General features: G+C 71.5%; 54 protein-coding genes (2 of these 54 only partly in view). 31 read left to right on the top strand and 23 right to left on the bottom strand.

All coding sequences use genetic code 11. From position 1 onward, the window contains the following. The 7 genes from IE264_RS03325 to IE264_RS03295 all read left to right on the top strand — a co-directional run. On the top strand, window positions 1-638 hold the 3' portion of the coding sequence (locus IE264_RS03325) for a TetR family transcriptional regulator (RefSeq protein WP_015608286.1). 34 nt of this gene lie to the left of the window's left edge; 638 of the gene's 672 nt are visible here — the last part of the coding sequence; its start codon lies off the left edge, out of view; it ends in the stop codon at window positions 636-638. Between the two features lie 96 nt (window positions 639-734). Next, window positions 735-1,943 (top strand): alpha/beta hydrolase, encoded by a 1,209-nt coding sequence (locus IE264_RS03320; RefSeq protein WP_032753109.1) that lies wholly within the window; start codon window positions 735-737, stop codon window positions 1,941-1,943. Between the two features lie 86 nt (window positions 1,944-2,029). After that, on the top strand, window positions 2,030-2,998 hold the full coding sequence (locus IE264_RS03315; protein ID WP_032753111.1) for a DUF4429 domain-containing protein: 969 nt from the start codon (window positions 2,030-2,032) through the stop codon (window positions 2,996-2,998). Window positions 2,999-3,111: 113 nt separating this feature from the next. Next, window positions 3,112-4,485: a sensor histidine kinase gene (locus IE264_RS03310; protein WP_032753113.1), complete on the top strand. Its 1,374-nt coding sequence runs from the start codon at window positions 3,112-3,114 to the stop codon at window positions 4,483-4,485. Beyond that, window positions 4,482-5,171 (top strand): response regulator, encoded by a 690-nt coding sequence (locus tag IE264_RS03305; RefSeq protein ID WP_015608290.1) that lies wholly within the window; start codon window positions 4,482-4,484, stop codon window positions 5,169-5,171. Before IE264_RS03310 ends, IE264_RS03305 begins: the two co-directional genes overlap by 4 nt. A gap of 129 nt (window positions 5,172-5,300) precedes the next feature. After that, complete coding sequence (locus IE264_RS03300; protein WP_032753114.1) at window positions 5,301-6,386, top strand: alpha/beta hydrolase; 1,086 nt, start codon at window positions 5,301-5,303, stop codon at window positions 6,384-6,386. After that, window positions 6,383-7,648 (top strand): acyltransferase family protein, encoded by a 1,266-nt coding sequence (locus IE264_RS03295; RefSeq protein ID WP_032753116.1) that lies wholly within the window; start codon window positions 6,383-6,385, stop codon window positions 7,646-7,648. The genes IE264_RS03300 and IE264_RS03295 overlap by 4 nt, the downstream gene beginning before the upstream one ends. Before the next feature lie 87 nt (window positions 7,649-7,735). Here IE264_RS03295 and IE264_RS03290 read toward each other — a convergent pair whose 3' ends face one another. From IE264_RS03290 to IE264_RS03280, 3 genes are all read right to left on the bottom strand, one after another. Then, window positions 7,736-8,755 (bottom strand): aldo/keto reductase, encoded by a 1,020-nt coding sequence (locus tag IE264_RS03290; protein WP_032753118.1) that lies wholly within the window; start codon window positions 8,753-8,755, stop codon window positions 7,736-7,738. Next, entirely contained in the window at window positions 8,755-9,264 is a 510-nt protein-coding gene (locus IE264_RS03285) for a MerR family transcriptional regulator (protein ID WP_078618851.1), read from the bottom strand. Before IE264_RS03285 ends, IE264_RS03290 begins: the two co-directional genes overlap by 1 nt. A gap of 83 nt (window positions 9,265-9,347) precedes the next feature. Beyond that, window positions 9,348-9,887: a hypothetical protein gene (locus IE264_RS03280; RefSeq protein WP_032753120.1), complete on the bottom strand. Its 540-nt coding sequence runs from the start codon at window positions 9,885-9,887 to the stop codon at window positions 9,348-9,350. A gap of 146 nt (window positions 9,888-10,033) precedes the next feature. Between IE264_RS03280 and IE264_RS03275 the strand changes: the two genes are divergently transcribed. Then, window positions 10,034-10,849, top strand: a complete 816-nt coding sequence (locus IE264_RS03275; protein WP_032753122.1) for a serine hydrolase domain-containing protein — start codon at window positions 10,034-10,036, stop codon at window positions 10,847-10,849. Here IE264_RS03275 and IE264_RS03270 read toward each other — a convergent pair. Next, entirely contained in the window at window positions 10,815-11,297 is a 483-nt protein-coding gene (locus tag IE264_RS03270; protein ID WP_032753125.1) for an ATP-binding protein, read from the bottom strand. The genes IE264_RS03275 and IE264_RS03270 overlap by 35 nt on opposite strands. 83 nt (window positions 11,298-11,380) lie before the next feature. Here IE264_RS03270 and IE264_RS03265 point away from each other — a divergent pair, with 83 nt between their 5' ends. Then, window positions 11,381-12,205: a helix-turn-helix domain-containing protein gene (locus IE264_RS03265; RefSeq protein ID WP_032753127.1), complete on the top strand. Its 825-nt coding sequence runs from the start codon at window positions 11,381-11,383 to the stop codon at window positions 12,203-12,205. Next, a complete protein-coding gene (locus tag IE264_RS03260) occupies window positions 12,189-12,455 on the top strand; it encodes a DUF397 domain-containing protein (protein WP_032753129.1) in 267 nt (88 codons plus the stop codon). Before IE264_RS03265 ends, IE264_RS03260 begins: the two co-directional genes overlap by 17 nt. Window positions 12,456-12,525: 70 nt before the next feature. On the opposite strand, the gene IE264_RS03255 is transcribed toward IE264_RS03260, so the two are convergent. From IE264_RS03255 to IE264_RS03240, 4 genes are all read right to left on the bottom strand, one after another. Then, entirely contained in the window at window positions 12,526-13,776 is a 1,251-nt protein-coding gene (locus IE264_RS03255) for an aminotransferase class V-fold PLP-dependent enzyme (RefSeq protein WP_308428475.1), read from the bottom strand. A 47-nt stretch (window positions 13,777-13,823) separates the two neighbouring features. After that, the gene (locus IE264_RS03250; protein ID WP_032753131.1) at window positions 13,824-14,105 is read right to left on the bottom strand and encodes a ubiquitin-like small modifier protein 1; all 282 of its coding nucleotides are present in this window, start codon (window positions 14,103-14,105) and stop codon (window positions 13,824-13,826) included. Between the two features lie 64 nt (window positions 14,106-14,169). Further along, complete coding sequence (locus tag IE264_RS03245) at window positions 14,170-14,976, bottom strand: class I SAM-dependent methyltransferase (RefSeq protein ID WP_051821641.1); 807 nt, start codon at window positions 14,974-14,976, stop codon at window positions 14,170-14,172. Beyond that, a complete protein-coding gene (locus IE264_RS03240) occupies window positions 14,973-16,694 on the bottom strand; it encodes a CoA transferase (RefSeq protein WP_032753132.1) in 1,722 nt (573 codons plus the stop codon). The genes IE264_RS03245 and IE264_RS03240 overlap by 4 nt, the downstream gene beginning before the upstream one ends. 504 nt (window positions 16,695-17,198) lie before the next feature. Here IE264_RS03240 and IE264_RS03235 point away from each other — a divergent pair. Together IE264_RS03235 and IE264_RS03230 are read left to right on the top strand one after the other, a co-directional pair. Next, entirely contained in the window at window positions 17,199-17,648 is a 450-nt protein-coding gene (locus IE264_RS03235; protein WP_032753133.1) for a hypothetical protein, read from the top strand. Next, entirely contained in the window at window positions 17,635-18,414 is a 780-nt protein-coding gene (locus IE264_RS03230; protein ID WP_051821643.1) for a class I SAM-dependent methyltransferase, read from the top strand. The genes IE264_RS03235 and IE264_RS03230 overlap by 14 nt, the downstream gene beginning before the upstream one ends. 141 nt (window positions 18,415-18,555) lie before the next feature. Here IE264_RS03230 and IE264_RS03225 read toward each other — a convergent pair whose 3' ends face one another. Both IE264_RS03225 and IE264_RS03220 read right to left on the bottom strand, forming a co-directional pair. After that, window positions 18,556-19,212, bottom strand: a complete 657-nt coding sequence (locus IE264_RS03225; RefSeq protein WP_032753379.1) for a pirin family protein — start codon at window positions 19,210-19,212, stop codon at window positions 18,556-18,558. A gap of 80 nt (window positions 19,213-19,292) precedes the next feature. Then, window positions 19,293-19,496 carry a hypothetical protein gene (locus IE264_RS03220; RefSeq protein ID WP_229887367.1) on the bottom strand — a complete coding sequence of 68 codons (204 nt, stop codon included), beginning with the start codon at window positions 19,494-19,496 and terminating at the stop codon, window positions 19,293-19,295. Window positions 19,497-19,834: 338 nt separating this feature from the next. On the opposite strand from IE264_RS03220, the gene IE264_RS03215 reads away from it, so the two are divergent. The 5 genes from IE264_RS03215 (at window position 19,835) to fabF (ending at window position 24,737) form a co-directional block, all read left to right on the top strand. Continuing rightward, complete coding sequence (locus tag IE264_RS03215; protein WP_015608300.1) at window positions 19,835-21,034, top strand: PucR family transcriptional regulator; 1,200 nt, start codon at window positions 19,835-19,837, stop codon at window positions 21,032-21,034. An 89-nt stretch (window positions 21,035-21,123) separates the two neighbouring features. Then, a complete protein-coding gene (locus IE264_RS03210; protein ID WP_015608301.1) occupies window positions 21,124-22,041 on the top strand; it encodes an ACP S-malonyltransferase in 918 nt (305 codons plus the stop codon). Between the two features lie 13 nt (window positions 22,042-22,054). After that, complete coding sequence (locus IE264_RS03205; RefSeq protein WP_015608302.1) at window positions 22,055-23,086, top strand: ketoacyl-ACP synthase III; 1,032 nt, start codon at window positions 22,055-22,057, stop codon at window positions 23,084-23,086. A 63-nt stretch (window positions 23,087-23,149) separates the two neighbouring features. Continuing rightward, complete coding sequence (locus IE264_RS03200) at window positions 23,150-23,398, top strand: acyl carrier protein (RefSeq protein WP_014045780.1); 249 nt, start codon at window positions 23,150-23,152, stop codon at window positions 23,396-23,398. A gap of 76 nt (window positions 23,399-23,474) precedes the next feature. Then, window positions 23,475-24,737, top strand: coding sequence for a beta-ketoacyl-ACP synthase II (gene fabF, locus IE264_RS03195; RefSeq protein ID WP_015608303.1), 1,263 nt, complete (start codon window positions 23,475-23,477; stop codon window positions 24,735-24,737). A 161-nt stretch (window positions 24,738-24,898) separates the two neighbouring features. Here fabF and IE264_RS03190 read toward each other — a convergent pair whose 3' ends face one another. Continuing rightward, window positions 24,899-25,393: a DUF3145 domain-containing protein gene (locus IE264_RS03190; RefSeq protein ID WP_015608304.1), complete on the bottom strand. Its 495-nt coding sequence runs from the start codon at window positions 25,391-25,393 to the stop codon at window positions 24,899-24,901. A 399-nt stretch (window positions 25,394-25,792) separates the two neighbouring features. Between IE264_RS03190 and IE264_RS03185 the strand changes: the two genes are divergently transcribed. Then, a complete protein-coding gene (locus IE264_RS03185) occupies window positions 25,793-26,704 on the top strand; it encodes an SGNH/GDSL hydrolase family protein (protein WP_190167568.1) in 912 nt (303 codons plus the stop codon). 11 nt (window positions 26,705-26,715) lie between these two features. Continuing rightward, a complete protein-coding gene (locus IE264_RS03180) occupies window positions 26,716-27,756 on the top strand; it encodes an aldose epimerase family protein (RefSeq protein WP_032753135.1) in 1,041 nt (346 codons plus the stop codon). A gap of 72 nt (window positions 27,757-27,828) precedes the next feature. Here the strand turns inward: IE264_RS03180 and IE264_RS03175 are convergent, their stop codons facing one another. After that, window positions 27,829-30,309 (bottom strand): glycoside hydrolase family 3 protein, encoded by a 2,481-nt coding sequence (locus IE264_RS03175; protein WP_032753136.1) that lies wholly within the window; start codon window positions 30,307-30,309, stop codon window positions 27,829-27,831. Window positions 30,310-30,480: 171 nt separating this feature from the next. On the opposite strand from IE264_RS03175, the gene IE264_RS03170 reads away from it, so the two are divergent. Then, window positions 30,481-31,059: a TetR/AcrR family transcriptional regulator gene (locus IE264_RS03170; protein ID WP_032753137.1), complete on the top strand. Its 579-nt coding sequence runs from the start codon at window positions 30,481-30,483 to the stop codon at window positions 31,057-31,059. 48 nt (window positions 31,060-31,107) lie between these two features. Here the strand turns inward: IE264_RS03170 and IE264_RS03165 are convergent, their stop codons facing one another. The 4 genes from IE264_RS03165 to IE264_RS03150 form a co-directional block, all read right to left on the bottom strand. After that, window positions 31,108-31,716 (bottom strand): LysE family transporter, encoded by a 609-nt coding sequence (locus IE264_RS03165; protein WP_015608309.1) that lies wholly within the window; start codon window positions 31,714-31,716, stop codon window positions 31,108-31,110. Further along, a complete protein-coding gene (locus IE264_RS03160) occupies window positions 31,713-32,507 on the bottom strand; it encodes an EI24 domain-containing protein (RefSeq protein WP_015608310.1) in 795 nt (264 codons plus the stop codon). Before IE264_RS03160 ends, IE264_RS03165 begins: the two co-directional genes overlap by 4 nt. Before the next feature lie 105 nt (window positions 32,508-32,612). After that, complete coding sequence (locus IE264_RS03155) at window positions 32,613-33,041, bottom strand: organic hydroperoxide resistance protein (RefSeq protein ID WP_032753138.1); 429 nt, start codon at window positions 33,039-33,041, stop codon at window positions 32,613-32,615. A 100-nt stretch (window positions 33,042-33,141) separates the two neighbouring features. Then, the gene (locus tag IE264_RS03150) at window positions 33,142-34,161 is read right to left on the bottom strand and encodes an NADP-dependent oxidoreductase (RefSeq protein ID WP_032753139.1); all 1,020 of its coding nucleotides are present in this window, start codon (window positions 34,159-34,161) and stop codon (window positions 33,142-33,144) included. Window positions 34,162-34,280: 119 nt separating this feature from the next. On the opposite strand from IE264_RS03150, the gene IE264_RS03145 reads away from it, so the two are divergent. Beyond that, entirely contained in the window at window positions 34,281-34,706 is a 426-nt protein-coding gene (locus tag IE264_RS03145) for a MarR family winged helix-turn-helix transcriptional regulator (protein ID WP_015608313.1), read from the top strand. A gap of 47 nt (window positions 34,707-34,753) precedes the next feature. Here the strand turns inward: IE264_RS03145 and IE264_RS03140 are convergent, their stop codons facing one another. Next, a complete protein-coding gene (locus IE264_RS03140; RefSeq protein ID WP_051821645.1) occupies window positions 34,754-35,470 on the bottom strand; it encodes an SCO2400 family protein in 717 nt (238 codons plus the stop codon). 124 nt (window positions 35,471-35,594) lie between these two features. Between IE264_RS03140 and IE264_RS03135 the strand changes: the two genes are divergently transcribed. The 3 genes from IE264_RS03135 (at window position 35,595) to IE264_RS03125 (ending at window position 39,062) form a co-directional block, all read left to right on the top strand. After that, window positions 35,595-36,161, top strand: a complete 567-nt coding sequence (locus IE264_RS03135; protein ID WP_190167567.1) for a hypothetical protein — start codon at window positions 35,595-35,597, stop codon at window positions 36,159-36,161. Window positions 36,162-36,332: 171 nt separating this feature from the next. Further along, entirely contained in the window at window positions 36,333-37,370 is a 1,038-nt protein-coding gene (locus tag IE264_RS03130; protein ID WP_015608316.1) for a rod shape-determining protein, read from the top strand. A gap of 33 nt (window positions 37,371-37,403) precedes the next feature. Further along, on the top strand, window positions 37,404-39,062 hold the full coding sequence (locus IE264_RS03125; RefSeq protein ID WP_229887365.1) for a sensor histidine kinase: 1,659 nt from the start codon (window positions 37,404-37,406) through the stop codon (window positions 39,060-39,062). A 94-nt stretch (window positions 39,063-39,156) separates the two neighbouring features. Here IE264_RS03125 and IE264_RS03120 read toward each other — a convergent pair whose 3' ends face one another. Continuing rightward, window positions 39,157-39,588 carry an Lrp/AsnC family transcriptional regulator gene (locus IE264_RS03120; RefSeq protein ID WP_015608318.1) on the bottom strand — a complete coding sequence of 144 codons (432 nt, stop codon included), beginning with the start codon at window positions 39,586-39,588 and terminating at the stop codon, window positions 39,157-39,159. Between the two features lie 125 nt (window positions 39,589-39,713). Here IE264_RS03120 and IE264_RS03115 point away from each other — a divergent pair, with 125 nt between their 5' ends. Then, window positions 39,714-40,946, top strand: coding sequence for a nitrate/nitrite transporter (locus IE264_RS03115; RefSeq protein WP_032753142.1), 1,233 nt, complete (start codon window positions 39,714-39,716; stop codon window positions 40,944-40,946). Window positions 40,947-41,013: 67 nt separating this feature from the next. Here the strand turns inward: IE264_RS03115 and IE264_RS03110 are convergent, their stop codons facing one another. Then, window positions 41,014-43,188: a glycoside hydrolase family 99 protein gene (locus IE264_RS03110; RefSeq protein ID WP_032753143.1), complete on the bottom strand. Its 2,175-nt coding sequence runs from the start codon at window positions 43,186-43,188 to the stop codon at window positions 41,014-41,016. Beyond that, window positions 43,185-45,671 (bottom strand): PQQ-dependent sugar dehydrogenase, encoded by a 2,487-nt coding sequence (locus IE264_RS03105; RefSeq protein WP_032753144.1) that lies wholly within the window; start codon window positions 45,669-45,671, stop codon window positions 43,185-43,187. The genes IE264_RS03110 and IE264_RS03105 overlap by 4 nt, the downstream gene beginning before the upstream one ends. Window positions 45,672-45,984: 313 nt before the next feature. On the opposite strand from IE264_RS03105, the gene IE264_RS03100 reads away from it, so the two are divergent. Together IE264_RS03100 and IE264_RS03095 are read left to right on the top strand one after the other, a co-directional pair. Beyond that, entirely contained in the window at window positions 45,985-47,526 is a 1,542-nt protein-coding gene (locus IE264_RS03100; protein ID WP_032753145.1) for an acyl-CoA synthetase, read from the top strand. Further along, window positions 47,516-48,883, top strand: a complete 1,368-nt coding sequence (locus IE264_RS03095; protein WP_032753146.1) for a carboxyl transferase domain-containing protein — start codon at window positions 47,516-47,518, stop codon at window positions 48,881-48,883. The genes IE264_RS03100 and IE264_RS03095 overlap by 11 nt, the downstream gene beginning before the upstream one ends. Before the next feature lie 7 nt (window positions 48,884-48,890). Here IE264_RS03095 and IE264_RS03090 read toward each other — a convergent pair whose 3' ends face one another. Further along, on the bottom strand, window positions 48,891-49,514 hold the full coding sequence (locus tag IE264_RS03090; RefSeq protein ID WP_032753147.1) for a TetR/AcrR family transcriptional regulator: 624 nt from the start codon (window positions 49,512-49,514) through the stop codon (window positions 48,891-48,893). Window positions 49,515-49,618: 104 nt separating this feature from the next. On the opposite strand from IE264_RS03090, the gene IE264_RS03085 reads away from it, so the two are divergent. After that, the gene (locus IE264_RS03085) at window positions 49,619-50,359 is read left to right on the top strand and encodes an SDR family NAD(P)-dependent oxidoreductase (protein WP_032753148.1); all 741 of its coding nucleotides are present in this window, start codon (window positions 49,619-49,621) and stop codon (window positions 50,357-50,359) included. A gap of 62 nt (window positions 50,360-50,421) precedes the next feature. Here the strand turns inward: IE264_RS03085 and IE264_RS03080 are convergent, their stop codons facing one another. After that, complete coding sequence (locus IE264_RS03080) at window positions 50,422-51,684, bottom strand: MFS transporter (RefSeq protein ID WP_032753149.1); 1,263 nt, start codon at window positions 51,682-51,684, stop codon at window positions 50,422-50,424. 138 nt (window positions 51,685-51,822) lie between these two features. On the opposite strand from IE264_RS03080, the gene IE264_RS03075 reads away from it, so the two are divergent. The 3 genes from IE264_RS03075 (at window position 51,823) to IE264_RS03065 (ending at window position 54,564) form a co-directional block, all read left to right on the top strand. Then, window positions 51,823-53,625, top strand: a complete 1,803-nt coding sequence (locus tag IE264_RS03075; protein ID WP_032753150.1) for a phosphodiester glycosidase family protein — start codon at window positions 51,823-51,825, stop codon at window positions 53,623-53,625. A 180-nt stretch (window positions 53,626-53,805) separates the two neighbouring features. After that, window positions 53,806-54,210, top strand: coding sequence for an ATP-binding protein (locus IE264_RS03070; RefSeq protein WP_015608328.1), 405 nt, complete (start codon window positions 53,806-53,808; stop codon window positions 54,208-54,210). A 12-nt stretch (window positions 54,211-54,222) separates the two neighbouring features. Continuing rightward, window positions 54,223-54,564: an STAS domain-containing protein gene (locus tag IE264_RS03065; RefSeq protein WP_032753152.1), complete on the top strand. Its 342-nt coding sequence runs from the start codon at window positions 54,223-54,225 to the stop codon at window positions 54,562-54,564. Between the two features lie 477 nt (window positions 54,565-55,041). Here the strand turns inward: IE264_RS03065 and IE264_RS03060 are convergent, their stop codons facing one another. Then, window positions 55,042-55,986, bottom strand: the 3' portion of a protein-coding gene (locus tag IE264_RS03060) for an RHS repeat-associated core domain-containing protein (protein WP_051821662.1). Its footprint extends 5,586 nt past the window's final position; 945 of the gene's 6,531 nt are visible here — the last part of the coding sequence; its start codon lies beyond the right edge, outside the window — the gene reads right to left on this strand; the stop codon is at window positions 55,042-55,044.

Raw genomic sequence — 55,986 nt, 5'->3', positions numbered from 1 at the left:
GACTACGTGAGCGCAAGAAACAGCGCACCCGTGACGCCCTGTTGCGCGCCGCCCTCGAACTCTTCACGACCCAGGGGTACGAGCGGACCACCGTCGACGAGATCGTCGAGGCGGTCGACGTCTCCCAGCGCACCTTCTTCCGCTACTTCGCGAACAAGGAGGACACCACGTTCGCGGTACAGGACATGGTCGAGTCCCGCTTCATCGCGGAGCTGCGCCGCCGCCCGCCCTGCGAGGCCCCGTTCGAGGCCATGCGCCGGGCGGTGCTCTGCGCCTGGGGCAGCATCGGCGAGGCGATCGAGGAGGTCATCACGGTGGACCTCCATATGCGGACGTACCAGATGATCGAGTCGACCCCCTCCCTGCTCGCCGCCCACATGCGGCGCGGGGTCGCCCTGGAGAACCAGATCGCCCGGCTGATCGCGGAGCGCGAAGGGCTCGACGTCGAGCGGGACCCCCGCCCCCGGGTGGCCGTCGCCGCGTTCTCCGGGGTGATGCGGGTGACCGGCCAGCTGTGGGGCCGGGGCAGCGATTCGAGCGTGGAGGCGCTGCGCGACCTCACGGAGGAGTATCTGGACCAGCTCGTCCCGGCCCTGGCGGGCGACTGGCGGCAGGCGGCGGACAGCGGCGGTCTGTGACCCTGTGTGAAGAATTTCGGTTGAATCCTTCGCAGCCGGGTGATGTACCTCACCTGGATCACGGTCATCCCCGCGCGTCTCCTAGGGTGTGGCGCAGTGACTTCTTTCGACTCCTCCCCCACGTTGACCGCATGGCGCGCTCTGCTCGCCGTCGCGGTCGTGTTCGTGATGCTGGCGACCACGGGCTGGTCCGCCGTACGCCATCACCAGGCCGACGGGGAGCGTGAGCTCGCCCTCGCCTCCTGGGCGCGGGACCGGATAGCGGGTCATTCGCTGCCCGAGGCCGGGGCGCCGGCCTATCGGATGGCCCACTTCTTCGCCACGCTCACCTCCGGGCAGCAAGTCGCCCTCGCCGACAAGTACCCCTCGGTCGTGGGGAATCTGAACGGCGTCCCGGTCACCCTGCGCTACCACGCCAACCGGCTGGCCCTGAAGAAGGCGGTGTCCGTGGAGAAGCGGCGGACGCACGACGAGGCGCTCTCGCCGGACGGCCGCAGCGAGGCGGCCCAGCGCATGGCCCGCTTCCGGTCGATGCTCGCGAAGGACCGCCAGATCCTGGCCTTCGACCCGTCGGGGAGAGGCCGCGCCGCCGAGGTGTTCGGCAGCCTCGACCGGGCCACCCGGGTCTCCGTGATCGTCCCGGGCGTCGACACCAGCCTCCTCACACTGGAGCGGAGCCGCCGCGTCAACTCCGCGCCCGTCGGCATGGCGAAGACCCTGTACGGGGCGGAGCGCGCGGCAGCACCCGCCACCCGTACCGCGGTCATCGCCTGGGCCGACTACACCGCCCCGGCCGGTCTCGGCATGGACGCGGCGCTCGGCGGGCTCGCGGCGGAGGGTGCGCTGCGGCTGAACGCGATGGTCGGGGCGCTGCCCGGCACGTCGGCCGTCTCGCTGTTCTGCCACAGCTACGGCTCCGTGGTGTGCGGGGTGGCCGCCGCCGACACCCCCGACCGGGTGGCCGACATCGCGGTCGCCGGATCCCCCGGCATGCGGGCCGAGAGCGCCGCGCGGCTGGACACCGACGCCCGGATCTGGGCGATGCGGGACCAGGACGACTGGATCCGGGACGTGCCCCACCTGGAGTTCGGCGGTATCGGGCACGGTGCCGACCCGGTCGACCCGGCCTTCGGCGCCCGGCTGGTCTCGGCCGCCGGGGCCGCCGGGCACAGCGGCTACTTCGAACCCGGCACCGAGAGCCTCGGCAACTTCGCCGCGATCGGCGTCGGCGCATACGGATCGGTCCGCTGCGCGACCGCCGATGGCGCCTGCCACAGCGGTATCGCCGGTGAGCGGGAGGGCTGACGCGCGTAGATGTGCGTGACAAGCCGATTAATTGCGACTTACGCCGAGGGGGGACGTGTGAGCCTGTGCCGCATACGATGAGGCACATGGGTGATGTGCTGGCCGGAATTCATGCCACCTGGGAGTTCGACACCGACTCCGTGCTCATCCGCTTCGAACGGGGTATCCGCACGCCGAAGCTCCTGCAGAGCCTGCGGGAGCGCCGCATCCCGCACGCTGCGATGTCGTCGGTGACGCTGACCCCGGGCAAGCGGGACACGGTGGTTCTGCGTGTCGTCCCGAGACCGGGTGCCGATCCGCTCCTGGAGGCTGCCGCGGGGCAGCTCAAGGAGGGGTGCGACCCCTACCGCCTGGTGCTTCCGGCGGAGCGGGAGCTGCTCGCGGAGTATTACGCGGACGAGCTGCGGTCCTGTCTGGGCCCCGCGTCCGACGAGCCCGCCGACCGCTTCATGGTCGCCGCCCCCGAGGCGCCGATGCAGTTCAAGGCGTACGACGGGCGGGCCGCGTTCGACGGGGAGCGGGTCTCCTTCCGGTGGTTCTGGACGGGGGCCTCCAGCGCGAAGTGGAAGGCCGGTGACCAGACGTACCGGGTGAGCGAACTGGCCGGAATCGAGTGGCGCTCCCCCGAGGCCCTCGACGGCTACCTCCGTCTGGTGCCCCGCGCCGCCGTCCCGGCGGACCACCGGACCGGCGGCAGCCTCGGTGACCTGCACGGGCCCGACGCCACCGGTTCCACCGCGGCGGGCACGACCGTGAACGGCGTCCCGGCCGCCGTGAACCGCGTCGCGGCCGACCAGGATCCGGCGGCAGTGGTTTTCGGCCTCGGCTACGGGCCGGTGCACGAGTCGCTGCCCTTCGCCGCCGCCGTACTGGAATCCGTACGCCGGACCCAGAGCGCGCCGGCCGTCCCGGCCCCGGTCCTCGTGAACGCCGGGCGGCGCGACCCCGCGGACATCGCCGAGCGGATACATCACCTCGGCGAACTCCATCAGGCGGGCCTGGTGACGGACGACGAGTACAGCGCGAAGAAGGCCCAGCTGCTCGCGGAGCTGTGAGGCCCGGTGGGAGGAGCGGGCGCACCCCGTACCCCGGTATGAGGCGGACCGGACACGGTCGGGTCCCCGGTATGACGCCCGGGCCCCGGCCCACTGCCTAGGCTGGCCCGGTCATGCCCACTTCCCCCGCCGGGCCCCTGCCGCCCGCCGACGGCCTGCTGAGCGCCGCCCGCCGCAATCTGCGGGAGCTCGCCCACGGGCTGTCCCACGCGTCCCATCCGTCCACGCCGTTGCTGGCCCACGCCCCGAAACGGTGGCAGCGGCTGCTCCCGTACGTCGTGGTCCTCGCCCTTGCCTCGACCTTCATCCCGGTCACCATCACCGTCCTGACCACGGACTACGGTGTGCCCGGCGCGCTGGCGGGGGCGCTCGGTGTGGCCCAGGCGGCACCGCTGCTGATGCTGGCCCACCGCCCCCTCCAGGCGTGGTGGATCATCTTCCCCGCCGACATCCTGGGCGCGCTGGTGATGCTGGCGCAGCCCGCCGAGCCGGACGGCGTCTGGCCGTGGACCCCGCCGGGGATCGTCGCCTATCTCTTCCTACTGCTGGCTCTCGGGCTGCGCGAGACGCGGCGGACCGTGATCGCCGTGTGGGCGGCGACCGGCGCCGCCGGAGTCGTACTCCACCTGATCGCACCGGACCGCAGCAGTGACAGCGCCCTGCTGCTGACCATCCTGGCCGCGGTCGTGCTGGTGATCGGCGGGGCGGTGCGGGAGCGGGGCGTGGCGCAGCGCCGGCTCGCCGAGCAGGAGACGATCAGCGAGGCCGAGCGGGCCCAGCGCACGCTGCTGGAGGAGCGGACCAGGATCGCGCGCGAGCTGCACGACGTGGTCGCCCACCACATGTCGGTGATCACCGTGCAGGCCGACTCGGCGCCCTACCGGATCAGCGGGCTGCCGAAGGCCGCCGAGGAGGAGTTCACGGCCATCGCGGCGGCCGCACGGGAGTCGCTGGGCGAGATGCGGCGGCTGCTTTCGGTGCTGCGCAGTGACGGCACGGAGGGCGACCGGGCACCGCAGCCCGGCCTCGACCGGCTCCAGCAGCTGGTGGAGGCGACCGTGCGGGCGGGGCTGCCGGCGGAGCTGGCGCTCAGCAAGGAGCTGAGCCCGGGGCAGGGCTCCCGGCTGAGCGAGGTGCCCCCGGCGGTGGACCTGTCGGCGTACCGGATCGTGCAGGAGGCCCTGGCCAATGTGGTGCGGCACGCGCCGGGGGCCCGGACCCGGGTCCTCGTCGCGACGGAGAGGAACCACCTCATCGTGCTGGTCGTCAACGGACCCGCCGCCAGGCGCCGCGGTTCGCCGCTGGAGACGAGCGGAACCGGGCACGGGCTGGTCGGGATGCGCGAGCGCGTACGGTTGACCGGCGGCACGCTGGACACCGGCCCGCTGCCCGACGGCGGGTTCCGGGTCGCGGCCCGGATGCCGCTGCCGCCCGCCACCGCGCCGTCCGCCGCATCTGCCGACCCATTGCCTCCGGAGGATCTGTGACCATCCGCGTGATCATCGTCGACGACCAGGCCATGGTGCGGGCGGGGTTCGCGGCGCTGCTGGCCGCGCAGAGCGACATCGACGTGGTGGGCGAGGCGGCGGACGGCCGGCAGGGCGTGGACGTCAGCCGCAACCAGCACCCGGATGTGGTCCTGATGGACGTGCGGATGCCGGAGATGGACGGACTGGCCGCCGCCCGCGAGCTGTTGAACCCGCCGATCGGGGTGGTGCACCGGCCGAAGGTGCTGATGCTGACCACCTTCGACGTGGACGACTACGTGTACGAGGCGCTCCGCGCCGGGGCCTCCGGGTTCCTGCTGAAGGACGCGCCCCCGGCCGATCTGATCGCGGCGGTACGGGTGGTGGCGGCGGGCGACGCGCTGCTGGCGCCCTCCGTGACGCGGCGGCTGATCGCGGACTTCGCGGCGCAGCGGCCCTCGGGAGCGACGCGTGGCGGGCAGGCGCTGCGGCTGAACGCCCTGACCCCGCGCGAGAGCGAGGTGCTGGAGCTGATCGCCCGGGGGCTGTCGAACCAGGAGATCGCGGAGCGGCTGGTGCTGGCCGAGCAGACGGTGAAGACGCACATCGGCCGGGTGCTGGCCAAGTTGGACCTGCGGGACCGGGCGCAGGCGGTGATCTTCGCGTACGAGTCGGGGCTGGTGACGCCGGGGGACGCGGGGGCCTGACCCTTCGCCCACCCCCTACCCCAGTAGCACATCGCAGTTGGCCCCCCGGTGTGACGCCCCCTCACCCATCTTCTTCTTACCTTCCTCTCGCTCGCGCCGCTCGGTGCGGCAGCGGAGAGGGAGGGCACGATGCGCCGATACGCGAGGACCGTGGTCGCGTTCGCACTGGCTACGAGCGTGGTGACGGGCACCGCGGGCTGGGTTTCGGGGGATGCGCAGCAGGCGCTGACCGGGCCGCCGCCGGGCACCACGTCGTGGCGGGCGGACCGGGCACTGGGCGAGGAGCTGCCCGACCCGGAGCGCTCGACACCCACCGAAGTAGCTTCCTTCTTCGCGGAGTTGAGCGAGCGGAAGCGTCAACTGCTCCTCGTTCGACACCCAGCCGTCGTGGGCAACCTCGACGGCGTGCCCCTTGAGCTGCGGTACCGCGCCAACTCCCTTGCCCTCACCACCGCCGAGGACCCCCGCTACCGCTCGCTCGCCACGCCCGGCCGCCAGATCCTCGCGTTCGACCCGCGCGGGCGCGGCCAGGTCGCCGAGGTCTTCGGGGATCTGCGCTCGGCGCGCAGGGTCTCGGTGGTGGTGCCCGGCTCCGACAACGACGCCGGGACCTTCGACCGGAAGGTCGCCGACCACGGGGCCCCGCCCGGTATGGCCAGGACCCTGCACAAGGCGGCCGGTCCGGACACCGCCGTCATCGCCTGGGCCGGGTACACCACCCCCGTGGGCGTCGGCATCGACGCGGCGACCGGGCGGCTCGCGGAGGCGGGCGCCGGGCGGCTGGAGCGATTCACGCAGGGGCTGACCGCCGACGGCCTGCCCGAACCGGCCGTCTTCTGCCACAGCTACGGCTCCGTCGTCTGCGGCCTGGCCGCGCACCGCCTGCCCGCCACCGACCTGGTGGTCCTCGGCTCCCCCGGTATGCGGGCGGACGATGTGGACGGGCTGCGGACCCGGGCGACGGTGTGGGCGGCGAAGGACCCGACGGACTGGATCGACGACGTTCCGAGCGTGCGGTTCGCCGGGCTCGGCCATGGCACCGACCCCACGGACCCGGCGTTCGGCGCCCGGCGCATCCCGGCCGGCGACGCTCAGGGCCACGCGGGCTACTTCGCCCCGGGCACGGAATCGCTCCGGGCCTTCGCGGCGATCGCCCGGGGCGCCTCCGCCGACACCACCGCCGGCTCCGCCGCCGTGGAAGGCGCGGCCCGATGAACGCCCCGGCCAGCACGGGTACCCCGGCCCGCACCCGAACCGTTTCCCGCGCGCAGCGGCTCGCCGCCCGCGTCGACGCCGCCACCCCCGCCCACCGGGACCGTGCCATCGACGGCCTGCGGGCCCTGGCGCTGCTCGCCGTGCCGCTCGGGCACTGGATGCTCGGCGGCTTCCGGCTCGACGCGGACGGGCTGCACAACGCAAGCCCGCTCTCGACGTTCGAGGTCTTCGCCCCGCTCAGCTGGGTGCTCCAGATGCTGGGGATCTTCTTCCTGGTCGGCGGGTACGCCTCCGTCCTCTCCTACCACCGCCGCCCCTCGACCACGGCCGCCTGGCTGCGCGGGCGGCTGGTCCGGCTCGGCAGGCCGGTGCTCGGGGTGACCGCCGTGTGGGCGGTGCTGCTGGCCACGCTGTCCTGGCTCGGTGTGCCGGCCGACACCCTGCGTACGGGGTCGACGCTGGTGATCCAGCCGCTCTGGTTCGTCGGGGTGTACACCGTGGTCACCGCGCTCACCCCGCTCTGCATCCGCCTGGCGCGGAAGCTCGGCGGGTGGGCGGCGCTGCCCCTGCTGGGGTCGGTCGCGGTGGTGGACTTCCTGCGGTACGGGCCCTTCGCCGAGGGGATGCCGTCCTGGCTGAGCGTGCTGAACATCCTGCCGGGGTGGCTCTTCGCCTATCAGCTCGGCGTCTCGTGGGGCGAGGGGCGGATCGGGAAGCGGGGTGCGCGGCTGCTGCTCGTCGGGGGCGGGGTCCTCTTCGCCGTACTGCTGCTCGCGTTCCACTACCCGGCGTCGATGGTCGGCGTGCCGGGCGAGGTGCGGACCAACTCGCACCCGCCGTCGCTGCTGGTGGTAGCGCTGGCGGCGGCCCAGAGCGGGGCGGCGATCCTGCTGCGGGACCGGCTGGGGCGGTTGCTGCGCAGGCCGCTGCTGTGGGCGCCGGTCGTGGTGGTCAACCTGTCGGCGATGACGATCCTGTGCTGGCACCAGAGCGCGATGCTGGCCGCCGCCGTACCTGCCTCGTTGCTGAACGGTGGTACGGCGGCGGTGGCGGGGCTGACGACCGGCCCGGACACGGTGGGCTGGGTGCTGGCCCGGATCGTGTGGCTGCCGGTGTTCGCGGGGCTGCTGGTGCTGATAGCCCGGTACACCCGCCGCTTCGACGCCCCCTGGAAGGCGGGCACCCGGGCCGCGAACGCCCGCCGCGCGCTGGCGGGACTGCTGGCGGCGGGGTTCGCGGTGTTCGCGCTGGGGCTGGCGTGAGGGGCACAGGGCGCCTGGTCATGATGAACTTCATGAACCAGGTGGTAACGGCAGAAGGCTCCCGGAATGAGCGGGCCGCTCCCCCGCCTACTCCCGCGCCACCGACGTACTGCTCATGTTCGGGTACCGGTCCCCCGCCACCTGGCCAGCGATCGGCTCCAGCAGGGCCAGCTCCTCCGCCGTCAGCGTCAGCCGGGTCGCCGCCACGTTCTCCAGCAGGCGGCTGCGCTTACGGGTGCCGGGGATCGGGACCACCGTCAGACCGTGCACCTGTGCCTGCTGCTGCACCCAGGCGAGCGCCACCTGCGCGGCCGTCACCCCGCGAGCGGCGGCGATCTTGTGGACCGGCTCCAACAGGGCCGCGTTCGTACGGGCGTTGTCGCCGGTGAACCGGGGCTGGTACTTGCGGAAGTCGCCGTCGGACAGGTCCTTGGCCGCATCGGTGAAGGCCCCGGTGAGGAAGCCCCGGCCGAGCGGCGAGTACGGCACGAGCGTGACGCCCAGCTCCGCCGCCGCGCCGACCGCGCTCTTCTCCACGTCCCGGCTGAAGAGGGACCACTCCGACTGGAGAGCGGCGATCGGATGCACGGCGTGCGCCTCACGCAGCTCGGGGCCGGTCACCTCGCTCAGGCCGAGCTGCTTGACCTTGCCCTGCTGCACCAGCTCCGCCATCGCGCCGACCGATTCGGCGAGCGGGACGGCCGGGTCGCGGCGGTGCATGTAGTAGAGGTCGATGACGTCGGTGTTCAGCCGTCGCAGGCTCGCCTCGACGGCGGTCCGGATGTACGCGGGGTCGTTGCGCACCGCCCGGTACTCCGGGTCGTCCGTCCTCTCGACGGCGAACTTGGTGGCGAGCGTGATCTCGTCACGGTGGGCTCCGGCGAAGGGCGCGAGGAACTCCTCGTTGGCCCCGCGCCCGTAGATGTCCGCAGTGTCGAAGAAGGTCACACCCGCTTCCAGCGCCGCATCCAGGGTGTCCCGGGCGGAGAGCTCGTCGGTGTCACCGTAGAACTCGCTCATGCCCATGCAGCCGAGGCCCTGGACCCCGATCCGCGGTCCACCGGAGCCCAGCTCGACGGTGGCGATCCTGTTCGTGTCGTCGGTCATCAGGCACTGTGCCTTTCCGGCGCCCGGCGGGCGCCCGCGTAGTACTCGATCTTGTGGTCGAGGACGGCGAGGGTGTCATGGAGCTCCGCGATCCGCGTGATCACATCGCGACGGGTCGACTCCAGCAGCTCCTGCCGCTCTTCGAAGGTCGACTCGCCGACGCGCAGCAGCTCCGCGTAACGCACCATGTCGGCGACGGGCATCCCGGTCAGCCGCAGCTTGCCGACGAAGACCAGCCAGTCCAGGTCGCGGTTGGAGAAGCGGCGCTGGCCCGTGTGCGAGCGGTCGACGTGGGGCATCAGCCCGATCCGTTCGTACCAGCGCAGGGTGTGCGCGGTGAGCCCGGTGAAGGCGACGACCTCGCTGATCGTGTAGCTGTCCTTGCCCGCGGGCCGGGGGTGCGCCTCGGGGGCGGCCGTACAGGCGTCCACCCCTGTGGAGGGCCGCTGGGGCTGCGGCTGTGTGCTGGTCGCGGGAATGCTCCGGGAAGTTCCGTCGATCACCGTCATGCCCTCCACGCTAAATCCTTGGAGTGCACTCGAAGCAAGCGAAGCCGGAGGGAATCAGTGGGCATCAGCGGAAACAGGGAGCATCAGAGTTCGTCCTCCGCCCGGGACAGCGCGTCGGTGATCACCCGGGTGGCGAAGTCGGCGTCGTCGGCGATGCGGTTGATGTGCTCCGCGAGCAGGAAGGCGGTGGCCTCCAGGGGGGTCATCTCCGCCTCGGTCCAGTCGCCGTACTGCTTGCGCCAGAGGCTGGGGCTCAGGCCGGTGCCCGCGGCGATGACGAGGCCCGCCATGGTCGGGACGGCCTCCGGGCGGATGCTCATGGGCATCATGCGCATCGAGGCCACGAGGGTCGGGACCACGTATTCGATGACGTCCTTGTCGTGGTCCTCGTGGGCCTTCCGGAGCCACGTCATGAACATGTAGATCAACGTACACACGCCGTCCAGCAGGTCGTCGGCGCCGTCGGGCCCCAGGGACTCGGTGAACTGCGCCATCATCGCCTGCTGCTCGGCATCGCTCTCGGGACTGCCCTCGTGGATGCTCCGGAGCCGGGAGTCGATCAGCATGAGCGCTGCGCCGACATCGCCGGCGGGAGCGTGCTGGGGGCCGTAGGGCGATGACACAGGTGACACGGAAACCTCCTCGGACGGCTGCGGTGCGCAGCGCTACGCTTCCGCACAGTAGTCGGCCGGGGAAGCGGGAGTTGGTGACTTCATCACCTTTCGGACGCGGTGCGGCCCCCGCCGGACCGAACGTTAGGCTCGGGTCCATGGAGAGCTTGCGGATCATCGACACCTGGCCCGTCCCGACCGCGGCGGCCGCCGTCGTACGGGCGGACGGCACCGTCCTCGGTACGCACGGGCCGACCGCCCACCGCTTCCCCCTCGCCTCGGTCACCAAGCCGCTGGCGGCCTACGCGGCGCTGGTGGCGTACGAGGAGGGGGCGATCGAGCTGGACGAACCGGCCGGGCCCGAGGGCTCCACGGTCCGCCACCTCCTGGCCCACACCAGCGGCCTCGCCTTCGACGAGCACCGGGTGACGGCCCCTCCCGGCAACCGCCGCCTCTACTCCAACGCGGGCTTCGATGTGCTGGGCGACCACATCGCGAAGGCGTCCGGCATCCCGTTCGCGGAGTACCTGCGCCAGGCGGTCCTGGAGCCGCTGAACATGGCCTCCACCTCGCTCGACGGCTCCCCCGCCCGCGACGGCGTCTCCACCGTGGACGACCTGGTCCGCTTCGCCGCCGAGGTCCAGGCCCCCCGCCTCCTCGACCCCCGTACGGTCCTCGAAGCCCAGAGCGTCGTCCACCCGGGCCTCAAGGGCGTCCTGCCGGGCTACGGCCACCAGAGCCCGAACGACTGGGGCCTCGGCTTCGAGATCCGCGACTCCAAGTCCCCGCACTGGACGGGCACCTCGTCCTCCCCGGCGACCTTCGGCCACTTCGGCCAGTCGGGCACGTTCCTCTGGATCGACCCGGTGGCCGGGGTCGCCTGCGTGGCGCTGACCGACCGGGCCTTCGGGCCGTGGGCGGCCGAGGCCTGGACCCCGTTCACGGACGCGATCCTGTCGGAGGTCGCGGGCTGAACCGGGCGCGGTCGCCCGTCGCCTTCTTCCGGTCGACGCACTCGAACCACACGGTCTTCCCCGTACCGTCCCACCGCTTCACCACGCCCCAGTCGTCGGTCACGGCGTTGACCAGAATCAGCCCCCGCCCGCCGTCGTCGAGTTCGTCGCGCTTGATCGCGAGCGGGATCGCCGTGCTGTTGTCGGCCACCTCCACGCGTACGCCGTCCCCGGTCGGCAGCCGGAAGATGAAGGTCTGGCAGCGGCGCCCCGGCACGTGCCGCACGACGTTGGAGATCAGCTCGGTGAGCGCGAGTTCCGCCGCCGGGGCGAGTTCGAGCAGGTCCCAGGTGGTGAGGTAGAGCCGCATGATGCGGCGCAGATGGCGGGCGGAGTGCTCACCCATGGCGAGGTCGGCACGGTAGACGGGCTCCCCGGGATCAATTCGGGGGATGGATACACGGTTCATGCTCCCAGCCTGCGATCACCTGGCTACGCTCGGCTACGCCGTGAACCGAACGCCGCGAGGCGTTGCCCCCGGAGGTCCGTGCTGTGGCCAACATCCAGACGCTCGACCCGAGCGCTTCCCCTCTCGACTACTTCGGCTCGGAGCTGCGCCGCCTGCGCGAAGCGCACGGCCTGAAACAGGGCCAGTTGGGCATCAAGCTGTACTGCTCGGGGTCGCTGATCGGCCAGATCGAGACGACGAAGAAGGTCCCCACCCGCGAGTTCGCCGAGCGCCTCGACACGGTGCTGAGCACGGACGGGCACTTCTCCCGGCTGGTGGGGCTGGTCCTGCGAAGCCAACTGCCGAGCTGGTTTCGTCCGTACGCGGACATGGAGGCGAAAGCCGCGTACATCGCGACGTACCAGTCTCAGCTGGTCTACGGGCTGCTGCAGACGGAGGCCTATGCGCGGGCGGTCCTGGCCACCGGCATGCCGGACGACCTGGACAGCCTGGTGGCCGCCCGGATGGAGCGCCAGCGGATCCTGGAGCGCGAGCAGCCGCCGCTCACCTGGGTGGTCCTGGACGAGGCCGTGCTGTACCGCCCGATCGGCGGCCACGAGGTGATGCGAGCCCAACTCGGCAGGCTGTTGGAGTTCGCCTCGAATCGCTGGATGCAGATCCAGGTACTGCCCTTCGAGGCCGGTGAACACGCGAGTCTGGATGGCTCGTTCAACCTTCTGCGCTTCGATGGCGACCCGGACCTCATCTACACCGAGGACCTCATCTCCGGCCATATGACGGCCAACCCCGACACGATCCGGGAGGCCTCGCTCCGATACGCTCACCTCCAGGCCACCGCACTCTCCGTCGAGGAATCGGTGGCGCGGATCAGCCGCGTGATGGAGGAGCGTTATGGAGACCGGCCCTGACCTGAAGAGCGCGGAGTGGCGTAAGTCCAGCTACAGCGGATCCACGGGCGGCGACTGCGTCGAATGCACCGTGACCGGCGGCGCCGCCTGGCAGAAGTCCTCCTACAGCGGCAACACCGGCGGCGAGTGCGTAGAGATGGCTGCCGGGCCCTGCGGCTCCGTCCCCGTCCGGGACAGCAAGAACCCCACAGGCCCCGCGATCACCATCGGCGCCCCCGCCTGGCGGGCGTTCGTGGACGGGCTGCGCTGAGGCCACGTATCCGGTGAAGCGGCGGCCGGTGCCTGCGGGCCCCCGGTCGGCCGCTTTTCGGGCTCCGGCGTCAACTACCGTCGCGCATCAGCGCTTTCAGCGAACCGACGAAGCGATCAATGTGCTCGTCGGTTGTTCCCGCACCGAAGCTCACCCGCACGGCGTTCAGCGGCGCCGTTCCGCCTTCTTCCGCTTCACAGCTCGCTGTCGCCGCATCGCCCAGAAGGTGCCGCATCAAAGGGTGGGCGCAGAACATTCCGGCGCGGACTCCGATTCCGTATTCCTGCGACAAGCGGTCCGCCAACGTCAGGCTGTCGACCCCGCTTATCGTGAACGACATCACCGGTACCCGCTCCGCCCCGTCGGAGAAGAGGTGGAGCAGCCTCAGCCTCGGCACGCCGTCCAGGCCCGCACGGACCCTGTCCATCAGGTATTTCTCGCGTTCCATCAGCGCATCGAAGCCCACACCGCTCAAGGCGCGGCATGCCGACGCAATCGCATAGGCCCCTATCACATTGGGACTTCCCGCCTCGTGCCGCGCCACCCCCCGTTTCCATTCCACCTCCAGGCGGCTCGCCCGGGTGCGCCTCACCGACTGGGTGGCCCCGCCGCCGGCCAGGTACGGTTCCGCCCGCCCGGGCCAGTCCCATCGGCCCGCCAGAACGCCGGCGCCGAACGGTGCGTAGAGCTTGTGTCCGGAGAACGCCACCCAGTCGACGCCGAGGTCCTGAACGGAGACGGGCCGGTGAGGGACCAGCTGGGCCGCGTCGAGCACGACCCTAGCGCCTCGCCGGTGGGCGACGTCGGTCATCCTCCTCACCGGCCACAGTTCGCCGGTGACATTGGACGCGCCGGTGAGACACACCAGAGCCTCCGCGCCCGGGTCGTGATCCTTCAACGCCAGGTCAAGGATCTCCACGGCGTGCGCGGGAGAGCGGGGAGCATCGAGAAGGACCAGTCGGTCGTGCCGCCAGGGAAGAAGCACCGCATGATGGTCGGTGTCGAACGCGTAGACCGGGCACCCCTCCGGCAGACACCGGGCGAGCATGTTCAGCGAATCCGTCGTGGAACGGGTGAAGACGACTTCGTCGTCATGGCGGAGATGCAGAAACCGGGCCACTTCCTCGCGGGAGTTCTCGAACACCGATGTCGAGTACCGCGAGAGGTGGCCGGAGCCGCGATGGACACTCCCGTACCGGGGTACGAACTCCGTTATGTCTTCCCACACTTGGCTGAGGACGGGCGTGGAGGCCGCGTAGTCCAGGGCGGCATAGGTCATTTCACCGTGCTCGGTGAGAACGTTGACGTCCCAACTGAGCACCCGCAGCGGAGGTGCGCAGTTGGGAGAGGTCTTCCTGCACGGAGGGTTCAACAACAGCCCCCCGCCACACCCGGGAGGATGGACACCTCGGCGCCGTCCGGCACAGCGGTGTGCAGGTTCTCCTTGAAGCGGACGTCGTTGTCGTTGACGTAGATGTTGACGTACCGGCGCATCGAACCGTTCTCGTCCAGGATGCGCTGGGAGATCCCGGGGTGGTTCTCCTCCAGGTGGGCGATGACCTCGGCGACGGTCTTCCCTTCGGCCGGCACGCTGGCCCGGTCGTCGGTGTACTGGCGCAGGATGTTCGGGACTCGGACAGTGATGGGCATGGGGTTCTACCTCCAGGGTGATGGGCGTGCCACGGCAGGTGTGATCCGGGCTGTCGAGCGGGTGTCAGGTGCTGACCGGCGTGACGACCGCCTGGAGGCAGTCCATCCGGATCCGGACCTGACCGGGATGGTCGGTGCCCTCACTGAACTGGGAGAACAGCGCGAGCAGCGACTGGCGGATTTCGCGGGCGACGGAGGCGTTCGATTCGTCCAGGGCCAGCTTCGCGGGCCCGAAGTCCTGGCAGAGGATGTCCGTCCATTCCCCGACGGACGGGACTTCGATGTAGATGCGGGACTCCTCGGCCTCGATGTTCGCCCTGTCGCCGAAGAGCCGGTGCAGCCCTTCCGACGTTCCCCACGCCGTGGAGCAGTGAAGGATGCTGTCCACGAGCGGGCACGCCGAGTGGAGGATTTCGAGCATGGTCGTGATCGGGGACGCGGGTCCCCAGCTGCCGACCACGATCCGCCCCGTGGGCCGGCACACCCGGAGCAGCTCGGCCGCGCACGCGACGGGGTCGGGAGCGAACTGCACGCCCCCGGCCGAGATGACGGCATCGAACAGCTCTGCGGGAAAGGGCATGTTCTGCGCATCGTAGTTACGCAGGGTCAGTTGGAGGTTCTTCGCCTGTGCTCGGCGCTGTGCGACGCCCAGCATGTGCAGATCGGTGTCGATCGCCGTGACCGTGCAGTCGCGTTCCGCCGCCGCCAGGGCGGCGTTGCCGGTCGCGGTGGCCACGTCCAGGACGCGCTCCCGCGCCTGGAGTGCCGCACGGTCGCACAGGGCGACACTGAGGGGATACAGCCTGTTCGCCACCTTCTGGTAGCGGTCGGCGGCCCAGTACCGTTCCTTGAGGCGGCTCGCCCCTGTCACGAGATCCTCCAAGGGGGTGCGACGTGGATTCCGTGGTCATAGCGCAGCCACAAGGGGTCGAGCGGGTTCTCGATGACGTCGTCCATGGTGCGGACACGGGTGGCGGCCAGCCCCTCCGCCCGCAGTTCCTCTTCCCATGTCTGATCGGTGTGGGACCGTAACGCCCGCACGAAGTCATCCCGGCCGGCCTCCGCCCCGATCCCCAGCCGCCTGCGCAGATAGCGGGTGTCGTCCACCGCGAGGTAGCCGGACTTCGTCGGCAGCGGGTGGAACGCGGGTCCCGTCTTCGGGCGCGTGAAGGTCATCAGAACGTGCGCCGCATGTCTGAGGGACGACTCCACATAGCACCCGAACCCGGTGTGCTGGCGTTGCATGAGGCCCGTCAGGATCCCCTCGGCGCACAGCAGGCCGCCCAGCGGGTCGAGCATGGTCATCTGGCTGACGGCCGGTTGTTCGCCGTCACCACGCACGGCCCTGCCCATGCCCGTCGCCGACTGGATCGACCAGTCCGACGCGGTGTGCGGCCACTTCTCGTCATCGGGAGGGCTGCCCGTGGCGTGCGCGTAGACCAAGGACGGATTGACCCGGCGCAGCGTCGCGTAGTCGAGGTGCGCCGGTCCCAGCTTGCCCGGCGACCAGTTCGTCAGGAACACCGAGGCCCGCGACACGACCTCGTGCACGCGGCGCCGGCCGCGCGGGGTTCCCAGATCGACGCACAGAGCCTCTTTGCCCCGGTGCAGGGAACGGAACGACACCGAGCACCCCGCGCGCACCGGCTCCACACCCCGGGCGGGGTCGCCGTCCGGCGGCTCGATCCGCCACACCTGGGCACCCAGACAGGCGAGGATCCGGCCCGCATAGGACCCCTGGAGGTAGTGAGTGGCCTCGACGACCTGCATCCCGGCCAGCGGAAGCCAGCGCGGAGGCAACGATCCCTCGTCGAGGTTCTCCGCCGGGGGCGGCCCGGTCCACGGAGACGGCGACAGCAGCCACGGTTCGATCAGGTCGTCGCCGATCGGACGGGACACGTCGATCACGCAGACGTTCTCTTCGTGAGCGACCTGTGTGACCTTCTTCAAGGGGATGCGCGCGGCCCGGTGAACGGACTCCGGCACCCGGAAGCACGCCGTCCACTGCCGCGCCTCGTGCGACCGCCACGAGGCCATCGCGTCATGGCCCTCGACGCCGAGCTGCTTCCAGAACGCCGCCCACCGCTCCGGCCGGAACGTTTCCACCTCTATCCAGTGCCCGTCGGAGGTCAGGAAGGGCGGCGGCCTGCCCGCTCCGAGCGTCTCCGGGATCGGCCCCAGAGCGGTCAGCTCCACGTGATGCGACTGGGAGAACAGCGTGGCCGAGCCGGCGTCCACCACCACCTGCGACACGTCCAGGCTGCCGCGCGCCTGTGCGACCAGAGCCGCCATGATGCCCTGGCCGGCGGCGATCGCGCCGCACACGGAGGCAAAGGGAACTCCCGTACGGCGGGGGCCTTCGCCCTCGCGGCGCCCGAACAGACTCATCAGCCCGCACGCCGCCTGCAGCGTGGCCTCGCCCACCACATACTGGCCGAACGGTGCCACCAGGCTCAGGACCAGGGGCGGATGCCGGTAGGCGATGGCGCTGACCTGCCAGTTACCCGGCGCCCCTTTCACCGGCATCAAATTGATGCCGAGGTGCGCGAAATGCCGCTTCCAGTCACGAGCGACGAAGGACGACTCCATCGAACTCACCTGAATCTCTGGTCATTGCGTATGACCGCACACCGGGGCCTTCGCCAAGAAGAGGGAAAAGCGCAAGCCATGAACGGCCGTAAAGGCGCGGGGGCCGGTCCGGCAGCTTCCCCACGCTGTACGCCTGCGGAAGCCGGCCGGCCCTCTCGCATATTCAGGCCCCGGTCTCGGCGAACACAATCCCTGCGCAGCAGCGCACAGTTGTGTGGAGCACCGGCTGCTTACCGCTGGCGCACCACCGCTCGGGCGGCACCGGCCGGAGTGCCCTTGCACGCCGGTCCCAGCCCCCTTGCGGAACGGAATCGGCGGCGATTTCCTGTGAGTGCCCCTGTGCAGAACACCCTACGCACCACACGGGCACCATATACGCGTACCGCCCCTTCCACCCCACACACCAGCGCGCGAATGTATGGGGGAAATGCGCCGTCAGCACTGCGCGGTACGCCGGTCATACGCCGGGACGATTCATCCGGCATCTCATTCGAGGGAGCACTGGTGACGCAGGCACACCCGGAGCCCAGGCCCCGTCGACCGGTCGATTTCCCCCGGCGCTCCGACCGTTCCCTGCTCGGCGCTCGGCGGGAAGAGCTGGAATCCGCCGCGTACGCCCTGCGGTCCGCTCCCCCGGCCGCGGAACGCAAGCTGCGGATGCTCACCGTGATGCGCGCGCTGATCAGTCTGCGGCGGTCCGGCCACGTCCGATACGCGCCCCACTGGCACGAGGAGCGCCTCTCCGCGGAGGGCGCCTTCATCGACGAGGCGGGGCTCCGCACCGTTCTCGGATGCAGTCCGGCCGTCAACGAGAGGGTGTCGATCCTCGGAGAGGACCTTCACGGCACCGTCGTCTACCGGGCCGTGGGCATCGAGCCCGCCGACAGCCGCTCTCCGGTGGATGTCCGACGATCCGTCCGATCGAGCTGGGGAGGTTTCGTTGAACGACCATGATGCCTACTGGTCGGCTTACCACTACCAGGCCGTCGCCGACAAACTCTCCGGGATCAGCCGGCGTCTGGTGCAGGAAGCCGACATCACATCGAGGCATCGTGTCCTTGATGTGGCGTGCGCCACCGGCAACGCTGCCATATACGCGGCACAGCGTGGCGCTGCCGTGACAGGGCTGGACTTCGATCCGATGATGGTGCGGGCCGCCGGTCAGCGGCGGGACCGACTACGTATGTCGGTGCGCTTCCAGCAGGGCGACGCGGCCGAGATGCAGTTCGCGGATGCTTCGTTCGACCGGGTGCTTTCGACCTATGGGTCGATGTTCGCGCCCCAGGCCGAAGCCGCGGCCACGGAAATGCTTCGCGTGTGCCATCCCGACGGCATGATCGTGATGGCGAACTGGAATCCGGAGAGCGTCATCACGGCCATGTTCCAGACATTGCACGAACTCCACCCGGCTGCGGAATCAATCCGGAGAATCGCCCGGATGTGGGGGACGGCAACGGGGCTACGCCGCCTTTTCGGTCCAACTCCGCGGATCCATACCAACATCTGCCACTACCACGTTCCGGCAACGGCAGACGAGCTCGCATCGATATTCGCCGACCATTTCGGACCCGCCTTGCGCGTGGTGGAAGAGCTCGGCGAGTCTGCACGTGAGCAGATCCGGGAGAAGCTGCTTCACCTCTTCACCCAGCACACCGTTGCCGCACCCGATGGCAACGGGGTGTGTGTGGACTACCTGTACGCCAAGATCAGCCCTGCCTGAGGGCACTCACCCGGATTCCCGGAAGGCTCATCACATGCTCGGGACATGCTCGGAGTCGGTCGGACGAGCATCGGGCCCGTCGCCCTGCTCTTCGACTGCTCCTCCGTGCCGGGACATCCGTACAGCCGGCGCCGGAACCCGTCAGCGCATCTCCCAGACCAGCATCTCCGCAGCCTCCACCACCGCAGCCGCCTCCAGCCCGTCCGCACCCGTGACCCGGGCCGCGTCCCCCGGCCCCAACTCCTCACCACCCAGCCCGACTCTCCCCCGCACCACATGCACGTACAGGCGCACCGCGTCCGGCAGTGCCGTGCGCTCGCCCTCCCCGAGCCTGCGGACGTGCAGCATCGCACCGGCCGCGGGCAGGGCGTACGGGGTCGAGTCCGCGATGCCGGGGACGACCGTGTACGAGGGTTCACCGCCGGACTCCAGGGGGGCCAGCCACATCTGGAGGAAGGTCAACGGGTCCGGGCCGTCGTTGCGTTCGACGTGGCGGACTCCGGCGGCGGCGCTGAGATGGGCGACGTCCCCGGCGCGTACGACGGTGGAGTGACCGGCCGAGTCGCGGTGGGTCAGCTCGCCCTCGACCACCCAGGTGACGATCTCCGTATGGCTGTGCGGGTGCTCGTCGAAGCCCGCGCCGGGGGCGAGGCGCTCCTCGTTGCAGGCCAGGACCGGGCCGAAGCGGAGGTTGTCGGGGTCGTAGAAGGGGCCGAAGGACAGGGCGTGCCGGGTCTCGATACCGGCGTCCGGCTCGCCGCCCCGGTAGCGGTCATCGGACCGGTGTACGGAAATCACCTGGCCACGGTAGCCCGGGGGCGCCCAGATGGCCGCCCGCCCTGTCTGCACGCACCGACCCGCAGGAAGGCCGACGCGGGTCAACACCTTGAGTCGTCCGCCCATACCGCGACAACTGCGGCCCCCTGGCGGACGGCTTCTTCCGGGTCCTCGGCCAGCTTCGCGCAGGACTCTGCTGCCTCCGGCGCCCCGCCAGGTCCCATGAGCGCGTCGTGCACCCCTGTCTGCAGCCAGTCGGCCCGGTTGTCGTCGGCCTCGGTGATCGCGCGGGCGATGAGTTTCATGGCGGCCACCGTCCCCACCCGGGTCAGAGCTTCTGCCGTCTGCCGCGTCACCGCCGTGTCATCGACGTCCAGCAGCAGCCGCGCCAACGCTTCTGCGGCCTCAGCAACATCGGCGGAGGAGGCGAGGTCCCGACCGGCACGAACGCGTCGCGTCCACGTACGGGATGACGCCTCGGACAGGGTTGCCGCCAACCCCTTCGTCATTTCTCGCACGACCGGACGGTCTCATGTCCCGCAGGGAAGATCGAGTGCCGGGCAGACCCTCCCGTACCCACCGGTAGGAACGACCCTCGCCCCGCCCCACCGATCCACCGGCCCGATAAGGCAGTCTTGTCCTCGTGCCCCGACCCGATCCTGAGCATTCCGCCGCCCACGACGCCCACCTGCATGCCGCGACCCTGAAACGGCTGGAGCAGTCCTCCGGCCGGCTGGCCGCGAACGCGATTGCCCGCATGGACGAATCGCTGCCGTGGTACCGGGCGATGCCCCCGGAGAACCGGTCCTGGATCGGCCTGGTCGCCCAGGCCGGTATCGCGGCGTTCACCGAGTGGTTCCGGCATCCCGAGACCCCGCAGGCCATCTCGACCGATGTGTTCGGCACCGCCCCGCGCGAGCTGACACGAGCGATCACGCTGCGGCAGACCGTCGAGATGGTGCGTACGACGATCGAGGTCATGGAGGCCGCGATCGAGGAGGTCGCCGCGCCGGGCGACGAGTCCGTGCTGCGGGAGGCGCTGCTCGTCTACGCGCGGGAGATCGCCTTCGCCACCGCCCAGGTCTACGCCCAGGCCGCCGAGGCCCGGGGTGCCTGGGATGCCCGGCTGGAGTCGCTGGTCGTGAACGCGGTGCTGTCCGGGGAGGCCGACGAGGGGGCCGTGTCCCGGGCCGCCGCGCTCGGGTGGAACTCGCCCGAGCACGTCTGCGTCATCCTCGGCACCGCGCCCGACGGGGACAGCGAGCTCACCGTGGAGGCGATCCGGCGGGCCGCCCGGCACGCGAAGCTCCAGGTCCTCACCGGGGTCCTCGGCAACCGGCTCGTCGTCATCGCGGGCGGCAGCGACAACCCGCTCCAGGTCGCGAAGGGCCTGATCGGGCCGTACGCGGCCGGTCCGGTCGTCGCCGGACCCGTGGTCCCGGACCTGCTGGCGGCCACCCGGTCCGCGCAGGCCGCGGCGGCCGGGCTGAAGGCGTGCCTGGCGTGGCAGGACGCGCCGCGCCCGGTCCTGGCGGACGATCTCCTGCCCGAGCGCGCGATGGCGGGGGACCCTGCCGCGCGGGACCAGTTGGTGGAGGAGATCTACAGACCGCTGGAGGAAGCCGGTTCGGCGCTTCTGGAAACGCTGAGTGTCTATCTCGAACAGGCGAGCAGCCTCGAGGGAGCCGCACGGATGCTTTTCGTCCACCCCAACACCGTGCGCTACCGGCTACGACGTGTGACCGACGTCACCGGATGGTCACCCTCCGATGTGCGCTCCGCGTTCACCCTGCGGATCGCTCTGATCCTGGGGCGCTTGGCCGCGGCGGATCCTCAGTCCTAGACTTTTGTCGGACTTCAACAATTCCCCTGACGGTTCTTCGTCCCTGTCCCCACGGGCGTGCGGAGCCGTCCACAAGAGAGAGTGTGAGGGTGCTCGTACTCGTCGCTCCCGGCCAAGGCGCTCAGACGCCCGGCTTCCTGACTCCCTGGCTCGACCTCCCCGGTGCCGCCGACCGCATCGCGGCCTGGTCCGACGCCATCGGGCTCGACCTTGCCCACTACGGCACGCAGGCCGACGCGGACGAGATCCGCGACACGGCCGTCGCCCAGCCGCTCCTGGTCGCCGCCGGCCTGCTCTCGGCCGCGGCCCTGGACGCGCCCTCCCCCGACGTCGTCGCGGGTCACAGCGTCGGTGAGATCACCGCCGCCGCGATCGCCGGTGTCATCGGTGACGAGGCGGCACTCCGCTTCGTCCGTACCCGGGGGCTCGGCATGGCCGAGGCCGCCGCGGTCACCGAGACCGGTATGGCGGCCCTGCTCGGCGGCGACCCCGCCGTCACGGTCCCGCACCTGGAGAAGCTCGGCCTGACCCCCGCCAACGTCAACGGGGGCGGCCAGATCGTCGCCGCCGGCACCGCGGCCCAGATCGCCGCCCTGGAGGCCGACAAGCCCGAGGGCGTACGCCGGGTCGTCGCGCTGAAGGTGGCCGGCGCGTTCCACACGCACCACATGGCCCCGGCCGTCGAGAAGCTGCGCGCGGCCGTCGGGGACCTCACGGTCACCGACCCGACCGTGCGTTACGTTTCCAACGCCGACGGCCACACGGTCGCCACCGGCACCGAGGTCATCGCCCGGCTGGTCGGCCAGGTCGCCAACCCGGTCCGCTGGGACCTGTGCATGGAGACCTTCCAGGAGCTCGGCGTCACCGCGCTGGTCGAGCTGAGCCCCGGCGGCACGCTCACCGGGCTCGCCAAGCGGGCGCTGCCCGGTGTGAAGACGCTCGCGCTCAAGACCCCCGACGACCTCGACGCCGCCCGCGCGCTCATCTCCGAGCACGCAGGCGTTTAAGGAGCCCGAGAGCATGTCGAAGATCAAGCCCAGCAAGGGCGCCCCGTACGCACGGATCCTCGGCGTCGGCGGCTACCGCCCGACCCGTGTCGTGCCGAACGAGGTGATCCTCGAAACGATCGACTCCTCCGACGAGTGGATCCGCTCGCGCTCCGGCATCGTCACCCGCCACTGGGCCTCCGACGAGGAGACCGTGGCCATGATGTCGATCGAGGCGTCCGGCAAGGCCATCGCCGACGCGGGCATCACGCCCGAGCAGATCGGCGCGGTCATCGTCTCGACCGTCTCGCACTTCAAGCAGACCCCGGCCGTCGCCACCGAGATCGCCCACAAGATCGGCGCGGGCAAGCCCGCCGCCTTCGACATCTCGGCCGGCTGCGCGGGCTTCGGCTACGGCCTGACCCTCGCCAAGGGCATGATCGTCGAGGGTTCGGCGGAGCACGTCCTCGTGATCGGCGTGGAGCGGCTCAGCGACCTGACCGACCTGGAGGACCGCGCGACGGCCTTCCTGTTCGGTGACGGCGCGGGCGCGGTCGTCGTCGGCCCCTCCCAGGAGCCGGCCATCGGACCCACCGTGTGGGGTTCCGAGGGCGACAAGTCCGAGACCATCAAGCAGACGGTGTCCTGGAACGAGCTGCACATCGGCGACGTCTCCAAGCTGCCGCTCGACTCCAAGGGCGAGATCAAGTTCCCGGCCATCACCCAGGAGGGCCAGGCGGTCTTCCGCTGGGCCGTCTACGAGATGGCGAAGGTCGCCCAGCAGGCGCTGGACGCGGCCGGGATCTCCCCGGAGGACCTGGACGTCTTCATCCCGCACCAGGCCAACATGCGGATCATCGACTCGATGGTGAAGACCCTCAAACTGCCGGAACACGTCACGGTCGCCCGTGACATCGAGTCCACCGGCAACACGTCCGCCGCCTCGATCCCGCTCGCGATGGAGCGGCTCCTGGCGACCGGTCAGGCGAAGAGCGGCGACACCGCGCTCGTCATCGGCTTCGGGGCGGGTCTCGTCTACGCCGCGACGGTCGTTACCCTCCCCTAGGCACACCGGACCTTTTGGTCCGTACGCACGAACCCTGAAGAAACCCACCGAAGGAGCGCCAAGATGGCCGCCACGCAGGAAGAGATCGTCACCGGTCTCGCCGAGATCGTCAACGAGATCGCCGGGATCCCGGTCGAGGACGTCCAGCTGGACAAGTCCTTCACCGACGACCTGGACGTCGACTCGCTGTCCATGGTCGAGGTCGTCGTCGCCGCCGAGGAGCGCTTCGACGTCAAGATCCCCGACGAGGACGTCAAGAACCTCAAGACGGTCGGCGACGCTGCCGACTACATCCTGAAGCACCAGGGCTGATCCCAGCCCGGCTGTGTCGCCACCCGGCGGTGGCGCCGCTGATTCACGACCCTCTACACGTGGAGAAGATTTTCCAGTGAACTCGACCAATCGCACCGTGGTCGTCACCGGTATCGGCGCAACCACTCCGCTGGGTGGCGACTCCGCATCGACCTGGGAAGGTCTGATGGCCGGCCGCTCCGGCGTCAAGCCTCTCGAAGGCGAGCGCTTCGCCGAACTGCCCGTCCGGATCGCCGCCCTCGCGGCCGTCGACCCGGGCGACGTACTGCCCCGCCCGCTCGCCCGCAAGCTGGACCGCTCGGCGCAGTTCGCGCTGATCGCGGCCCGCGAAGCCTGGGCGGACGCGGGCTTCACCGCCAAGGCCGGTGAGGACGAGAACGTCCGCCCCGAGCGGCTCGGTTCGGTCATCGCCTCCGGTATCGGCGGCGTGACCACCCTGCTCGACCAGTACGACGTGCTCAAGGAGAAGGGCGTACGCCGCGTCTCCCCGCACACCGTTCCCATGCTCATGCCCAACGGCCCGGCGGCCAACGTCGGCCTGGAGGTCAACGCCCAGGCCGGTGTCCACACGCCGGTCTCCGCCTGCGCCTCGGGCGCGGAGGCGATCGGGTACGCCGTCGAGATGATCCGTACCGGCCGGGCCGACGTGGTCGTCGCCGGCGGCACGGAGGCGGCGATCCACCCGCTGCCGATCGCGGCCTTCGCCAACATGATGGCGATGTCCAAGAGCAACGACGAGCCGGAGAAGGCCTCGCGCCCGTACGACACGGCCCGTGACGGCTTCGTCCTCGGTGAGGGCGCCGGCGTCGTGGTCCTGGAGTCCGCCGAGCACGCCGCCGCGCGCGGCGCCAGGGTCTACTGCGAGGTGCTGGGCCAGGGCCTGTCGGCCGACGCCCACCACATCGCGCAGCCCGAGCCCACCGGGCGGGGCATCGCCGCCGCGATGCAGAACCTGCTGGACTCCAGCGACCTCAAGCCGTCCGAGGTGGTCCACCTCAACGCGCACGCCACGTCCACGCCGCAGGGCGACCTCGCGGAGATCAAGGCGCTGCGGAAGGTTCTGGGCGACGACCTCGACCATGTCGCGATCTCGGCCACGAAGTCGATGACGGGGCATCTGCTGGGTGGTGCGGGCGGTATCGAGACGGTTGCCACCGTGCTCGCGCTGCACCACCGGATCGCTCCGCCGACGATCAACATCGACGACCTCGACGAGGCGATCGACGCGGACATCGTGCGGGGGGAGCCCCGGGTGCTGCCCGCGGGGCCGATCGCGGCGATCAACAACTCGTTCGGGTTCGGTGGGCACAACGTGGTGCTGGCGTTCCGGTCCGTGTGACCTTGTGCTTTACGGGTGAAGCCCGCTCCCGGTTGTCGGGGAGCGGGCTTCGTCGTGCGTTTTCGGGGCTCTGCCCCGGACCCCGCTCCTCAATCGCCGGAGGGGCTTGAATTGCTCCCGGTCACCGCTCGGTGAGGAGCAGCCGGAGGGGCTGGATCGGGCTACACCACCTGGTGGAGCCAGCGGACCGGGGCGCCCTCGCCCGCGTGGCGGAAGGACTCCAGTTCGTCGTCCCACGGCTTGCCCAGGAGGGAGGCGATCTCCACCTCCAGGTCGCTCTCGCCGCGCGTCGAGCGGGCCAGGGCCGCGCGCAGGCGGTCCTCGGGGATCAGGATGTCGCCGTGCATGCCGGTGACGGCGTGGAAGATGCCCAGGCCGGGGGTGGAGCTGTAGCGCTCACCCTCGGCGGTGGGGCAGGGCTCGGCGGTCACCTCGAAGCGCAGGAGGTCCCAGCCGCGCAGGGCGGAGGCGAGCTGCGAGGCGGTGCCGGCGCGGCCCTTCCAGGAGAATTCGGACCGCCAGGTGCCGGGCGCGGCCGGCTGTCTGATCCAGTCCAGCTGGACCCGCACACCGAGGACGCCCGCCACTGCCCATTCGACATGTGGGCACAGCGCGCGCGGTGCGGAGTGAACGTACAGGACTCCACGTGTCGTCACCGGAACATCCCGTGTGGGACGAGGTACGCCTTCCCCAGCGGCCTCGCGCCCGTACCGCCTCTTTTCGGCCGGTTCCCGAGGTTGTCATGAGTAAACAGCATCGGGAGTTAATCTCCTGAAAAGGGACAGTGTGTGACGTGACGTAATGTACCGGAGCCACCTGCCGTGACGAGGGCGGGCGCGGTGCCACTGGTTCGACGGGGAAAAGCTACCGTGCGCCGGGGCCGTCCGTGTGACGTACCGTCGGTCCGGTGCCTCTGATTCGCCGGCTTTCACCCGGCAGGGCGCGCACGCCTGCGACCTGGGGATCGTGGGCTTGCCCGGGGCATGGCCAGGGGCATAGACCAGAGGTTGACCGGAGGGGATCTGAGAATGCCGGAGCGTGCGACACGCCCTCGGATGCGTACCGCCGGAGCGGCGCTGTCGGCGCTCTCCTTGGTGGGGGTGGCCGCGCTGGCCGGATGCAGCAGCGGGGATTCGGGTGACGGCGTGTCACGGAACGCGCCCGCCGCCTCCTCGCCCTCCGTGTCGCCGTCCCCCTCCGCATCCGCCGCCTCCGGCTGGAACCCGAATCCGGGATCGGTCGCGGCGGTCGGGGACTCCATCACCCGGGGCTTCGACGCCTGCTCGGTGCTGGCCGACTGCCCGGAGGTGTCCTGGGCGACCGGGAGCGACAGCCTGGTGCGCAGCCTCGCCGTGCGGCTGCTCGGCACATCGAAGGCGGCGGACCGCAGCTGGAACCACGCCGTGTCGGGGGCCCGGATGGTCCAGCTCCCGGAGCAGATGGCACTGGCGGCGAAGGAGCGGCCGGAGCTGGTCACGGTGATGATGGGTGCGAACGACGCGTGCCGGGACTCGGTGCGGCTGATGACGCCCGTGGCGGACTTCCGGGCGTCGTTCGAGGCGTCGATGCGGCAGCTGCGGGCCGGGGCGCCCGAGGCGCAGGTGTACGTGTCCAGCGTGCCGGACCTGAAGCGGCTGTGGTCGACCGGGCGGCTCAACGAGACCGGCAAGAAGATCTGGGAACTCGGGATCTGCCAGTCGATGCTGGCGGACGCGGACGATCTGGGGCCCGCGGCCGTGGCGCGGCGGGACGCGGTGCAGGACCGGGTGGTGGCGTACAACGAGGTGCTGCGGGACGTCTGTGCGAAGGACCGGCACTGCCGGTACGACGGCGGGGCCGTCTTCGGCTTCCGCTTCACCGGGGCGCAGCTCAGCCAGTGGGACTGGTTCCACCCGAGCCGCGACGGCCAGGCCCGGCTGGCCGAGATCGCCTACCGCAACATCACGGCGGCCGAGCCGCCCGCGTAGGGTCCAGCACCATGAGCACGGGCGCAGGCACAGGCACAGGCACAGGTACGAGCACAACGGCGTATGCGGAGGACTTCGGCGCGCTCGCGGACGGGTCGCCCGTCCGCCGGTGGACGCTGGAGCGGGACGGGGTCCGCGTCCGCGTGCTGACGTACGGCGCGATCGTGCAGTCCGTGGAGGTGCCGGGGCGCGACGGCGTGCGCGGAGCCGTGGCGCTGGGGCTGCCGGAGGTGGCGGGGTACGAGGAGTTCCCGGCCCCCTACTTCGGTGCGGTGGTCGGGCGGTACGCGAACCGGATCGGGGGCGCCTCCTTCGTCCTGGACGGCCGCACGCACCGCCTGACGCCCAACGAGGGACGCGTCCATCTGCACGGCGGGCTGCGGGGCTTCGACAAGCGGGTGTGGGAGGCGGAGGCGGTCCCGGGCGGGGTGCGGATGTCGCTGGTGGCCGAGGACGGCGAGGAGGGCTATCCGGGGCGGCTCGACTTCTCGGTGACGTACACCCTGGAGGCGGGCGGGGCGCTGCGGATCGGCTACCGGGCGGTGACCGACGCGCCGACCGTGCTCAACCCGACCTCCCATCTGTACTGGAACCTGGCGGGCGCGCTGAGCGGGAGCGCGCTGGGGCAGGAGTTGCGGATCGCCGCCGGGCGCTTCACGCCGGTGGACGCGGACGCGGTGCCGACCGGTGAGCTCGCCCCGGTGGCCGGGACCCGGTTCGACTTCCGGCGGGGGCGGGCGGTGGAGGCCGGGTACGACCAGAACTTCGTGCTGGACGGGGATGGAGGCGGGGACGGGAACGCGGGCGGTTTCGCCGCTGAGTTGTACGACCCCGGCACCGGGCGCGTGCTGACTGTGCGGACCACCGAGCCGGGGCTCCAGCTCTACACGGCCGACCACTTCGACGGGCGGCCGTTCGTGCCGTGCGCCGGGATCGCGCTGGAGACCCAGCACTTCCCGGACTCCCCGAACCGGCCGGAGTTCCCCAGCACCGTGCTCCGGCCGGGCGAGGAGTTCACCTCCCGCACGGAGTACGCGTTCTCGGTGCGCTGAGGCCCCGGAGAGCTGAGGCCCCGGAGAGCTGAGGCGCCGGGGCCGGTGCTGGGGCCGGGTGCCTGTCCGCTTCTAGGCCGTGATGTCGACCGTGGTGGTCGCGCGGACGTCGGCCAGGGAGCGGGCCGCCTGGACCTCGTAGGTGCCGGGGACCGTCTTCCAGCCGTACGCCTCCTCGTCCCAGACCTGGTAGGCGCGTGCCTCGACGGGGACGGTGACCTCCACGCTCCCGCCGGGGGCCGCGGTGACCCGGGCGAAGCCGGCGAGCCAGCGGGCCGGGCGTTCGGGGGCGTCCGGGGCGGGCGCGGGGGCCAGGTAGATCTGGACGGTGTCGCTGCCGGGGCGGGAGCCGGTGTTGCGGACGCGCACGGTGACCGAGTCGGGGGTGGCCGACACGTTCTCGTACTCCCAGGTGGTGTAGCCGAGGCCGTGGCCGAAGGCGTACGCGGGGGCGGTGCCCGCCTTCTCCCAGGCGCGGTAGCCGATGAAGACGCCCTCGGTGTACGGGAGTTCGCCATTGGTGGGGGTGGTGGCGGAGACCGGGACGTCGGCGAGGGCGACGGGCCAGGTGGTGGGGAGGCGGCCGCCCGGCTCCTCCTGGCCGCGCAGTACGTCGGCGAGCGCGTGGCCCGCCTCCTGGCCGGGGAACCAGGACAGGAGGACCGCGGCCACCTCGTTCCGCCAGGGCAGCTCCACCGGGGAGCCGGAGTTGACGACGACGACCGTACGGGGGTTGACGGCGGCGACCGCGTGGACCAGGGCGTCCTGGTGGCCGGGGAGCTTCAGGTCGGTGCGGTCGAAGCCCTCGGACTCCACGCGTTCGGTGGTGCCGACGACCACGATCGCGGTGTCCGCGCTGCGGGCCGCCTCGACGGCCTCGGCGATCAGCTCGTCCGGGTCGCGGAGCGGGGCGAGGTGGACGAGCGAGAAGGCGACGCCCTTGAGGGGGTGGCCGGTTCCGGGGCCGGGGCGGTGGCTGAGCGAGACCCGGACAGGGGCGCCCTCGGTCAGCGGGAGGCGGCCGCGCTCGACCGGCTCGTTGAAGAAGGCGCCGAGCGGGTCGGTGCCGGGGGCGCGGTCCTGGGTGCCGTCGAAGAGGGGGCGGTCGTCGACGGTGAGGGCGAAGGAGCCGGTGCCCCGGGTGCCGAAGGTGTGCTCGCCGCTCGCGCGCGGGGTGAACGTGCCGGTGATCTCGACGGTGTCGAGGGTGTCGTGGGTGACCCCGTCGGGCAGGTCGGCGCCGATCCACTGGATCTGGCCGCTGGGCAGCGGGACGGTGGCGAGGACCGCCCCGGAGGCGTCGCGGCAGACGGCGGTGAGGTCGAACCCGGCCTCGGCGATGGCCAGTTCGTCGCTCGGGTCGGCGCCGACCGCGTATGTCAGCGCACCCTCGGGGAGGGCGGCGGTCAGTCCGTCGAGCGGGGAGACGACATGGTCGGGGAAGACCAGGGCCGAGCCGCCGCCGAGCACCCGGGCGTCCCGGGCGAGCGCGCCGGAGAGGGCGACGGTGGTGCCGGGGGCGAGCGGGAGGGCGTCGGCCCCGTCGCGTACCTCGTTGCGTACGAGCACGAAGGAGCGGCGGGCGATCTCGCGGGCCAGCGCATCGCCGTCCACGGTGGCGGGAAGGTCGGCGGCGGGCACTGCGGGCGGGGCCGACTCCAGGGCGCCGACGCGGGCGGCGAGCAGGAGGATGTTCCGTACGGCGAGGTCGACGATCTTCTCGTCCACCTCCCCGGCCCGGACGGCGTCGGCCAGGGTCTCGCCGTAGACCGTGCGCGGGCCGGGCATCGCGGCATCGAGTCCGCCGGTGATGGCACCGACGGTGGTCCGGGCGGCGAGCCAGTCGGAGACGATGAAGCCGTCGAAGCCCCATTCGCCGCGCAGCACGGCGTTCTGGAGGTAGCGGTGTTCGGTCATCGTGGAGCCGTTGACCTGGTTGTAGGCGGCCATGATGCCCCAGGGGTGGGCGTTCCTGACGATCCGTTCGAAGGGGGCCAGGTACAGCTCGCGCAGGGGGCGCGGGGCGACGGTGTTGTTGACGGTGAAGCGGTCGGTCTCGGCGTCGTTGGCGACGAAGTGCTTGACCGTGGTGGCGACCCCGCCGTCCTGGACGCCCCGGACGTAACCGGTGCCGATCTCGCCGGTGAGGTACGGGTCCTCGCTGTACGCCTCGAAGTGGCGGCCGCCGAGCGGGGTGCGGTGCAGGTTGACCGTGGGGGCGAGCAGGACGTGGACGCCCTTGCGGCGGGCCTCCTGGGCGAGCAGCTCGCCCGCGCGGCGGGCGAGCTCCGGGTCCCAGGTGGCGGCGAGCGCGGTGGGCGAGGGCAGGGCGACCGAGGGGTCGGCGGCGGTCCAGCGGACGCCCCGGACGCCGATCGGGCCGTCCGACATCACCAGGGAGCGCAGGCCGATGGCGGGCAGGGCGGGCAGCGACCACAGGTCCTGGCCGGCCAGGAGACGCGTCTTGTCGTCGAGGCCGAGGGCGGCGAGGGCCGTGTCGACGGCCTCCCGGCGGAGGGCCTTGGAGTTGCTGGTGCTGGACGCGGCTGCCACGGCCGTACCTCCTGGTCGAGTCCGGTGGACGCCTCCATGGTGACGCGCCTACCGGTAGCACGGTAGGTTTCGTTATGCGTTCGTTACGTCATCGGTGGCTGGTCCGGTGACGTCGTACGGTTCTGGTGAGCGTGACCGGCGTGGGGCCGGACGGCAGGGAAGGGGCCGGCGATGGCACGGGCCAGGAGCGAGGAGCGGCGGGCCGAGATCCTGCGCGCCACCCTCGAAGTGATCGCCGAGCGCGGCTACCGGGGCGCGACGCTGGGGGCGGTGGCCGAGCGGGTGGGGCTGACCCAGCAGGGGCTGCTGCACTACTTCCCGACGAAGGAAGCGCTGCTGGTGGCGGTGCTGGAGGACCGGGACCGGTGGGACACCGGCGGGGGCGGCGGCGAGGAAGGCGCCTGGCGGCTGGAGCTGCTGGGCTCGCTGGTGGAGTACAACGCGATGCGGCCGGTGATCGTGCGGACCTTCTCGGCGCTGCTCGGCGAGAGCGTGACGGAGGACCACCCGGCCCGGGAGTTCTTCACCCGGCGCTACACCCAGGTCCGGGCGGGCATGGCCGCCACCCTGCGCGCGGAGTACGGCGACACGCTGCCGGGTGGGTTGAGCCCGGAGCGGGCGGCGGTGCTGCTGGTGGCGGTGATGGACGGGCTCCAGTACCAGTGGCTGCTGGACCCGGAGGCGGTGGACATGCCGGGGGCGTTCGGTGACTTCCTGGGACTGCTGAAGGGGCCCGAGGCTCCCTCGTAGAGCGTGAGGCTCCCCCGTAAAGCTTGAGGCCCCCTCGTAGAGCTGCCCTCAGCGGGCCAGGCCCAGGGTGACGCCGAGGCCGACCAGGACCGAGCCGATGGACCGGTTCAGCGCCTTCTGGCGGCGCAGCATCGCGCCCCGCAGCCGGGAGTGCGAGAAGAAGAGCGCGACCAGTGCGAACCAGCCGAGGTGTGCCGCGGACATGAAGAGTCCGTAACCCGCCTGCTGCCACAGGGCGGTCTCCGGGCCGACGACCTGGGTGAAGGTCGCGACGACGAACAGGGTCGTCTTCGGGTTGAGCGCGTTGGTCAGGAAGCCGCTGCGCAGCGCCCCGAAGCGGCTGAGCCCCGGCCGGTCGCTCAGGTCGACGTCGAGGTCGGCGCGGGCCAGGAAGGTGCGTACGCCGATGTAGATCAGGTAGGCCGCACCGGCGAGCTTCACCGCGGTGAACAGGGCGGTGGAGGAGGCGATGAGCAGCCCGACGCCGAGCATCGTGTACGTGACGTGGACCAGGACGCCCGCCGCGACCCCGAGGGCCACGAGGACGCCGGTGGTGCGCCCGTACAGATAGCTGTTGCGGACGACCATGGCGAAGTCGGCGCCCGGACTGACGACGGCGAGGAGGGTGATGGCGGCGACCGCCAGCAGCTCGGTCACGCGGCCCACTCCTTGGTCGTGGCAGCGCCGTCGGGGCCGGGGGCGGGACCCTCGTCCGCATCCACCAGGTCATTGGCGAGGAGGGTGGCCCCGGCGACCGCCCCCGGCATCAGGAACACCGCGACGACCGGGACCAGGAACGAGAGGACGAGCGGGACACCGAAGCCGAGCACCAGCAGCCGGCGGCGGCGCAGGAGGGCGAGCCGGTCCTTGAGGACCATGCCCCGGCGCTGGAGGGCCACGCCGGTCAGCTCCTGGGTCAGGAAGTAGCCGGAGACGCAGAAGCCGATCGCGGGCACGACGGTCTGGCCGACGACCGGGATGAAGCCGCAGGCGAAGAGGACGATCCCGAAGAGGGCGACGCGCAGCAGGATGCGTACGGAGTCGCGGGCGGAGATCCACAGTTCGCGCCAGAGCGGCAGCCCGGACTCGTGGACCTCGCCGCCCTCGCTGCGCTCGACCTCCTCGGAGAGCGACTCGTAGAACGGCTGGCCGACCAGGAGGGTGACGGCGGTGAAGGTGATGACCGCGAGGAACAGGCCGAAGACGAAGACGAACGCGGTCAGCGTGGTGCGCAGCAGGCCGATCCACGGCGAGGACCAGTCGTCGGCGAACGGGGTGGCCCAGGCGACGAAGTCGTCGGCGCCGTAACCGAGTCCGACCAGCGCACCGGCGTACACCACGAGGGTGATGAGTCCGGGCAGCAGCCCGAACCCGAACCATCGTCCGTGCTGGGCAACCCAGCGTTGCCCCTTCATCAAGTAGCCGAAGCCTGCCCCGAGATCGTTCATGGGCGTCAGCGTACTGGCGTACGGAAAGCGGCGAGGACCGCACCCCGGGGCGGGGTGCGGTCCTCGCGCGAAGACGCTGCGGCTGCCGTCGGACCAGGCTCAGGCTCAGGCGACCGAGAGCTCGACCTTGATGTTGCCGCGGGTCGCGTTCGAGTACGGGCAGACCTGGTGGGCCTTCTCGATGAGCGACTGGGCGGTGGCGGCGTCGACGTTGGGGATGGTCGCGCTGATCGCGACCTCCAGGCCGAATCCGCCGACCTCGGTCTTGCCGATGGAGACCGCGGCGGTGACCGTGGAGCCGGAGATGTCGGCCTTCTCCTGGCGGGCGACGACGCCCAGCGCGCCCTGGAAGCAGGCGCTGTAGCCCGCCGCGAAGAGCTGCTCCGGGTTGGTGCCCGCGCCGCTGCCGCCCAGGGCCTTCGGCGGGTTGACGACCACGTCGAGCAGGCCGTCGTCCGAGGAGACGCGGCCGTCACGGCCGTTCTCGGCGGTGGCGACAGCGGTGTAGGCGACGTCGATCTTCTGGATGGTCATGATGTGAGGATTCCTCCTGTTGGTGCGCCGCGACTCGCGCCCACGATCGCGACGGCCTGGGGACGAGCCTAACGCGTGACCTGGAGCGGCCGGGGCCGGGTCAGACCAGGGAAACGATCATCTTGCCGGTGTTCTCGCCGCGCAGGAGACCGACGAACGCGTCGTAGCCGTTCTCGATGCCCTCGACCGTGGTCTCGCGGTACTTCAGCTCGCCGGAGGCCAGCCAGCCGGCGACCTCTTCGACGAACTTCGGCTGGAGGTCGGCGTGGTCGCCGACGAGCATGCCCTGCAGCCGCAGCCGCTTGCCGATGATCAGCGCCATGTTGCGCGGGCCGGGGGTCGGCTCGGTGGCGTTGTACTGGGCGATCATGCCGCAGATGGTGGCGCGGCCGTGCACGTTGAGCGCGCCGATCGCGGCTTCGAGGTGGTCGCCGCCGACGTTGTCGAAGTAGACGTCGATGCCGTCGGGGGCGGCTTCCCTGAGCTGGTCGCGGACCGGCCCGTTCTTGTAGTTGAACGCGGCGTCGAAGCCGTACTCCTCGATGAGGAGCTTGACCTTCTCGTCGGAGCCCGCGGAGCCGATGACCCGGGAGGCGCCCTTGAGCTTGGCGAGCTGGCCGACCTGGCTGCCCACGGCACCGGCGGCGCCGGAGACGAAGACCGCGTCGCCCTCCTTGAAGGAGGCGACGTCGAACAGGCCCGCGTAGGCGGTGAGTCCGGTCATGCCGAGCACGCCGAGGTAGGCGGAGAGCGGCGCGAGGTCGGGGTCGACCTTCACCGCGTGCTTGGCGGGCACGTCGGCGATCTCGCGCCAGCCGAGGCCGTGCAGGACGTGGTCGCCGACGGAGAAGCCCTCGGCGTTCGAGGCGATGACCTCGCCGACCGCGCCGCCGTCCATGGGGTGGTCGAGCTTGAAGGGCGGGGTGTACGACTTCACGTCGTTCATCCGGCCCCGCATGTACGGGTCGACGGAGAAGTACTTGTTGCGGACGAGGATGCGGCCTTCGGCCGGAGCGGCCACCGCGGCCTCACGCAGCGCGAAATCCTCGGACTTGGGCCAGCCGTGGGGGCGGGCGACGAGGTGCCATTCGCGGCTGGACGTGGGAAGTGCTGCAGACATGGGCTCGGGGTCTCCTCAATGTCCTACGGGGGGAAGCCCTGCTAGGAAAGCTTCATTACATGAAACAACCATGCTCCTGAATATTTCATATTGTCAAGTAAATCGGTACGCTGGTCTCCATGGCCACTCGCACAGACCCCCTGACCCTTGAGGTCGTCGAGCTCATCGGCACCGTCGTGGCGCGCTACCACGAGGAGTACGACCGTGCCGCCGCCGACCACTCCCTCACCGGGGCACAGGCGCGGGTCCTCGGGCTGCTCGCGCTGGAGCCGACCCCGATGCGGAAGATCGCCGTCAAGCTGAAGTGCGAGCCGTCGAACGTGACCGGCATCGTCGACCGCCTGGAGACCCGCGGACTGGTCGAACGCCGGCCGGACCCGGTCGACCGCCGCGTGAAGGTGGCCGCCGCGACGGAGGCGGGGGTGCGGACGGCCCGGGAGCTGCGGGAGTCGCTGACCTTCGCCCGGGAGCCGCTGGCCGAGCTGTCCGACGCCGAGCGGACCGTACTGCGGGATCTGCTGCGGCGGATGCTGGGCGAAGCCTGACCCAGGGGTCGAAGCCTGTTCCAGGGGTCTAAGCCTGTTCCAGAGGTCTACGTGCACCACCACAGGAAGCGGGTGCAGGTCGGGGACGGTGTCGGGGTGGGCGTCGGGGCCTCGGTCGGGTCGTCCGGCGGCGGGGGCGCCGGCGCGGTCGGCGGCTCCTCGGGCTCCCCCGGGCCCGGCGGGTCGGCGGGCGGGCTGTCGGAGGGGTCCGGGGTCGAGCCGGGCGAGGCGGTCGCCCCGTCGGGGTCCGGGGACGCCGTGGTCGAGGCCGTGGCGGAGGCGTCGGGGGCGGGTGACTCCGACGGGCCGTCCGCCGGGGCGCTGCCCGACGCCGACGGGTCCACCGGCTTGCCCCCGCCGGAGGTGACCGGGCCCGGATCCTGCGGAGCAGCACCACCCGATGCGGAGTCCGGTACGGGCTCGGCGGGACCGTTCGGCGCCTCCTGCACGAAGTCGGCGGCGGTCTCCTGCCGGTCCGCCTCCATGGCCAGCTCCGCCAGGCTCAGCGCGCCCGCCGCGAGGACCAGACCGCCCACCGCGAGCAGCGCCGTACGGCCGCGTCTGCGGTGGCTGCCCCGCGCACGCCGGCGGGAACGGGCGGCGGGTGCGGGCGCGTCGGCGGCTTCGCCCGGTGCGTCCGGGGCGTGGCCCGCGGGCGTCGGCGCGGGCACGGCGTAGGGGCCCAGCGCGTCGGCGGGAGTTCCGCACCCGGCGCAGGCCAGAGCTCCGTTGAGATGCCGTCGGCACGGGTGGCAGTAATCCATGGCGCCCGCAGATTAGACGTGCGCAGTTCAACGGAGGAAGCGGACCAGGTGAGGATCCTGTGAGGAACGACGGATTCCGCGGACGGCCGGTCCGATACGCCTGACCTGCGGGAGGATGGGCGGCATGACCGCTCCCACCCCCTTCGGCCCCCTCCAGTTCCAGCTCGTCCTGCTCCGCCGGATGGCCGACCACCAGCCGGATCTGGTGGAGGAGGCACGGCAGGAGCTGAGCGCCTCGCTCGCCGATATGCGGGAGGCCAACCGGCGCTGGCAGGCCATGGTCCGGGCGCCCCGGGGGCGGGGATCGCTGCGGCGCTACCGCTCGGTGCTCGGCGAGCCGGAGCTGACCCTGAAGCGGCGGGTGGGCGACCTGGAGTGCGAGGCGCTGCTCTGGCCGGTGCCGCTCTGGCCGGACCTCCGGTTCGAGGCGATGGCGGGGCCGGGCGGGGCCGTGTGGAACGAGTGGCTCGTCCGGGCCCCGGGGGCGGTGGGCCCCGCACTCACCTCCGTACCCTCGCTGCGCCCCTGGTCGTGCACCGTGGACGAGGTGGCCCGGGCGTTTCCCCCGGCGCGGCCGATGGAGGGCAGCGCGCCGACCCGCTGGGCGCTGGCCCTCACGGACCCGGGCAGCGGGGAGCCGTACATCGCCGAGTTCACCTGGGGGCTGTTCCAGCGGCTGCTGCCGGGGTGAGGCGTCGGGGGTGCCTGGCGGGGTGAGGCCTTGGGGGCAACCTGGCGGGCCGTCAGGTTCCGACCCTCTTACGGCGGATCCCAGCGCGCGCGACCCGGCGGGGAACGCGACGATGCGATGAGAGGCCGGCTGCCGCCGGTACCCCCATCCGCGCTCTCGGGAGAACCTGCCGTGACCGTCAGCCTTGAGCAGTTGCAGCGTTGCCATGTCGCCGTCGATCTCGGGGCCGCGAGGACCCGTGTGTACGTGAAGGGGCTCGGGCTCGTCGTCGACGAACCGAGCGTCGCCGCCGTCAACACCCGTACCGGATCACTCATCGCGGTCGGCGTGCTCGCCGAGCAGATGACCGGCCGCACCCCCGAATACATCCGGGTCGTCCGCCCGGTCTCCGGCGGCTCCGTCGTCGACATCGAGATGGCCCAGCGGATGCTGCGCCACCTGCTCGGCGACAAGCTCCGCCGCCAGCTGCGCCGAAAGCCCCGGCTGCGGGCCGCCGCCTGCATCCCGCACGAGGCCGACCCGCTGGCCCAGCGCGCCACGGTGGAGACCCTCGTCGGGCTCGGCGCCCGGCGGGTCGAGCTGGTGGACACCCTGATCGCGGCGGCCGCGGGCTGCGGGCTGCCGGTGGAGCAGCCGACCGCCACCATGATCATGGCGTGCGGTGCGGCCACCACCCAGATCGCCGTGCTCTCGCTCGGCTCGATCGTGACGGCCGTGCGGATCCCGGTCGGCGGCAACGCCATCGACGAAGCGGTGATCCAGTACCTGCGCCAGCGCCACGAGCTGATGCTTCCGAGCCAGTCCGTACGCCCTCTGCAGCTGGCGCTGCACGGCAACGGCCTCCAGCTCACCGGCCCCGCCCTGACCGAGATCCACGGCCGCGACGTGGCGACCGGCCTGGCCCGCTCGGTGCAGGTCGACACCGCCGCCGTACGGCAGGCCATCCACACCCCGCTCACCGCCGTCCTCGACGGTGTGGGCAAGGTGCTGCGCGAGTGCCCGCCCGATCTGGTCGCCGACCTCGCGGACCGCGGGATCATGATGGTGGGCGGCAGCGCGCTGCTGCCGGGGCTCGACCAGATGCTCCGTGACGCGACCGGTATGCCGGTGAACATCGCCGAGCGCCCCGACGTCTGCTCGGTGCTCGGCCTCGGCGCGATGCTGGAGGGCAAGATCCAGCCGATGGTCCTCAACCCGCTGGCGGGCTAGGACGTGCCTTCGGGCACGGGCCGGGCGGCGCGGATGACCGGGCAGCCGGGGCAGACAGGACAGGCGGGACAGGCGGGACAGGACTCGGCAGGGGCGGCCCCGGTGGACGGCTCCGGGGCGCCCCGGCCCGCCGGGAGCACGCCGGACGAGCGGCAGCCCTCCGTGGGCCGGCTGCCGCTCCTCCTGGAGGCCGTCCTCAGCATCGGCAGCGACCTCGGGCTCCGGGCCACCCTCCAGCAGATCGTGGACACCGCGACCACCCTGACCGGGGCCCGCTACGGCGCGCTCGGCGTGCTGGAGCCCGACCAGGACCGGACCGAGGCGCTCTACACCACCGGGATGACGGAGGCGGAGCGGCAACGCGTCGGCCATCTCCTCCCGGACCGCCGCGCGGGGCTCCCGCCCGAGGGTGGCCGGGCGCCGGGCGGACCGCCCGCGCGGGCCTTCCTCACCGCCCCGATCCAGGTGCACACCGAGCTCTACGGCCACCTCTGCCTGGCCGAGAAGAGCACCGGTGCCTTCAGTGAGACCGACCGGGCCCTGCTGCAGGTCCTGGCCGCCCAGGCGGGCATCGCGATCGGCAACGCCCGGCTCTACGAGAGCGCCCGGCAGCGCGAGCGGTGGATCGAGGGGGCGGCCGCGGTCACCACGGCCCTGCTCACCGGCACCAACGCGGCCGACGCCCTGATGACCGTGGCCGAACGGGCCCGGGTGCTCGCCGGCGCCTCGGCCGGGGTGATCCTCCAGCCGACCGAGGCGGGCGGCATGGAGATCGTGACCGCCTCCACGCTCGACGACCCGGCGGGCATCGTCGGCACCACCATCGCGCCCGGCTCCCCCGTCCTGGTCCAACTGCTCGGCGGCGAACCGGTCTTCATCGACGACTCCGCCACCGACCCCCGGATGACCACCGAGGTACGGTCCCGGTTCGGGCCCAGCATGATGCTCCCGCTGCAGAGCGGCGGCCGGCTCATCGGCACGCTCGCCCTCCCCCGGCGGCGCGGCGAACCCCCGTACACGGCGGTCGACCGGCTGCTCGCGACCCAGTTCGCCTCGCAGGCCGCCCTGGCGCTGGTGATGGCGGACGCACAGGCGGACCGGGAGCAGCTCGCGGTGTACGAGGACCGCGACCGGATCGCCCGTGACCTGCACGATCTGGTGGTCCAGCGGCTCTTCGCCACCGAGATGATGCTGGAGTCGACACGTCGGCGGGCCACGGCGGAGGAGACCGGCGACAGTACGGAGGAGGGGGCGGGCGACAGCAAGGAGGAGGGGGCGGGCGAGCTGCTCGGCCGGGCCGTGGACGAGCTGGACTCCACCATCCAGGAGGTCCGCACCGCGATCTTCGCCCTCCAGCAGCCGCCCGCCGAGGCCCCGAGCACGTTCCGGGGCCGGGTGCTGCGGGAGACCGGGGGCGCGTCGGCGCTGCTCGGCTTTCCGCCGTCGGTGCACTTCACGGGGGCGGTGGACGCGCTGGTGGGCGAGGAGGCGGGCCGGGAGCTGCTGGCCGCGCTGCGCGGTGCGCTGGCCGCCGCGCACCGCAGGCCCGGGGTCTCGGCCATCGACGTGGAGGTGGACGCGACGGTCCGGCTGCCGGACGGGCGGAGCGCGGTGCGCCTGGTGGTGGCCGACGACGGGCGGGACGAGGAGGGCGGCCGGTCGACGACGGTGACGTGGCAGGCGCCGATCTGACGGGGGGGGCTAGTACAGAAGGGGTGCGGGTCAGTGCTTGGGCGCCGCCCGAAGGGTGTGGGTGAGTGGATCGGCGCTGCCCGAAGCGTGCCGGTCAGTGCTTCGGCGCCGCCCGTAGCGCGATCCGGGTGGTGGAGTGGGCCACCCCTGCCTCCCGCTTGAGCCGCCGCAGCAGCGAGTCCAGCGCCACCGGGTCGGCCGCCGTGGCGCGGATCAGGTAGTCGTGGCCGCCCGTCACGTGCACCACCTCCGTGATCCCGGGCAGCATCAGCACCGAGCGCTCGAACTCCTCGTTCGTCGTGTCGAGCCGCAGGCTCACATCGATGAAGACGACCAGGCCCGAACGGGTGTCGGCGGCCGGGTCGACGATGACGGTGAAGCCGCGGATCACCCCGTCCTTGCGCATGCGGCGGACCCGGTCGCCCGCCGCGTTGGCGCTGAGCCCCACGCGTACGCCCAGATCCCGGTACGAGATCCGCGCGTCCTCCTGGAGAATGCCGAGGATTTCCCTGTCCAGCCGGTCCATACCGCGATTGTCCCAGCTTGCGGCGATATCGGCTGAGGGAAACCGAAGGGGAGCCGAGAGCCTGCCGTCGCCCGGTCGGCGCAGTCCGGCGGGCCGTGCGCTTCCCCGCGCCCTTGACTTGCCGTGTGGATACCGCCGTCAGACAGTCCCCAGAGCCCCCGGACGCCCACGCCCCGGCGGCCGCCGCGCCCTCCGCCGCCGCGTACCGCAACCTCGTCATGGCGACGGTCGGCTTCGCGCTCACCTTCTGGGCGTGGAACCTGATCGCGCCGATGTCCGGCGACTACAAGGACCGGCTGGGGCTCAGCTCGTTCCAGCAGTCGTTCCTGGTGGCCGTGCCGGTGCTCGTCGGGTCGCTCGGCCGTATCCCGGTGGGCGCGCTGACGGACAAGTACGGCGCGAAGCTGATGTTCCCCGTGGTGTCGGCGCTGACGGTGGTCCCGGTGCTGCTGCTGATCCCCGCGAAGAACTCGTACGGCGCGATGATCGCGGTCGGCTTCCTGCTGGGGCTCGGCGGCACCACGTTCGCGATCGGCGTCCCGCTGGTCAACTCGTGGTTCCCGCCCGCCAAGCGGGGGTTCGCGCTGGGCGTGTTCGGGATGGGGATGGGCGGGGTGGCGCTGTCGGGGTACTTCACCCCGCGCATCGCGAAGCAGGGCGACAACCTGCCGTTCCTCGTGGTCGCGGGGGCCCTGGTGGTGTTCGCGCTGCTGGCCGCCGCCCTGATCAGCGACCACCCCGACCGGAAGATCCCCACGGACACATTGGTGCACCGGCTGGGCGAGGCCGGGAAGCTGCGGGTGACCTGGGAACTGTCGGCGCTGTACGCGATCGGCTTCGGCGGGATCGTGGCGTTCGGGGTCTATCTGCCGACGTACCTGAAGACCTGGTACGAGATGTCACCGACCGAGGCGGGCACCAAGGCGGCCGGGTTCGCCCTGGTCACCGTCGTCTTCCGGCCGATCGGCGGCTGGCTCTCGGACCGGATCCACCCGGCGCTGGTGACCTCGGGCGCGCTGCTGGTGGCGGCCCTGATGGCGGTCGTCCAGGCCTTCGAGCCGCCCCTGAACCCGGTCGGCACCATTGCTCTGCTGGCCATGGCGGCCGGGCTCGGCACGGCGAGCGGCAGTGTGTTCGCCCTGGTCTCGCAGGTGACCCCGCAGCCGAAGGTGGGCAGTGTGACGGGCATCGTCGGCGCGATGGGCGGGCTCGGCGGCTTCGTACCGCCGCTGGTGATGGGGGCGATCTACAGCGCCAAGGACAGTTACGCGATCGGCTTCATGCTGCTGTCCGACCTGGCGCTCGCGGGGTGCGTGTACGCGTACGCGCGGATGCGGACCCTTCAGCGCGACGGGTGAGGCTCCGGGCACGGAAGAACGGCCGCGTTCCCGCCGGAACGCGGCCGTTCGTCTGCGGGCCCGGGTGCTACCTGCGCTGCTGCTCGAACCGGTCCGCCCAGTACGCGGTCCGGTCCAGGTAGGCCGTCTCGGCGGCCGCCCCGGTCTTGCCGTAGGCCCCCTCGAAGGTCTCGTATCCGTGGCCCGGCGGCGGGTTGGAGGAGGCCGGTTCGATGGAGCTGCCCTCGTGCCACTCGTTGAACGAGGTGACGGAGACCCAGGTGGGGTCACCGCCGATGGCCGGGTCCAGGGCGTTGTTCCACTCCAGGTCGTAGGAGGCGCCGTCCGCGCGGCCCAGGGTGGGGGTGGTGTTGCCGGGGACGGCCCGGTCGTCGATGTAGCCGGGGGCGACCGAGGGGGCCCAGACCAGGCCGTTGGCCTTGGCGTAGTCGCCCGCCTGCTTCCAGCCGGGGGCGGTGGCGCCGGCGATGCCGTCGTAGGTGTAGATCCCGCCGAAGTGGTCGACCTTGGTGGTGTCGGTGGTCTGGGCGAGGACGATGGCGGTGTCCTTGACGGCGTCCAGGGCCGACCAGTCCTGGATCCTCAGGCTCTCGAAGATGTAGTAGGCGTTGCGGTCGCCGTGTGCCGCGTCCCGGTAGAACGCCGGATGGTCGCCGAACTTCCCTTCCAGGTAGGCGATGTCGTCGACGACGGAGGCTGCGGTGCGGCCGCTGTACGGCTCGATGTGCCAGGCGACCTCGACGCCGTGGCGGGCGGCGGCGTCCAGGACGTCTCCGGCCAGGGAGTCCTCGTAACCCCCTTGTCCCCACCAGCTGTAGACGATGACGCCCGCGCCGGACCGCTGGACCCACTCCATGTGCTGGTCCACCGCCCCGGCGATGTCGCCGGAGTCGTACGGGCCGAGCTTCGGGTAGAGGTCGGCGCCGACGGCTGCGGGCGGGGTGTGGCCGCCCTGCTGCCAGTGGCGCCAGCTCCCTGCCGGGCCTTCCGGGGTGCCGTACCAGGGGTAGTAGAAGAGGTGCACGTTGGACGAGCCGCCCTCCTCGGTGGCCGGGGCGCGGGTGAGGGTGAAGCGGTCGACGTCGAAGAGGGCGCCCGCGCCGCCGGTGAACCGGAGGAACAGCGGGCCCGCGCCGGGTGCAGCGGCCGTGAGGGTGGTGGTGACCTCGGTGAACGTGTCCCAGCCGCCGGTGGGGGTGACGGCCACCGAGCCGAGGAGCTGCCCGGTGGCGGAACCGGCGCGGACCTCGATGGTGCCGCCCGCGCCGGCCGAGGAGACCCGTGCGGTGAAGGCGGTGGCCCCGGCGGGGTCGAGCGAGGCGTAGCCCACCCAGTCGCCGTGGTCGATGTAGCCGAGGGTGGCGCCGCCGCTCGCCGCCGAGTGCGGGGCGGCCTGGACGCCGGAGGAGGAGGTGTACGCCTCCGCCTCCGCGCTGTCGCCGCCCGGGTCCGGGCCGGGGTCCCCGGTGGAAGAGCAGTCGGCCTCGACGGCTCCGGCCGCGTACTGGATGCCGCCGAGGAGGAGTTGGCGGAAGTCCGGGTCGGCGAAGGACTCGATGGTGTGGCCGAGCCCGGTGTAGAAGGAGCGCCCGTCCTGCTGCGGGTGGCACCAGGTGATGGGGTGGTCCCCCGCCATCTCGCCGCCGCTGTAGCTGGATTCGTCCAGGGACTGCAGGACGTGGACGTCCTGGCGGGGGTTGGAGCGGTAGTTGTACCACTCGTCGGTCCGCGTCCAGGTGTCGTCCAGGTGCGCGGTCGCCGGGTGGACGTGGTCCTCGGTGGTGAGGCGGGCCTCCTGGATCGCCGGGTGGCTCTGGAACCAGGCTCCGACGAGGTCCTCGTACTCCGGCCAGTCGTACTCGGTGTCGGCCGCCGCATGGACGCCGACGAAGCCGCCGCCCCCGTCGACGTACCCCTTGAGGGCGTTCTGCTGGGTGTCGTCGAGGACGTCGCCGGTGGTGGAGAGGAAGACGACGGCCTCGTACTCGGCAAGGTTCTGCGGGGTGAAGGCGGTCGCGTCCTCGGTGGCGGTGACGGTGAAGTCGTCGGCCGCGCCCAGCTGTTGGATGGCGGTGATACCCGCCGGGATGGAGTCGTGGCGGAATCCGGCGGTCTTGGAGAAGACCAGGACCTGGTACGGGTCGGCTGCCGCCGCCGCGCTCTGGATGCCGGGGCTCAGGAAGGCCGCCCCGAGGGCGAGGGCCACGGCGCACGCCAGGCGGCGGACACGGGATTTCCTCATCGGCTGCTCGCCTCCGCTCCCTGCGTGTTGAACGTGAAGGCGTCCAGGTCGAAGAGGCTGCCCTGACCCGTCGGCCCCTTGAAGACGAAGAAGAGTTCGGTGGATCCGGCGGGTGCGTTGTTCACGTCCGCCGTGAGGTTCACGAAGTTCTCCCAGCCGCCGGTCGGGGCGACGGTGAGCGAGGAGAGCAGCGTGCCGGTCGCGGAGCCCGCCCGTACCTCCAGGGTGCCGCCGGCCCCGCCGGAGGCGACCCGGGCGGTGATGGAGGTGGCGTTGGACAGCACGTACGGCTTGAAGGAGACCCAGTCGCCGTCGTCCGTGTACCCGACGGTGGCGCCGCCCTCGGCCGGGCCGTGCGGGGCGACCTCGATGCCGTTCTGGGCGGCGAAGTGCTCGCCCTGGCGGTGGCGGGGCTGGAGGACGGAGTCGCTGTGGGTGGTCAGCCCGCCCGCGTCGGTGTACTCGGCGTCGAAGACCCCGTAGATGTTGGCGGCGCTGTCGTGCTCCCCGTCGACGGGGACGTCGATGGTGCCGGAGCAGCCGTTCTTCGAGGTGATCTGGTGGCGGTGGCTGTCATGCCCGAGGAGGTAGGTGACCTTGACCTTGGAGCAGTCGATCGTGCCGTCCTCGGGGTCGCTGACGCTCACGGTGAACGGGACGGAGTCGCCGAAGGAGAACAGGGTCCCGTCGGCCGGGGTGTCGAGGGTGACCGTGGGTGCGCTGTTGCCCGCCGTCACGACCAGGCTTGCGGTGCCGGTGAGCCCTTCGGGGTCGGTGACGGTGAGGGTCGGGTTGTAGGTCCCGGCCGTGGTGTAGGTGTGGCCGGGGTTCGGGTCGGTGGAGGTGGCTCCGTCGCCGAAGTCCCAGGCGTAGGTGAGGTTTCCGCCCTCGGGGTCGTTGCTGCCGGCCGAGGAGAAGGTGACCGCGAGCGGGGTGGGCCCGGAGGTGCGGTCGGCGGCGGCCTTGGCGACCGGGGAACGGTTGCTGCCCGCGAGGTACTCGATGCGGTAGAGCGCTTGGTTGCTCGCGCCGGTCCCGTAGTCGAGGACGTACAGCGCCCCGTCGGGTCCGAACGCGGAGTCCATCACCTGGGTGCCGGTCCACGGGAAGGTGTCGATCACCCCGGGCGATCCGTCGGCCTTCACCTCGACCGGCTTGATCCACTTGCGGCCGTACTCGGTGGCGAAGAACCGGCCGTCGAGGGAGGCCGGGAACTTCACGGCCGAGTCGAGACCGGCGTCGAAGTTGTATACGGGTCCGGCCATCGGGGACTCGGAGCCGCCGCCGAACTCCGGCGGGGAGCCCGCGTCACCGGCGTACCGGATCCAGGCGGGCTGGGCCGGGGGCAGGGTGGCGAGGCCGGTGTTGCGGAAGGAGTTGTTGGCCGGGCCGGTGGCGCAGGCGTACTTCCCGCCGGCCGGACCGCTGGGGAAGGTGTACTCGCCGTACGTCTCCGAGGCGGTGTTGGTCCCCGTGCAGTACGGCCAGCCGAAGTTGCCGGGCTGGGTGACGCGGTTGAACTCGACCTGGCCGCTGGGGCCGCGGTTCGGGTCGGTGGACCCGGCGTCGGGGCCGTAGTCGCCGATGTAGACGGCTCCGGTCGACTTGTCGACGGACATCCGGAAGGGGTTGCGGAAGCCCATCGCGTAGATCTCGGGGCGGGTGCCCGCGGTGCCGGGGGCGAAGAGGTTGCCCGCCGGGACGGTGTAGCCACCGTCCGCCGTGGGCTTGATCCGCAGCAGCTTGCCGCGCAGGTCGTTGGTGTTCCCGGAGGATCGCTGGGCATCGAACTGCGGGTTGCGGTCGGTGCGTTCGTCGATGGGCGCGTAGCCGCTCGACTCGAAGGGATTGGTGTCGTCGCCGGTGGTCAGGTAGAGGTTCCCGGCGGCGTCGAAGTCGATGTCACCGCCGACGTGGCAGCACTGGCCCCGGTCGCTCTCGACTTCGAGGACGACCTTCTCACTGGCGGTGTCCAGCGTTCCGTCGGCCTTCAGAACGAAGCGGGAGAGGTTGAGGTGCCCCTTCCACGGCTCGAAGTCGGCGGCGGAGCCGGTGGTGGGGGCGTCGCCGGGCGGGGTGTTCAGCACGGGCGAGTAGTAGAGGTAGACGTACCGGTTGGTGGCGAACCCCGGGTCGACGGCGACGCCTTGGAGGCCTTCCTCGTCGTGCGTGTAGACGTCGAGCTTGCCCGCCGTCTTCGTGGACCCGGCCGCGTCGGTGAGGCGGAGTGTGCCGTCGCGGGCGGTGTGCAGGACGGACCGGTCGGGCAGCACGGCGAGGGACATGGCCTCGCCCAGTTCGGCCGGGCCCAGGGCCAGTTGGACCTGCTGGTAGTCGGCTGCGGGGATGTCGGCCGCGACGCGTGGGGCGCGGGCATCGGCATCGGCGGCCGTGGCGGTGACGGTGGGGACGGCCAGGGCGGTGGCCAGCAGTGCGGCGAGCGCGGTGACGTATCTGGACCACCGCGGGGGTGCGGGTGACATGGTTGTTCCTTCCTGACGGTACGTGGGGTCTGTCAGGCAAGGCGCTGTCGCGCTTTGCGACGTGCAGGAGGCGCTCGGCTGCGGGCAGCTTTTTCCTTCCGGAGAGCGCTCCAACTCCCTTACTGGGCAAGCTTTTTGCATGCTGGCAACGCAAAATTAATTTGTCAATGCCGTGTTCAAATTGCGGTTCGATGCTCTGTGCAGTCATGTGACGGACGGGACAGGCCCTCCGAGAGCCCGACCTGGGGTGACGCTGCCCTCATCGGCCTCCGGGTCCCGGCGAGGCCGCCGCCGACGGCCTAGGCTTCCCGGCGTGACCCTCCTTCTTCCCGCGCTCCAGTCCCCCACCGGCCCGGCAGCCTCCCGGGAGGCCATCCGCTTCGGTGACCTGTCCCTGCCCCACGACGGCCTCTCCCTGACCTACGGCGAGCTGGCCGCGGCCTCCGCCGCGCTCGCCGCCCGGATCGCGGACGCGGGGCGCGTCGCCGTCTGGGCCACCCCGACGGCCGCAACGGTGATCGCGGTGGTGGCGGCGTTGCGGGCCGGGGTGCCGGTCGTGCCGCTCAACCCCCGTACCGGCGAACGTGAGTTGGCGCACATCCTGGCCGACAGCGAGCCCACGGCCGTACTGGCGGGCCCGGGCGACGAGCTGCCGCCGGCGCTGGAGAAGCTGCGGCGGGTGACGGTGGACGCGGGGGCGGTGGCGGGATCGGCAGCGGCGGCATCGGCGGTCCCGGAGGAGTACGAGGCCGGCCCCGAGGAGTACGGAGCGGGCGAGACCGACCCCGAGGCCGCCGCCCTGATCGTGTACACCTCCGGCACCACCGGCCCGCCCAAGGGGGCCGTGCTGCCGCGCCGGGCCGTCGCCGCCTCCCTGGACGCGCTGGAGGACGCCTGGGGGTGGACCGCTGACGACGTCCTGGTCCACGCGCTGCCGCTGTTCCATGTGCACGGGCTGATCCTGGGCGTCCTCGGCCCGCTGCGCCGCGGCGGCTCCCTGCGCCACCTGGGGAAGTTCTCGCCCGGGGCCGTGGCCCGCGAGCTGGCGTCCGGCGGCACGATGCTGTTCGGCGTACCGACGATGTACCACCGGCTGGCCGAGGTGCTGGACGCCCCGGCGGGCGGCGCGGACCGGGACGCCCTGGCCGGGGCGCTGTCGGGGGCGCGGCTGCTGGTCTCCGGTTCGGCGGCGCTCCCCGTGCACGACCACGAACGCATCGCGGCGGCGACCGGGCGGCGCGTGATCGAGCGGTACGGGATGACGGAGACCCTGATGAACACGGGGATCCGGGCGGACGGCGTGCCGCGCCCGGGCACGGTCGGCCCGCCGCTCGCCGGGGTGGAGCTGCGCCTGGTGGAGGAGGACGACTCGGTGCTGTCCGGTCCGGAGGCGATCGGCGAGATCCAGGTCCGGGGCCCGAACCTGTTCACGGGATACCTGAACCGGCCCGACGCCACGGCCGCCGCGCACACGGAGGACGGCTGGTTCCGTACGGGAGACGTCGGCACGGTGGACGAGGACGGGTACGTCACGATCGTCGGGCGCAAGGCCACCGACCTGATCAAGAGCGGCGGCTACAAGATCGGCGCGGGCGAGATCGAGAACATCCTGCTGGCCCACCCCGGCGTCCGGGAAGCGGCCGTGACCGGCGAGGCGGACCCGGACCTCGGCGAGCGGGTCGTGGCGTGGGTGGTCGCCGCCGATCCCGGCTCGCCACCCCCTGCCGAAGAGTTGGCGGACCATGTGGCGGCCCAGCTGGCCCCGCACAAGCGCCCGCGTACGGTGCACTATCTGGACGCGCTGCCCCGCAACGACCTGGGCAAGATCATGAAGAGGTCACTCCATGCCCGCTGAGCCCTCCCTCCGCATGACGGCCCGGGAGACGATCGCGCTGCTCACCGGCGCGACGGGCTTCACCGAGCACCGCCCGCCGCCGCGCACCCTGCCGCCGGACGGTCCGCTCGGCTGGGCGGGGTACGACGCGGCGCGGGAGCGGGCGGCGGAACGCACGGGCGAGGACGAGTCCGTGGTGTACGGGACCGGGGTCGTCGGCGACCGGGAGTGCGTGCTCCTCTCCTTCGAATTCGGCTTCCTGGGCGGCTCGTTGGGGCAGCTGACGGGCGACCGCCTGGAGGCCGCGTACGGACTGGCGCTCACCCGGCGCCTCCCCCTGGTCGCGCTCGTCGCCACCGGGGGCAGCCGGATGCAGGAGGGCATGGTCGCGCTCACCCAGCTCCAGCGGGTGGCGGCCGCCTCCACCCGGCTGCGCGCGGCGGGGCTCGCGCAGATCGCCGTGGTCCGCGACCCCACGACCGGCGGCGGCTGGGCCACCGTGGGGGCCGGCGCGGATGTGGTGCTGGCCCTGCCGGGCGCCCAGGTCGGCTTCGCGGGGTCCCGGGTACGGCCGCCGGACGCGGACCCGTACGCGTACAGCGCGGAGGGCCAGTTCGCGGCGGGCCAGGTCGACGCGGTGGTCCCGGGCGCGGAGCTGCCGGGCACGGTGGCCCTGTGGCTGCGGGCGCTGGGGGCGGGCGGGGTGGGCGAGGAACCCCGGTCCGCCGCGCCACTCCCCCGCGCCCGGCCGTCATCCGCTTCCGGGCTTCCTGCGAGCGGCCGGGAGGCGGTGGAGCGGGCCCGGTCCTCGCAACGCCCGCGCGCGGAGGCGTACCTGGCCGACTACTTCACCGTACGGCTCCCCCTCCACGGGGACAGGTGCGGCTCCACGGACCCGGGGCTGCTGACCGGCTTCGGGCTGCGCGGGGACGGGCAGCCGGTGGCGTACGTCGCCCAGTGCGGGACCGCGACCCGCCCGGCCGGGTACCGGGCGGCGGCCCGGACGATCCGGCTCGCGGACCGGCTCGGCGTCCCCGTCCTCACCCTGGTCGACACCCCGGGCGCCGCCAACGACGCCGAGGCGGAACGGGCGGGCGCGGGCGCGGCCATCGCGGACACCTTCGCTGCGATCGCGGCGGCCCGGGTCCCGGTGACGACGCTGGTGATCGGCGAGGGCGGCTCGGGCGGCGCACTGGCCCTCGCGGCGCCGGGCAACACCCATGTGGCGGCGGACAGTTACTTCTCCGTCATCGCCCCCGAGCTCGCGGCGGCGATCCTCAAGCGGCCCCCGGAGGAGACGGGCGCCACCGCCGACCAGCTGCGCCTGCGCCCGCAGGATCTGGTGGAGCTGGGCATCGCCCGCTCGATCGTCTCGTAGCGGACGCTCACGGCTGCTGGATCTCCGCCCGTCCCACCAGCGAGTCCCACAGGGCGACGGCGTGGTCCACGGTGGAGCTGAGGCGCTCCAGGGGCACGCCGTCGCGCGCCTCGACGGAGAGCCCGTGGAGGACGGTCGCGTAGAAAGCGGCGACGGAGCGGACATCGGTCCCGGTCGCCAACTCTCCTTCTTCGACAGCCCGTTCCAGGCGCGCCTCCAGCTCCGCGACCGCCGCCCTGCGACACCCGGCCAGATGCTCGGCGACCTCCCTGTTCTGCTGGGAGCAGTTGGTGGCCGCGAGGACGATCATGCAGCCGCTCGGGGTCCGCGGGTCGGCGAAGATGGCGATGTTGCCGCGCAGCATGGCCTCGACGGCGCCCCGGGCCGTCGGCTCCTCCCGCAGGGCGCGACCGGTCGACGATCCCGCGGTGGCGCCGTAGAGGGCCACGGCCTCCCGGAACAACTCTTCCTTCGAGCCGAAGGCGTTGTAGAGGCTTGCGGAGTTGATGCCCATGGCGGCGGTCAGATCGGTGAGCTTGGCGCCCTCGTACCCGTACTCCCAGAACGTCTCCATCGCACCGCGCAGCGCCGCCCCGCGGTCGAACGCCCGCGGCCGCCCTCGTCCGGTCATCTCCGCCTCCTTCAAAGGGGGTTGCCTCTTGCCCGCCCCACCTGTTTAGTATTTCTGGATCGTCCGACCCAAAAATAGCTCAACGCGGCAGCGGAAGGAACGGCATGTCTCAGTTAGCGGGCAAAGTGGCGCTGGTGACCGGAGGAAGCCGCGGCATAGGAGCCGCGATCGCCCTCCGCCTGGCGGAGGAGGGCGCCGATGTGGCGCTGACGTACGTGAGCGCGGCCGACCGGGCGAAAGAAGTCGTGGCGGAGGTCGAGGAGTTGGGGCGTAAGGGCCTGGCCATCCAGGCCGACAGCGCGGACCCGGAGGCCGTCATGCGCTCTGTCGAGGAGGCAGCGGGCACGTTCGGACGCCTCGACATCCTGGTGAACAACGCCGGGATCTTCCCGTCCGGCCCCGTCGAGGACATGACACTGAACGAGATCGACCGCACGCTCGCCATCAATGTGCGGGCGGTTTTCCTCGCCACCCAGGCCGCCGTCCTCCACATGGGGCACGGTGGACGCGTCATCAGCATCGGCAGCTGCTGGGCCACCCGCGTACCCGTGCCGAACGTGACGCTGTACGCGATGAGCAAGTCGGCACTGACCGGCTTCACCAAGGGCCTGGCACACGACCTGGCGCCCCGGGGGATCACGGCGAACATCGTGGACCCCGGCCCCACGGTCACCGACATGAACCCGGAGGGTACGGAGGTGGCGGAGGCGGAGCGCCTGAGGACGGCGGCGAAGGTCATGGGCGCCGGTGCCGACATCGCGGGGGCCGTGGCCTTCCTGGCGGGCCCGGACGCCCGGTGGATCACCGGGACCTCACTGGCGGTGGACGGCGGGTACGCGGCCTGACGGCTCCGTACGTCCGCCCGATGGCGCGGTTCGTGCGCTACGGCGTCGTAGGGGGCGGGCGGCTACGGCTGCGGGTCCCGGGCGTCGTAGCGGGCGAAGCCGCGCCACTTCAGGGCGAGCAGGGAGACGGCGACGACACAGGCGGCGCCTCCGCCGACGACGGCCACGGCCGGCGAGGTGAGGTGGGCGACCGAACCGGCCAGGAAGTCGCCGAGCCGGGGCCCGCCCGCGACGACGACGATGAAGACACCCTGGAGCCGGCCGCGCATCTCGTCGGGGACAGCGGCCTGGAGCATGGTGTTGCGGAACACCATGGACACGGTGTCGGCGCACCCGGCGAGGGCGAGGAAGAGCAGCCCGAGCCAGAGGTGCCGGGTGAGCCCGAAGACGGCGATGGCGGCGCCCCAGCCGCCGACGGCCAGCAGGACGGCGAGGCCGTGCAGCCGGATGCGGCCGAGCCAGCCGGAGAACACCCCACCGAGGAGCGCCCCGAGCGCGGGAGCGGCGACGAGCATGCCGGTGGTCCGGGCGTCACCTCCGTACCAGACGATGGCGACGACCGGGAAGAGCGCCCGGGGGTGGGCGAGGACCATGGCGCACAGGTCGCTCAGGAAGGTCATCCGCAGGTTGGGCCGGCCCGCCAGGAACCGCAGCCCGTCCAGTACGGAGGCCCGTTTGCGCGCCCCCTCCTCCCGGTCGGGCAGCATCGAGGGCAGCCGCCACATCGCGTAGAGGGAGGCGGTGAAGGTGAGGGCGTCGACGGTGTACGCGGCGCGGTACCCCCACCAGCCGACGATCAGCCCGCCCAGCATCGGCCCGACGAGCGCGCCGGTCGTACTGGTCATGGAGCTCAACGCGTTGGCGGCGGGCAGCTGTTCGGGCGGCAGGAGCCGGGCGATCATCGAGGAGCGGGCGGGTGCGTTGAGCGCGAAGCAGACGGCCTGGAGGGCGACGATCGCGTACAGAAGACCCACGTTCTCGATGCCCGCGAAGGTGGCGGCCATCAGGACGACGGCCAGGGAGAAGGACCCCGAGGCGCTGAACAGGCCGAGCTTGCGCCGGTCGACGGTGTCGGCGACCGCCCCGCCGTAGAGCCCGAACACGACGAGCGGCACGAGCGAACAGAACCCGATGAGCCCCACGGAGAACGCGGACCCGGTGATGTCGTAGACCTGGAGCGACACGGCGAGGGCCGTCATCCCCTGCCCGATCCAGGACACGGTGTTCCCGAACCAGAGCCGCCGGTAGTCGGGCGAGGACCTCAGCGGGGTGAGGTCGGCCAATATCCGCGTGCGGTGTACAGGTGGTTCGCTGGTTTCGGTCACAGGGGATGGTAGTCACGCCCCGCTCCCGACGGTCCGGGCGGCCGTCGGCGGACGCGGTGGGCACCGCCGTGACCTTGAGGAACGGTGTGGTGAGGTGAGGCATCCGCCCGACCGGGGCGCATCCGAACGGAGACAGCTGTGCCGCACAACCCCATACCCCGATCCGCCCGGCGCGTCCGGGTTCCCGCAGCCCTGGCGGTGACCTCGGTGCTGCTGCTCGGTGCGGGCGCCCCGGGCCAACTGCCGCCCACGGGCGACGCGGTGGCGGTCGGCACCGAGCCGGTGGGGCGGATGCCACTCGGCCCCGCCGACGTACCGACCCACACCAGACCCGCCGACGTGCTGGCCCCGGGTGTCACGTACCGCAAGTTCTGGCAGGGCGAGGCCTCGGACTCCTGGGCGGTCTGGGTCCGCGACCGCCACTCGGGCACGGAGACCTTCGGCAGCATCGACCTGGCCAGGAAGCTGGCGGCGGACGTGAACGCGGCCGGATTCACCGCCCGCGTCGACACCTTCACCGTGCCGGCGAGCGTCGACACGGACAGCCGGATCGTGGGGTACGGGGTCCGGGTCGGCCGGTTCGCCGCCGACCGCCGGGAGGACGCCGTCCAGACCAAGCAGGCCTTGGCGGCCGCCGGTTTCACCAACAGCCGGACCTTCTTCACCGCCGAGGACGGAGGCGCGAGCAGGGGTCCGTGGCAGGTCAGGGTGATCACGGTCGCGCCGTCGGCCCGGGTCACACTGAAGGCCGTGCACGGGAAGGACATCCAGGGCTCCGAGACGGTGAGGCAGCTCGCCCAGGCCAGTGGCGCGCTCGTCGCGGTCAACGGCTCGGAATTCGACATCTCCGGCCCCAACAACACCGGCTCCGGAGGCTTCGAGGGTGTGCCTCAGGGCCTGTACCTGCAGAACAACACCCTGCTCAGCGCCCCGAACAACGGCCGGACCGCCCTGCTGCTGGAGGGGCTCAAGGGCCGTGCCGCCGTCGACGAGATCAGCTCCGAGACGCGGATCACCGCACCCGACGGCGCGACGCGGGTGATCGACGGCATCAACCGGGCGACCGGCCAGGTCCTGGGCTGTGGGGGCGTCGGGAACGACTACCGCCGCTCCGGCGAGGACAGGGTCAGAACGCTCCAGCCGTGGCGCAACACCAACTGCGTCGACCCCGACGAGATCGTGGTCTTCCGCCCGGAGTGGGGCGCCGCCACTCCCACCCCCGTACGCCGGGACGGAACGTGGACCGACCCCGCCACGGGGTGGCAGGCCCAGTGGTACGCGGACGACGCGGAGTTCGCCGACCAGTCCGTGGATGTCGTCATGGACGGCAACTGGGTCGTCAAGGAGCTCCGCAGCCGGGCCGGTGGGAGCCCGATCCCGCCCGGCGGCCGGGTCCTCCAGGGCATCGGCGCGGGGGCGGACTGGCTCCGCGCGCACAGCGAGGTCGGCAAGGCGTTCAAGCCGGGCTCCACGGTCCGGGGCCGCGACGGCAGGTCCGTGACCACACCCACGCTGTCCGCGGTGGCGGGCCGTACGCCGGCGCTGGTCCGGGGCGGAGAGGTGTGGATGAACCCGGCCGCCAACGGGATGTCCCAGGCGTCCTGCGTCCCGGCCGCGCTCGGCCCGGGCGAGAAGTGCCGGGCCAACAACACGTTGTTGCAGCGCCATGCCCGTACGCTCGCCGGCGTGACCGCGGCCGGTGAGCTGCTGCTCGTCACGATCGACGGCCGCGACCCGGCCCTGAGTGTGGGAGCGACGCTGCCCGAGGCGGCCGAGGTGATGAAGTGGCTGGGCGCCGAGGACGCGGTGGGGATGGGCAGCGGCGGCGACACCACCCTCGTCGCCAAGGACACGCTCTACAACCGGCCGGTGGACGACTGGGGCGGCCCTCTGCGCGAGCGGCCGATGAGCAACGCCGTGGTCATCGTCGAGAAGCCCTGACGATCCGAAAGGCCCCGATCAGCGGGGCCGGGGAGAGACTCGGGGGAGCGGCGCAGGTGAGCCATGTCCTGAAGCCGCTGCCCCATTCGTGTGAACGGCCGGCCATCTCCCGGAAGCCGTCGCCCGTGGCTGCATAGCCTCGCCGAGGGTTGCCGACGGAGTACCGGGCGGAGGGCGCACATGGGTGGGAACGCGGTGCAGTTGCCGTCCGGTGTGGTGCACATCGACGAGGCCGAGACCTGGGCGGAGACGCTCGCGGAGACCTGTGGGCTCGGCGAGGACGACCGGTACAGGATCTGCCTGGCCGTCAGGGAAGCGGCGGCCAACGCCGTCCTCCACGGCAACCGGCTCCACCCCGGCAAACGCGTCCGGCTCGACTGGGAGACCCAGGAGGGCCGGGTGCGCGTCACGGTCGGCGACGAGGGCGACGGCTTCACGCCTCCCCCGCCCACCGGGAAGGTCAATCTGACCCCCTCCGGCCGCGGCCTCGTCCTGATCGACCACCTGACGGACAGCTACACCGTCGCACGCCGCGACGATCCACCGGGAACCGACGTGGTCCTGGTCTTCGACACCACCGCATAGAGGCAGGCACTCATGGCTCAGGTCAACCGCCGCACCGTGGGCGACGTCAGCATCGTCGCCGTCACCGGAAAGATCACCATCGGAGTGGGTGACGTAGTACTGCGCGGTGCCGTGCAGGACGAGCTCGACAACGGCTCGACAAAGATTCTCCTCGACCTGGGCAGTGTCACCACGATCGACAGTTCGGGCATCGGCGAGCTCGTCTCGGCCTACACGAGGGCCACCAACCGGGGCGCGAAGCTCAAGCTGGTGAACCTGCCCCCGAAGATCCACGACATCCTGGCCATCACGCAGCTGATCACCGTCTTCGACGTGTACGACACCGAGGACGAAGCGGTCAAGAGCTTCGCCTGATCCACCGCCACCTGAACCACCGGGGGCGGCGCCGACTCGGCGCCGCCCCCGCGCTGTCTCCGTAAAGCTGAAGCACCTGCGCGAAACGATCATTCCGCAATCGAGTCAATGGGCCCCTGCTCATACGGCGGAGATCAGCGCTCTCCTTCCGGCACGTACCCGATCGCGACCAGGCCGACTCCCACGACACAAGCGTAGAGGGAATCCAAGGGCCAGGTGAGCGCCACAAGTATCACTCCCGCTCCCCACATTCGAGGACGTTGCACACGGTATCGCAGCCACCGCCCGGGTACCCGACCGAGAAGAACCGCGTGAATCCCTGCTACACACAGCGAGACCACGATCGCAATAGCCAGGAGGAGCATTGCGATGACAACCATGCCGAGCATATGAAAACCTTCTGCCGTATTCCAAACCCGGAGTCGCTTTCTGTCGATCATATCTGCCCGACAGAAAGCGACTTCGGGGAATTCTCCATCAGCTCCCGAGCCCTCTGTAACCGTTCCTGCGGATTACCGTCCTGAATGTCACCTCCATCGAGTACGGCCTACCCGCACCTTCGAACGCGATAATTCCGTCGTTGTCCAGCCACCGCTGCACAAACTTCTCACGCGCGGTGCCGTACCCTACCGCAGGGCGCGCGAGCGAGGATATCGTCATCGTGTTTCTGACAGTCATGCGGACCTGCAACCCTTGAGGGCTTGCTCGCAGAACCTCATAATCCGTCGTATACGACCCCAGCCCCACGGTTGCCAGGTTGTGGTCGCCCGTGATCAAGGGCTTCAGGTCCTTCTTCAGCTGACCGGATATGCCTTCATTGGTTATGCTCTTCGACACCTTCCCCTTGACGATGCCCAGGTTGTAGTACATCGAGCTGATGACGTCGCGCTGTTCGAAAGTCGCATCGGTCATCATGACTTGCCTGGCGATCTCACTGTCTTCGCCGTAAGTCCCGCTCCGCCATTCCAGCTTCCCGAACGCCCACTTGAGTGCCAGTTCCCTGAAGCCGTCACTGCCCCCGCCCAGCACAGCGTCCTGCGGGTTGCAGACGGTATCGATCGGCACGCTCGTGCAATAGTTCTGCAGTTGGGCCTCTTCCAGGACCGGCCCGACCGCCGCCCCCAACACCGGCGCAAGGCCGATCATGCACGCGAAACAGACGGGGACGGGCTTCGGCCCGGCTATATAGGTCAGCGAAGTTCCGTATCCGGCAGTTCCACCGATCGAGGTGGAAGCCGTTCCCCCCGAACCGCCGCTGCTCACCGAGCCACCGCCACCGCCCGTGCCCATATTGTCGCCGCTGTAGCCGACACAGCTGGCGGACATGTTGCCCGCGTAGCAGCCTGCGGGGGCGTCGCCGCCCTGACCGGTGGGGTTGCAGCTGGCGGAGTGGTTGCCGCCGTAGCAAGCGAGGCCAGTCGG

The sequence above is a fragment of the Streptomyces microflavus genome (assembly GCF_014650075.1).
GTDB classification, from domain to species: domain Bacteria; phylum Actinomycetota; class Actinomycetes; order Streptomycetales; family Streptomycetaceae; genus Streptomyces; species Streptomyces microflavus.
Note: the sequence above shows the minus strand (reverse complement) of the source record. Positions and strands in the feature narration are given on the sequence as shown.

Bases quoted from the DNA above. Each gene is read 5' to 3' on its own strand.
- IE264_RS03290 (WP_032753118.1), bottom strand. From the start codon at position 8,755: ATGACCGACGACACGAACAGGATCGCCACCGTCGAGCTGGGCTCCGGT.
- IE264_RS03295 (WP_032753116.1), top strand. From the start codon at position 6,383: ATGAACGCCCCGGCCAGCACGGGTACCCCGGCCCGCACCCGAACCGTT.
- IE264_RS03140 (WP_051821645.1), bottom strand. From the start codon at position 35,470: ATGGATTACTGCCACCCGTGCCGACGGCATCTCAACGGAGCTCTGGCC.
- IE264_RS03310 (WP_032753113.1), top strand. From the start codon at position 3,112: ATGCCCACTTCCCCCGCCGGGCCCCTGCCGCCCGCCGACGGCCTGCTG.
- IE264_RS03085 (WP_032753148.1), top strand. From the start codon at position 49,619: ATGTCTCAGTTAGCGGGCAAAGTGGCGCTGGTGACCGGAGGAAGCCGC.
- IE264_RS03205 (WP_015608302.1), top strand. From the start codon at position 22,055: ATGTCGAAGATCAAGCCCAGCAAGGGCGCCCCGTACGCACGGATCCTC.
- IE264_RS03200 (WP_014045780.1), top strand. From the start codon at position 23,150: ATGGCCGCCACGCAGGAAGAGATCGTCACCGGTCTCGCCGAGATCGTC.
- IE264_RS03095 (WP_032753146.1), top strand. From the start codon at position 47,516: ATGCCCGCTGAGCCCTCCCTCCGCATGACGGCCCGGGAGACGATCGCG.
- IE264_RS03110 (WP_032753143.1), bottom strand. From the start codon at position 43,188: ATGAGGAAATCCCGTGTCCGCCGCCTGGCGTGCGCCGTGGCCCTCGCC.
- IE264_RS03155 (WP_032753138.1), bottom strand. From the start codon at position 33,041: ATGACCATCCAGAAGATCGACGTCGCCTACACCGCTGTCGCCACCGCC.
- IE264_RS03070 (WP_015608328.1), top strand. From the start codon at position 53,806: ATGGGTGGGAACGCGGTGCAGTTGCCGTCCGGTGTGGTGCACATCGAC.
- IE264_RS03145 (WP_015608313.1), top strand. From the start codon at position 34,281: ATGGCCACTCGCACAGACCCCCTGACCCTTGAGGTCGTCGAGCTCATC.
- IE264_RS03105 (WP_032753144.1), bottom strand. From the start codon at position 45,671: ATGTCACCCGCACCCCCGCGGTGGTCCAGATACGTCACCGCGCTCGCC.
- IE264_RS03065 (WP_032753152.1), top strand. From the start codon at position 54,223: ATGGCTCAGGTCAACCGCCGCACCGTGGGCGACGTCAGCATCGTCGCC.
- IE264_RS03125 (WP_229887365.1), top strand. From the start codon at position 37,404: ATGACCGGGCAGCCGGGGCAGACAGGACAGGCGGGACAGGCGGGACAG.
- IE264_RS03150 (WP_032753139.1), bottom strand. From the start codon at position 34,161: ATGTCTGCAGCACTTCCCACGTCCAGCCGCGAATGGCACCTCGTCGCC.
- IE264_RS03160 (WP_015608310.1), bottom strand. From the start codon at position 32,507: ATGAACGATCTCGGGGCAGGCTTCGGCTACTTGATGAAGGGGCAACGC.
- IE264_RS03090 (WP_032753147.1), bottom strand. From the start codon at position 49,514: ATGACCGGACGAGGGCGGCCGCGGGCGTTCGACCGCGGGGCGGCGCTG.
- IE264_RS03285 (WP_078618851.1), bottom strand. From the start codon at position 9,264: ATGACGGTGATCGACGGAACTTCCCGGAGCATTCCCGCGACCAGCACA.
- IE264_RS03170 (WP_032753137.1), top strand. From the start codon at position 30,481: ATGGCACGGGCCAGGAGCGAGGAGCGGCGGGCCGAGATCCTGCGCGCC.
- IE264_RS03220 (WP_229887367.1), bottom strand. From the start codon at position 19,496: ATGAAACTCATCGCCCGCGCGATCACCGAGGCCGACGACAACCGGGCC.
- IE264_RS03120 (WP_015608318.1), bottom strand. From the start codon at position 39,588: ATGGACCGGCTGGACAGGGAAATCCTCGGCATTCTCCAGGAGGACGCG.
- IE264_RS03250 (WP_032753131.1), bottom strand. From the start codon at position 14,105: ATGCCCATCACTGTCCGAGTCCCGAACATCCTGCGCCAGTACACCGAC.
- IE264_RS03185 (WP_190167568.1), top strand. From the start codon at position 25,793: ATGCGTACCGCCGGAGCGGCGCTGTCGGCGCTCTCCTTGGTGGGGGTG.
- IE264_RS03180 (WP_032753135.1), top strand. From the start codon at position 26,716: ATGAGCACGGGCGCAGGCACAGGCACAGGCACAGGTACGAGCACAACG.
- IE264_RS03260 (WP_032753129.1), top strand. From the start codon at position 12,189: ATGGAGACCGGCCCTGACCTGAAGAGCGCGGAGTGGCGTAAGTCCAGC.
- IE264_RS03135 (WP_190167567.1), top strand. From the start codon at position 35,595: ATGACCGCTCCCACCCCCTTCGGCCCCCTCCAGTTCCAGCTCGTCCTG.
- IE264_RS03270 (WP_032753125.1), bottom strand. From the start codon at position 11,297: ATGAACCGTGTATCCATCCCCCGAATTGATCCCGGGGAGCCCGTCTAC.
- IE264_RS03315 (WP_032753111.1), top strand. From the start codon at position 2,030: ATGGGTGATGTGCTGGCCGGAATTCATGCCACCTGGGAGTTCGACACC.
- IE264_RS03300 (WP_032753114.1), top strand. From the start codon at position 5,301: ATGCGCCGATACGCGAGGACCGTGGTCGCGTTCGCACTGGCTACGAGC.
- IE264_RS03240 (WP_032753132.1), bottom strand. From the start codon at position 16,694: ATGGAGTCGTCCTTCGTCGCTCGTGACTGGAAGCGGCATTTCGCGCAC.
- IE264_RS03275 (WP_032753122.1), top strand. From the start codon at position 10,034: ATGGAGAGCTTGCGGATCATCGACACCTGGCCCGTCCCGACCGCGGCG.